This window comes from Streptomyces sp. NPDC020489 (assembly GCF_044386545.1).
Taxonomy (GTDB): domain Bacteria; phylum Actinomycetota; class Actinomycetes; order Streptomycetales; family Streptomycetaceae; genus Streptomyces.
On sequence record NZ_JBIRUZ010000017.1, the window covers coordinates 113,120 to 168,119 of the forward strand.

General features: G+C 67.2%; 64 protein-coding genes and 2 pseudogenes (2 of these 66 cut by a window edge). 41 read left to right on the forward strand and 25 right to left on the reverse strand.

The window, feature by feature from the left end; all coding sequences use genetic code 11:
• The 7 genes from ACH41F_RS35455 to ACH41F_RS35485 form a co-directional block, all read left to right on the forward strand.
• Nucleotides 1–4, forward strand: the final stretch of a protein-coding gene (locus tag ACH41F_RS35455) for a sigma-70 family RNA polymerase sigma factor (protein WP_398839107.1). The gene continues 620 nt to the left of window position 1, outside the view; 4 of the gene's 624 nt are visible here — the last part of the coding sequence; the start codon falls outside the window, past its left edge; the stop codon is at nt 2–4.
• Nucleotides 5–11: 7 nt separating this feature from the next.
• A complete protein-coding gene (locus ACH41F_RS35460) occupies nt 12–719 on the forward strand; it encodes a hypothetical protein (RefSeq protein ID WP_398839108.1) in 708 nt (235 codons plus the stop codon).
• A 464-nt stretch (nt 720–1,183) separates the two neighbouring features.
• On the forward strand, nt 1,184–1,309 hold the full coding sequence (locus ACH41F_RS35465) for a hypothetical protein (RefSeq protein ID WP_398839110.1): 126 nt from the start codon (nt 1,184–1,186) through the stop codon (nt 1,307–1,309).
• 30 nt (nt 1,310–1,339) lie between these two features.
• Nucleotides 1,340–1,603, forward strand: a complete 264-nt coding sequence (locus ACH41F_RS35470; RefSeq protein ID WP_398839111.1) for a hypothetical protein — start codon at nt 1,340–1,342, stop codon at nt 1,601–1,603.
• 7 nt (nt 1,604–1,610) lie between these two features.
• On the forward strand, nt 1,611–2,921 hold the full coding sequence (locus ACH41F_RS35475; RefSeq protein WP_398839113.1) for a helix-turn-helix domain-containing protein: 1,311 nt from the start codon (nt 1,611–1,613) through the stop codon (nt 2,919–2,921).
• Between the two features lie 340 nt (nt 2,922–3,261).
• The gene (locus tag ACH41F_RS35480) at nt 3,262–4,830 is read left to right on the forward strand and encodes a transglutaminase domain-containing protein (RefSeq protein WP_398839115.1); all 1,569 of its coding nucleotides are present in this window, start codon (nt 3,262–3,264) and stop codon (nt 4,828–4,830) included.
• 40 nt (nt 4,831–4,870) lie between these two features.
• Nucleotides 4,871–5,935 (forward strand): hypothetical protein, encoded by a 1,065-nt coding sequence (locus ACH41F_RS35485; protein WP_398839117.1) that lies wholly within the window; start codon nt 4,871–4,873, stop codon nt 5,933–5,935.
• A gap of 267 nt (nt 5,936–6,202) precedes the next feature.
• Here ACH41F_RS35485 and ACH41F_RS35490 read toward each other — a convergent pair whose 3' ends face one another.
• The 3 genes from ACH41F_RS35490 to ACH41F_RS35500 are packed head-to-tail and all read right to left on the reverse strand — an operon-like array spanning nt 6,203 to nt 9,942.
• The gene (locus ACH41F_RS35490) at nt 6,203–7,849 is read right to left on the reverse strand and encodes an ADP-ribosylglycohydrolase family protein (RefSeq protein WP_398839262.1); all 1,647 of its coding nucleotides are present in this window, start codon (nt 7,847–7,849) and stop codon (nt 6,203–6,205) included.
• An 18-nt stretch (nt 7,850–7,867) separates the two neighbouring features.
• Nucleotides 7,868–8,545 carry a DarT ssDNA thymidine ADP-ribosyltransferase family protein gene (locus ACH41F_RS35495; RefSeq protein WP_398839119.1) on the reverse strand — a complete coding sequence of 226 codons (678 nt, stop codon included), beginning with the start codon at nt 8,543–8,545 and terminating at the stop codon, nt 7,868–7,870.
• The gene (locus tag ACH41F_RS35500) at nt 8,542–9,942 is read right to left on the reverse strand and encodes a 3'-5' exonuclease (protein WP_398839121.1); all 1,401 of its coding nucleotides are present in this window, start codon (nt 9,940–9,942) and stop codon (nt 8,542–8,544) included. Before ACH41F_RS35500 ends, ACH41F_RS35495 begins: the two co-directional genes overlap by 4 nt.
• Nucleotides 9,943–10,946: 1,004 nt before the next feature.
• Here ACH41F_RS35500 and ACH41F_RS35505 point away from each other — a divergent pair.
• Complete coding sequence (locus ACH41F_RS35505) at nt 10,947–11,117, forward strand: hypothetical protein (protein ID WP_398839122.1); 171 nt, start codon at nt 10,947–10,949, stop codon at nt 11,115–11,117.
• Nucleotides 11,118–12,059: 942 nt separating this feature from the next.
• On the opposite strand, the gene ACH41F_RS35510 is transcribed toward ACH41F_RS35505, so the two are convergent.
• The 5 genes from ACH41F_RS35510 to ACH41F_RS35530 all read right to left on the reverse strand — a co-directional run bounded on the left by ACH41F_RS35510 (nt 12,060) and on the right by ACH41F_RS35530 (nt 16,477).
• A complete protein-coding gene (locus ACH41F_RS35510) occupies nt 12,060–12,338 on the reverse strand; it encodes a helix-turn-helix domain-containing protein (protein WP_398839124.1) in 279 nt (92 codons plus the stop codon).
• A 92-nt stretch (nt 12,339–12,430) separates the two neighbouring features.
• On the reverse strand, nt 12,431–12,892 hold the full coding sequence (locus ACH41F_RS35515; RefSeq protein ID WP_398839126.1) for a PPC domain-containing DNA-binding protein: 462 nt from the start codon (nt 12,890–12,892) through the stop codon (nt 12,431–12,433).
• 26 nt (nt 12,893–12,918) lie between these two features.
• On the reverse strand, nt 12,919–13,899 hold the full coding sequence (locus ACH41F_RS35520) for an asparaginase (RefSeq protein ID WP_398839128.1): 981 nt from the start codon (nt 13,897–13,899) through the stop codon (nt 12,919–12,921).
• A gap of 38 nt (nt 13,900–13,937) precedes the next feature.
• Nucleotides 13,938–15,644, reverse strand: a complete 1,707-nt coding sequence (locus ACH41F_RS35525; RefSeq protein ID WP_398839130.1) for a multiprotein-bridging factor 1 family protein — start codon at nt 15,642–15,644, stop codon at nt 13,938–13,940.
• A 500-nt stretch (nt 15,645–16,144) separates the two neighbouring features.
• On the reverse strand, nt 16,145–16,477 hold the full coding sequence (locus ACH41F_RS35530) for a GntR family transcriptional regulator (RefSeq protein ID WP_398839132.1): 333 nt from the start codon (nt 16,475–16,477) through the stop codon (nt 16,145–16,147).
• Between the two features lie 348 nt (nt 16,478–16,825).
• Here ACH41F_RS35530 and ACH41F_RS35535 point away from each other — a divergent pair, with 348 nt between their 5' ends.
• The 23 genes from ACH41F_RS35535 (at nt 16,826) to ACH41F_RS35645 (ending at nt 34,807) form a co-directional block, all read left to right on the forward strand.
• Complete coding sequence (locus tag ACH41F_RS35535; RefSeq protein ID WP_398839134.1) at nt 16,826–17,392, forward strand: hypothetical protein; 567 nt, start codon at nt 16,826–16,828, stop codon at nt 17,390–17,392.
• Between the two features lie 51 nt (nt 17,393–17,443).
• The gene (locus ACH41F_RS35540; RefSeq protein WP_398839136.1) at nt 17,444–17,698 is read left to right on the forward strand and encodes a hypothetical protein; all 255 of its coding nucleotides are present in this window, start codon (nt 17,444–17,446) and stop codon (nt 17,696–17,698) included.
• Nucleotides 17,699–17,978: 280 nt separating this feature from the next.
• Nucleotides 17,979–18,284: a hypothetical protein gene (locus ACH41F_RS35545; RefSeq protein WP_398839138.1), complete on the forward strand. Its 306-nt coding sequence runs from the start codon at nt 17,979–17,981 to the stop codon at nt 18,282–18,284.
• A gap of 153 nt (nt 18,285–18,437) precedes the next feature.
• Nucleotides 18,438–18,614 (forward strand): hypothetical protein, encoded by a 177-nt coding sequence (locus tag ACH41F_RS35550; RefSeq protein WP_398839140.1) that lies wholly within the window; start codon nt 18,438–18,440, stop codon nt 18,612–18,614.
• A gap of 196 nt (nt 18,615–18,810) precedes the next feature.
• Complete coding sequence (locus tag ACH41F_RS35555) at nt 18,811–19,002, forward strand: DUF5999 family protein (protein ID WP_398839264.1); 192 nt, start codon at nt 18,811–18,813, stop codon at nt 19,000–19,002.
• 56 nt (nt 19,003–19,058) lie between these two features.
• A complete protein-coding gene (locus ACH41F_RS35560) occupies nt 19,059–20,210 on the forward strand; it encodes a hypothetical protein (RefSeq protein WP_398839142.1) in 1,152 nt (383 codons plus the stop codon).
• A gap of 225 nt (nt 20,211–20,435) precedes the next feature.
• A complete protein-coding gene (locus tag ACH41F_RS35565) occupies nt 20,436–22,088 on the forward strand; it encodes an FtsK/SpoIIIE domain-containing protein (RefSeq protein WP_398839144.1) in 1,653 nt (550 codons plus the stop codon).
• Between the two features lie 179 nt (nt 22,089–22,267).
• Nucleotides 22,268–23,260 (forward strand): NlpC/P60 family protein, encoded by a 993-nt coding sequence (locus ACH41F_RS35570; protein WP_398839146.1) that lies wholly within the window; start codon nt 22,268–22,270, stop codon nt 23,258–23,260.
• A 2-nt stretch (nt 23,261–23,262) separates the two neighbouring features.
• Nucleotides 23,263–23,538, forward strand: a complete 276-nt coding sequence (locus ACH41F_RS35575; RefSeq protein ID WP_398839148.1) for a hypothetical protein — start codon at nt 23,263–23,265, stop codon at nt 23,536–23,538.
• Nucleotides 23,539–23,544: 6 nt separating this feature from the next.
• On the forward strand, nt 23,545–24,765 hold the full coding sequence (locus ACH41F_RS35580) for a hypothetical protein (protein ID WP_398839150.1): 1,221 nt from the start codon (nt 23,545–23,547) through the stop codon (nt 24,763–24,765).
• A 103-nt stretch (nt 24,766–24,868) separates the two neighbouring features.
• Nucleotides 24,869–25,972 (forward strand): hypothetical protein, encoded by a 1,104-nt coding sequence (locus ACH41F_RS35585; protein WP_398839152.1) that lies wholly within the window; start codon nt 24,869–24,871, stop codon nt 25,970–25,972.
• Complete coding sequence (locus ACH41F_RS35590) at nt 25,969–28,155, forward strand: hypothetical protein (protein WP_398839154.1); 2,187 nt, start codon at nt 25,969–25,971, stop codon at nt 28,153–28,155. The genes ACH41F_RS35585 and ACH41F_RS35590 overlap by 4 nt, the downstream gene beginning before the upstream one ends.
• A gap of 183 nt (nt 28,156–28,338) precedes the next feature.
• A complete protein-coding gene (locus ACH41F_RS35595) occupies nt 28,339–28,554 on the forward strand; it encodes a hypothetical protein (RefSeq protein WP_398839156.1) in 216 nt (71 codons plus the stop codon).
• Between the two features lie 159 nt (nt 28,555–28,713).
• Entirely contained in the window at nt 28,714–29,163 is a 450-nt protein-coding gene (locus ACH41F_RS35600) for an RRQRL motif-containing zinc-binding protein (protein WP_398839158.1), read from the forward strand.
• A gap of 43 nt (nt 29,164–29,206) precedes the next feature.
• A complete protein-coding gene (locus ACH41F_RS35605) occupies nt 29,207–29,668 on the forward strand; it encodes a Pycsar system effector family protein (protein WP_398839160.1) in 462 nt (153 codons plus the stop codon).
• A gap of 49 nt (nt 29,669–29,717) precedes the next feature.
• On the forward strand, nt 29,718–31,130 hold the full coding sequence (locus tag ACH41F_RS35610; RefSeq protein WP_398839161.1) for a DNA cytosine methyltransferase: 1,413 nt from the start codon (nt 29,718–29,720) through the stop codon (nt 31,128–31,130).
• Nucleotides 31,131–31,245: 115 nt separating this feature from the next.
• On the forward strand, nt 31,246–31,926 hold the full coding sequence (locus tag ACH41F_RS35615) for a GGDEF domain-containing protein (RefSeq protein WP_398839163.1): 681 nt from the start codon (nt 31,246–31,248) through the stop codon (nt 31,924–31,926).
• Entirely contained in the window at nt 31,923–32,225 is a 303-nt protein-coding gene (locus tag ACH41F_RS35620; protein WP_398839164.1) for a hypothetical protein, read from the forward strand. The genes ACH41F_RS35615 and ACH41F_RS35620 overlap by 4 nt, the downstream gene beginning before the upstream one ends.
• Nucleotides 32,226–32,263: 38 nt before the next feature.
• Entirely contained in the window at nt 32,264–32,800 is a 537-nt protein-coding gene (locus ACH41F_RS35625) for a WhiB family transcriptional regulator (RefSeq protein WP_398839166.1), read from the forward strand.
• The gene (locus ACH41F_RS35630) at nt 32,800–33,318 is read left to right on the forward strand and encodes a hypothetical protein (protein ID WP_398839167.1); all 519 of its coding nucleotides are present in this window, start codon (nt 32,800–32,802) and stop codon (nt 33,316–33,318) included. Before ACH41F_RS35625 ends, ACH41F_RS35630 begins: the two co-directional genes overlap by 1 nt.
• A 152-nt stretch (nt 33,319–33,470) precedes the next feature.
• Nucleotides 33,471–33,854, forward strand: a complete 384-nt coding sequence (locus ACH41F_RS35635) for a hypothetical protein (protein ID WP_398839168.1) — start codon at nt 33,471–33,473, stop codon at nt 33,852–33,854.
• Between the two features lie 66 nt (nt 33,855–33,920).
• The gene (locus ACH41F_RS35640) at nt 33,921–34,448 is read left to right on the forward strand and encodes a hypothetical protein (RefSeq protein ID WP_398839169.1); all 528 of its coding nucleotides are present in this window, start codon (nt 33,921–33,923) and stop codon (nt 34,446–34,448) included.
• Nucleotides 34,445–34,807, forward strand: a complete 363-nt coding sequence (locus ACH41F_RS35645; RefSeq protein WP_398839170.1) for a hypothetical protein — start codon at nt 34,445–34,447, stop codon at nt 34,805–34,807. The genes ACH41F_RS35640 and ACH41F_RS35645 overlap by 4 nt, the downstream gene beginning before the upstream one ends.
• 114 nt (nt 34,808–34,921) lie before the next feature.
• Here ACH41F_RS35645 and ACH41F_RS35650 read toward each other — a convergent pair whose 3' ends face one another.
• Together ACH41F_RS35650 and ACH41F_RS35655 are read right to left on the reverse strand one after the other, a co-directional pair.
• On the reverse strand, nt 34,922–35,983 hold the full coding sequence (locus ACH41F_RS35650; protein ID WP_398839171.1) for a ParB/RepB/Spo0J family partition protein: 1,062 nt from the start codon (nt 35,981–35,983) through the stop codon (nt 34,922–34,924).
• A gap of 35 nt (nt 35,984–36,018) precedes the next feature.
• Nucleotides 36,019–37,179: a ParA family protein gene (locus ACH41F_RS35655; protein ID WP_398839173.1), complete on the reverse strand. Its 1,161-nt coding sequence runs from the start codon at nt 37,177–37,179 to the stop codon at nt 36,019–36,021.
• Nucleotides 37,180–37,309: 130 nt separating this feature from the next.
• On the opposite strand from ACH41F_RS35655, the gene ACH41F_RS35660 reads away from it, so the two are divergent.
• Nucleotides 37,310–37,780 (forward strand): hypothetical protein, encoded by a 471-nt coding sequence (locus tag ACH41F_RS35660; RefSeq protein WP_398839175.1) that lies wholly within the window; start codon nt 37,310–37,312, stop codon nt 37,778–37,780.
• Nucleotides 37,781–37,836: 56 nt separating this feature from the next.
• Here ACH41F_RS35660 and ACH41F_RS35665 read toward each other — a convergent pair whose 3' ends face one another.
• Nucleotides 37,837–38,385 (reverse strand): hypothetical protein, encoded by a 549-nt coding sequence (locus ACH41F_RS35665; protein ID WP_398839177.1) that lies wholly within the window; start codon nt 38,383–38,385, stop codon nt 37,837–37,839.
• 247 nt (nt 38,386–38,632) lie between these two features.
• Complete coding sequence (locus tag ACH41F_RS35670; protein ID WP_398839179.1) at nt 38,633–38,773, reverse strand: hypothetical protein; 141 nt, start codon at nt 38,771–38,773, stop codon at nt 38,633–38,635.
• A 125-nt stretch (nt 38,774–38,898) separates the two neighbouring features.
• On the opposite strand from ACH41F_RS35670, the gene ACH41F_RS35675 reads away from it, so the two are divergent.
• Nucleotides 38,899–39,987, forward strand: coding sequence for a hypothetical protein (locus ACH41F_RS35675; protein ID WP_398839180.1), 1,089 nt, complete (start codon nt 38,899–38,901; stop codon nt 39,985–39,987).
• 123 nt (nt 39,988–40,110) lie between these two features.
• Here ACH41F_RS35675 and ACH41F_RS35680 read toward each other — a convergent pair whose 3' ends face one another.
• Nucleotides 40,111–40,968, reverse strand: coding sequence for a hypothetical protein (locus ACH41F_RS35680; protein ID WP_398839182.1), 858 nt, complete (start codon nt 40,966–40,968; stop codon nt 40,111–40,113).
• 153 nt (nt 40,969–41,121) lie between these two features.
• Complete coding sequence (locus tag ACH41F_RS35685; protein WP_398839183.1) at nt 41,122–42,078, reverse strand: ATP-dependent DNA ligase; 957 nt, start codon at nt 42,076–42,078, stop codon at nt 41,122–41,124.
• 194 nt (nt 42,079–42,272) lie between these two features.
• On the opposite strand from ACH41F_RS35685, the gene ACH41F_RS35690 reads away from it, so the two are divergent.
• The gene (locus tag ACH41F_RS35690; RefSeq protein ID WP_398839184.1) at nt 42,273–42,500 is read left to right on the forward strand and encodes a hypothetical protein; all 228 of its coding nucleotides are present in this window, start codon (nt 42,273–42,275) and stop codon (nt 42,498–42,500) included.
• Between the two features lie 4 nt (nt 42,501–42,504).
• Here ACH41F_RS35690 and ACH41F_RS35695 read toward each other — a convergent pair whose 3' ends face one another.
• On the reverse strand, nt 42,505–42,657 hold the full coding sequence (locus ACH41F_RS35695; RefSeq protein ID WP_398839185.1) for a hypothetical protein: 153 nt from the start codon (nt 42,655–42,657) through the stop codon (nt 42,505–42,507).
• A gap of 20 nt (nt 42,658–42,677) precedes the next feature.
• A complete protein-coding gene (locus ACH41F_RS35700) occupies nt 42,678–43,250 on the reverse strand; it encodes a hypothetical protein (protein ID WP_398839188.1) in 573 nt (190 codons plus the stop codon).
• Nucleotides 43,251–43,305: 55 nt separating this feature from the next.
• Between ACH41F_RS35700 and ACH41F_RS35705 the strand changes: the two genes are divergently transcribed.
• Together ACH41F_RS35705 and ACH41F_RS35710 are read left to right on the forward strand one after the other, a co-directional pair.
• Nucleotides 43,306–43,644, forward strand: a complete 339-nt coding sequence (locus ACH41F_RS35705) for a DUF6233 domain-containing protein (RefSeq protein WP_398839190.1) — start codon at nt 43,306–43,308, stop codon at nt 43,642–43,644.
• A gap of 642 nt (nt 43,645–44,286) precedes the next feature.
• A complete protein-coding gene (locus ACH41F_RS35710) occupies nt 44,287–45,009 on the forward strand; it encodes a hypothetical protein (protein WP_398839191.1) in 723 nt (240 codons plus the stop codon).
• Nucleotides 45,010–45,651: 642 nt separating this feature from the next.
• Here the strand turns inward: ACH41F_RS35710 and ACH41F_RS35715 are convergent.
• Complete coding sequence (locus ACH41F_RS35715; protein WP_398839193.1) at nt 45,652–46,254, reverse strand: hypothetical protein; 603 nt, start codon at nt 46,252–46,254, stop codon at nt 45,652–45,654.
• 691 nt (nt 46,255–46,945) lie between these two features.
• Entirely contained in the window at nt 46,946–47,191 is a 246-nt protein-coding gene (locus ACH41F_RS35720) for a MarR family transcriptional regulator (RefSeq protein ID WP_398839195.1), read from the reverse strand.
• A 402-nt stretch (nt 47,192–47,593) separates the two neighbouring features.
• Between ACH41F_RS35720 and ACH41F_RS35725 the strand changes: the two genes are divergently transcribed.
• Nucleotides 47,594–48,094 carry an RICIN domain-containing protein gene (locus ACH41F_RS35725; RefSeq protein WP_398839197.1) on the forward strand — a complete coding sequence of 167 codons (501 nt, stop codon included), beginning with the start codon at nt 47,594–47,596 and terminating at the stop codon, nt 48,092–48,094.
• A 165-nt stretch (nt 48,095–48,259) separates the two neighbouring features.
• Nucleotides 48,260–48,565 (forward strand): hypothetical protein, encoded by a 306-nt coding sequence (locus ACH41F_RS35730; RefSeq protein ID WP_398839199.1) that lies wholly within the window; start codon nt 48,260–48,262, stop codon nt 48,563–48,565.
• Nucleotides 48,566–48,602: 37 nt separating this feature from the next.
• On the opposite strand, the gene ACH41F_RS35735 is transcribed toward ACH41F_RS35730, so the two are convergent.
• Nucleotides 48,603–48,833 carry a hypothetical protein gene (locus tag ACH41F_RS35735; protein ID WP_398839201.1) on the reverse strand — a complete coding sequence of 77 codons (231 nt, stop codon included), beginning with the start codon at nt 48,831–48,833 and terminating at the stop codon, nt 48,603–48,605.
• Nucleotides 48,834–49,788: 955 nt separating this feature from the next.
• Here ACH41F_RS35735 and ACH41F_RS35740 point away from each other — a divergent pair.
• The gene (locus ACH41F_RS35740) at nt 49,789–50,100 is read left to right on the forward strand and encodes a hypothetical protein (RefSeq protein WP_398839203.1); all 312 of its coding nucleotides are present in this window, start codon (nt 49,789–49,791) and stop codon (nt 50,098–50,100) included.
• Nucleotides 50,101–50,226: 126 nt separating this feature from the next.
• On the opposite strand, the gene ACH41F_RS35745 is transcribed toward ACH41F_RS35740, so the two are convergent.
• The gene (locus tag ACH41F_RS35745) at nt 50,227–50,601 is read right to left on the reverse strand and encodes an STAS domain-containing protein (RefSeq protein ID WP_398839205.1); all 375 of its coding nucleotides are present in this window, start codon (nt 50,599–50,601) and stop codon (nt 50,227–50,229) included.
• Nucleotides 50,602–50,827: 226 nt separating this feature from the next.
• Nucleotides 50,828–50,986, reverse strand: coding sequence for a hypothetical protein (locus tag ACH41F_RS35750; RefSeq protein ID WP_398839207.1), 159 nt, complete (start codon nt 50,984–50,986; stop codon nt 50,828–50,830).
• Between the two features lie 192 nt (nt 50,987–51,178).
• On the opposite strand from ACH41F_RS35750, the gene ACH41F_RS35755 reads away from it, so the two are divergent.
• Nucleotides 51,179–51,628 carry an ATP-binding protein gene (locus tag ACH41F_RS35755; protein WP_398839209.1) on the forward strand — a complete coding sequence of 150 codons (450 nt, stop codon included), beginning with the start codon at nt 51,179–51,181 and terminating at the stop codon, nt 51,626–51,628.
• Nucleotides 51,629–51,764: 136 nt separating this feature from the next.
• Here the strand turns inward: ACH41F_RS35755 and ACH41F_RS35760 are convergent, their stop codons facing one another.
• Both ACH41F_RS35760 and ACH41F_RS35765 read right to left on the reverse strand, forming a co-directional pair.
• Complete coding sequence (locus ACH41F_RS35760; RefSeq protein WP_398839211.1) at nt 51,765–52,250, reverse strand: hypothetical protein; 486 nt, start codon at nt 52,248–52,250, stop codon at nt 51,765–51,767.
• A gap of 300 nt (nt 52,251–52,550) precedes the next feature.
• Complete coding sequence (locus ACH41F_RS35765) at nt 52,551–52,853, reverse strand: hypothetical protein (protein ID WP_398839213.1); 303 nt, start codon at nt 52,851–52,853, stop codon at nt 52,551–52,553.
• A gap of 274 nt (nt 52,854–53,127) precedes the next feature.
• Between ACH41F_RS35765 and ACH41F_RS35770 the strand changes: the two are divergent.
• A pseudogene (locus ACH41F_RS35770) lies at nt 53,128–53,505 on the forward strand (vitamin B12-dependent ribonucleotide reductase); the annotation flags it as partial.
• Here ACH41F_RS35770 and ACH41F_RS35775 read toward each other — a convergent pair.
• Together ACH41F_RS35775 and ACH41F_RS35780 are read right to left on the reverse strand one after the other, a co-directional pair.
• A pseudogene (locus ACH41F_RS35775) lies at nt 53,497–53,688 on the reverse strand (repressor LexA); the annotation flags it as partial. The pseudogenes ACH41F_RS35770 and ACH41F_RS35775 sit on opposite strands and share 9 nt — an antisense overlap.
• A gap of 995 nt (nt 53,689–54,683) precedes the next feature.
• Nucleotides 54,684–55,000 carry the final stretch of a Helicase associated domain protein gene (locus tag ACH41F_RS35780; protein WP_398839215.1) on the reverse strand. Its footprint extends 397 nt past the window's final position, so the window shows 317 of its 714 coding nt (coding positions 398–714); its start codon lies beyond the right edge, outside the window; its stop codon occupies nt 54,684–54,686.

The following is a 55,000-nucleotide window of genomic DNA, read 5'->3' on the forward strand; positions in this document are numbered from 1 at the left end:
GTGAGCGGCCTGTGAACCGCACCCCGCGCAGCATCGACGAGGCTCTGCGCCGTGCCCGTGTCTTCGAGGGCGAGTACACCGACGCCGACCTCAAGCAAGCCCAGCGCACCCTGGCCGGGCACCTGCACGAGCTGCGCTGGGTGCAGTTCCTGGCCTCCGCCCCGCACGACGGTCCGCAGGCGCCGGCGTTACTGCACGAACAGGCCGCCCAGGATCTGCGGCTGCTGTGCCGCGGCACGGTCCAGCACCAGCAGGCCGCCGGCCACATCTCCGCATTCGACCAGGTCCGCGATCCCGACGGGGCACTGACCTTCGCTAGCCTGCTCTACCTGGCCGATGAGCACGAGGGCGCCCAGTTCTGGTGGCACTACGCGGCCGGTGCGGGCAATGTCACCGCCGCCCTGTGCATCTATCTGCTGCACCTGCGTTACGGGGACATGCGGGACGCCGCGCACTGGGCCGGGCAGATCCACCGCCTCAACAGCCTGGGCTGGAACACCTACACCCCCGTGGCTCACCACGCCGACCTGCCCGCCCGCAGGGCTGCGGCGACCGCATCGGTCCACTACGAGCTGCCCGTCCTTGGTGCCCGCGTGTGTGAAGACGCTCTTCGAAGCGCCCTCGACGACCTGCGCACCCCCTGCTCGGACTCTCTTGGCCCGGTGCCCCAGCCCATTCCCGCCCTGGCCGCCCACTGGGCGGACCTGGTCGCCTGCTAGAAGAAGGGACATCGCCCAGGAAGCCACCACACGGCTGGCCGTGCACCCGTCCACCACTGCTCAAGGAGCAGCTCCAAGGATCCGGCGCGATCTCGCTCGGGGAGGGGGTCCTGGCACTGCACCGCAGTGCCAGGACCACAGCAGGACATCGCGGCAACGAGCCCTGCTCCTGTCTCCGGGTGACTGATTTGCCCGCAGTACTTCGGAGAGCCCCGCCGGTGCGGAAACCGACCCCGGCGAACGCACGACTAAAGATCAGGCATACCCGCCGCCAGGTCAACACCGGGACACCCACGCGGAAAACCTGATCTGCATTCACGGCCTGACCTGCCCATGGGTAGGTCAGGCCAGGTCCGAAACACGTACGGAGAGGTGAGACAGCCATGCGGAAAATTACTCTCCGTCACAATTCGGGTTGTGCCAGACCGGGACACAGATGCGGGAATCTTCCCGCAGGAGGCCACATGACCAGCAAATTCACCGTGAATGATATCGAGTTCGGTCGAGACAAACGCAGGGACAGATATGCGGTTATCGGCTCCGAGGGGTTAGTGCTCAGAGCCCGGATGCTGCAACATCAATTGCCATGAAGGCGGCGGCAACCGCCTAGCCACACCCGCTTGTTCACCCGTTCGTTCGCCCGCAGGTACGTTTTGGAGAAAGATCCCTTGAACAACCCTTTTTGCAGCCTTCCGCGGCCGCTCACCGCGCCGGAAGCCGGCGTCATCGTCATCATCGTCATCGTCGCCGCCACCCTGGCAGTCCTCGGCCTGCCGACCGCCAGCGTGATCCTGCTGATCACTGAGGCGGCCTCACTCGGCACCGGGCTGCTCCTGCGGCTCCGCCGAAGCGGTACAGCCTCAGCGCAGCCCGCAGAGGTCTGACCGCCGGATGGGGCGCCGCGAGAATCCGATTGCCCAGTGCAGCAAGTCGTTGCAGGCACTGGCAGCTTGGCTGCGTGCTGGCCGTACGGAGGCCGGGTTGACGTACGACCAGCTCGCCACACGCACCGAGTTCAGTGCGGACACTCTCGCGCGCGCCGCATCTGGACGCAGCGTCCCGCAGAATCTCGCCGTCGTCACCGCCTACGCCCGCGCCTGCAACCGAAGTGCGAAGGAAGCCGAACGGCTCTGGAAACAGGCACGCCGCGACGAGGCCCGCACGCAGGGCGTCATCAGCGGTCACCGCGGCGGGGTACACATCAGCGTCGTCAAAGACTTCGCCGACCTCCACTCCGCCATCGTCGACCTCTACCGGGACGACGGCAGCCCACCCCTGCGTAGCCTCGACGCCAGGCTCGGCAACGTCGGGCGTCTTCCGCACTCCACCGTGGCACGCGTCCTCAAAGGCAGCTCGACTCCCAGCAGAACCTTCGTGTCCGCCTTTGCCGAAGCCTGCAACGTCCGCAAGGCAGACCTGGCCGAGTGGACCAAGGCCTGGGACCGAGCGGACGCCGACCGGCGCAACAGCCGCATGCGCAAGAAGCCAGCAGGCCTCCACCGGCGCCTGACCGTCCACAACCGCGCGACCCCACGCGACCTGCAACTGCTCATGAGCGACCTGGAATCCTCAGCACGCCGGGAGCCGGGCCTGAAACTCCTGGTCCACATCCCCCAGCCTGGCGACGCCGACCCGGACGCCTCCGCCCGCATGACCCGCGAGCTGCTCGTCGACCAGGCCCAGCGCAGCGGAGACCTGGCCTGCCCTGAATGCCGGCGCCCCTCGTTCGGTTACGACGACCGCCACGGCTGGATACCGCAGCTGTGCACGAACTGCGCCCCACCAGCGCCCGACCCGGACACCGACACTCCGACCCTGGCACTCGGCTTACGCATCCCGCCCGAGCGCCCGCCTCTGCCCCAGCGCATCGCCCGCCCCTGGCCCGCAGCGGAAACCTCCCCCGCCGTGCCACAGGACGTAGACAGCCTGGCCACCCATCACGACCCGCCGACAACCGCGGCCGCTCCCACCATGTCCCCCGCAGCCGACTTCTTTGCCCCGCGGGCTTTCAACCGCCCAGCGGGCACCCATCCCGGCACGAACCAGACATCTGCAGATCCGCAGCCCCGCACCGACACTCGGCTGACAACCCGGATCCGCATCAATATCCCCGGCAGCCGACCCATCCCACCCGTCGTCATCGACGAAGCCGCATCCAGCCAGTGCGTGGGTGATGACCAGTCTGCCGCCCCGCCGGCGTAGGGCGCGGCCTAGTACCAGCAGCTCGTCTCGGAGGAGAGGGCGAAGCCTTAACCCGTTCACTCTGGCCGGCTGGCAGAAGGCAGGGCCCGTCGCTACGGGGGAAAGCCGCGGGCCCTGGCGCATCCACGGTCCACACGCGGGTCAGCGTGGCGCAGCAGTCCGGCAAACCGCGGACATCCGGCTAGCCCATCCGCTTATTCCGAACGGAGCGAGGAGCGTGCGCAGCAACCACCTTCAACCCCCGCCTCTCTAAAGGTCGTTGGCAACGATTCAGCTGACAGGCCCGCGCGGCAGCCGTACGATGTTCAGTCCTGCCGGTGAGCGATAGCGGAGATGTCTGATGACCGAAACCGCCCTCGGCTCCGCCACTTCCGACCACCTCTTACGCCCTGCGGCCCATCGCCGCGCGCCCTCCAGGGCCACCGTTCCTCGGCAGTCCAACGGCGTGAGCGCCCAGCCTGTTAGCTCTTGGTTGGCGCTGGTGGAGCAGCTCAGAAATCCTGCCATCGACGAGTTCTCCTCCCGCTGTCGTGAGCTCGTAGCCACTGACGCCGCCCTCTGCGGGACAAGTGTCCGCGATTTTGATATCCAGTTACGTCTGCACGCTCCCTCGATCGTTGGCCAAAAGACTGGACCGCGCACTCATCGTGCTCTCTACGAGGAGCTGCGACCACGATTGATCGCTCGATGTAGCCGGATCGCCGGCCACTTGGAGCAAGCCGATCTTCTTGCCAACAGCTCATTACTGCTCGGGGGCGGTGAGGTACGGCGAAGCTTCACCATCAGGCGTACCGACGGATCCTCCGTGGGGGTGAATTTTGCCGTCGTGCCGCCCAGCATCGGCCACCTGTACCAGGCCAGACTGCATTACCTGCTCAGCCCGCGGGCCGACACCTTCGTTGAACTCGGCTGCTACCTTCAAGGCGCCTCACACCCTTCCGCCTACCTGGCATTTTCCATGTGCGACAGGCCAGGAACCATCAGAGCACTGCAGGATCAGGGCATCGCTGCACGACGGGACAATGTCCTCGTTCTCACTCGTGCCCTAGGGCTGTCTGATGTGGCACGGAACCTGATGAGCTTCACTATCGGGCAAGCTGTGAGATATGTACGAGCCCTGGGGTGCCGGTTCGTCGTGACAGCGTTCAACCCTCTGCTGGGGTTCACCGGATCGGCGCTGCATGCATCCAACTTCACCCCGTTCGCCACCGCTCCGGTGGCGTACTGCTATGACTCGTTCGGTAATTACCTGACGAGGCGGCAGTCGATGTCGGACCTCTGCACGGATCGCCGGCCGGAAAACTACCGGAATCTGCTGGTGGTTCTCGGCACGGACAGCACAACGAGAAAAGAAATCCGAAAAGTGAATACCCTTCAGCATCTTGCCGGGCCGTCCGCAAACGGTTCGGCCTCCGCACATCCCCGGCTAGACGTAGCTGAGCTGCAACGATACCGGGAGCATCTAGAAGCGGCCTGGTCAAAAAGCACGGCGCACCCGAGCTACGCTCTGGAGCCCTTGTCGTCGAAGGGACAATGCGGGGTCAGCTCCGTGTGGCTGGCACGCCTACTACGTCAGCGAGAGATCGAAGCGACCTACTGCTATGGAGCGCTCCGCTTCGCGGACCGCGCCTTCTCTTCCGTCGACCACCATTGTTGGATCGAGGTGGGCGCCCCAAATGATCCTGCTCGCCAAGTCATCGACCTCACCTGCGATCAGGCGGACGGCTTTGAGCAGAAGGTGATCTGTGAGCGGTACGACAAGCTCGTGGGGTTCGGCATCTACTACGAGCCCGTGACGCGCTTGGCTATGGACGAACTGCCTCGCGACCGCGTCTGGCCGCGTTACACCCGCCTGGAAGCATCCATGCGGGAGAAGTGGGGCATGCAAACTCTGCAGGAGTCGGTCTGAGGTCGCCGCGGCCAACGCGGTCGGACTCATGGGGGGGGACATGACCGGTCAGGGAGAACGCCCGCAGGTGTTGTTGCTGTCGTCGAACCTCAGACGCAGGTACGCCGAGGACATTCTCACGGCGCTAGCGCTGCCTCGAGGTGCGACCCTTCAGTTTCGCTACGAAGCCCAGTACGTGGCCCCGTCACTTCAACAGAAAGTCGCTAACAGCACCATTCTGGGAGTCAGTGTGCTCATCGGCTTCGTAGCCGACGCGGACTCACCCACCAACGCGTTCCTCCTCCCCGTCCGAGTGGCCGAGGTTGTGGTCGCCGAGTGCGCGGCCGATGTGTTTCTCTTCAAGCTGCGCGTTACCGAGCACGTCGACCTTGACGACTACTCGCTTTCCAGGGCTGACATCCTCACGGAGAGCCGCAAAGCCATTGACAAGATCATCGAAGGTAACGGAGGCGCCTATTATCCGGCTGTTCTGAAGTTCCCGGCCTTCCCCATCCGCACCAGTGAAGACCAGGCGCAGTTGTGGCTCAGTGTGGCGCGGCGACTCGCCCTCCATGCCACGTTCGAGAACTCGTACTTCATGCGGGTCGACCAGCCTGTTCACCTGGCCAAAGCGACGACGTTTACCTTCGAGCCGGACGGCCGACTGAGTCTAAGCGATCTGAAGCCAGCCCGACTTCCCGTGAGCTTCTACTCCCCGCGCTACACGGAATTACCGAAGATCTCCCTGACCTGCAGCACCGACGGCCGCTTCTTGCGGGTTTCCTCAGACGCTTCCCACGACGTAGCTCTGCGGTACGACTCGACCGAGTTCTGGCTTCAGCCCGACGCCTCCGCTTTCGACGCCCTCACTCACGTCACCATCAGGCTCGGCCCCGAGGAGGCGGGCAACACACCGGTCGCCGCCGTACGCCTTCCGGTGATCGTCAGGCACTCCCGTGTACGGCTCCTGTCGCGTGTCGCCATCAGTGCGCTGGGCGCTTTTCTGGTCGCCATGCCAGCGATACTCGGAGCGCAATCCTCCCTCTCCCTGCGCATCGTCCTCGCGGTGGTTGGTGCCGGGGCACTAAGCGCGGCCACCATTGTTATGGGTCGCCCACGTAGCTGACGTGCCTCCGCTCAACGGCCCATTTGACCTTGCAGGCGGACGCTTCAGAATGCAACGGTTCTACGCTACCGACTGACGTTCTGGCCAGCATGCCCTGGAACTCTGACGGGGCGAGCCGTTTCGGGCCGCCACGGATCTTCGCGAAAATGAGACCAATCGAGCTGGCTAATTGACGCCACCGTGGCCAGTGGGGTGGTTTACCACACCATTCAGGAAGGTGTGCAGGTTGCTTCGGTACTACCTGATCGGAGTCATGCCAACCGCAGATCATCTGCCATCACGGTGGTGTTGCTGTGCTTGAGAGAGCAGTCCAACGAAGGCGGCCGCTCGCTCTACGCCGTAACGGCCACTGCCGAGCAGGTCGAGTAGCACCCGCCCGACCTCATCTGCCTGAAAGCCGTTCTGCGCGAGTTCCGTAACCGTTTCTTCGAGGCTCTGTGTTGGACGCGGGTGCCGCCCGCCGTGGTCTGCCGTCTTTGCGGTCTGTCGGCTTGCCGCGTGACCGTCTGGCGCTTCGAAGAGGGTCGGTTGCTCTCTCATCGCGTCCTCCGCGCGCCGATGGCGTAGCTGACGCCGTTCTGGGGGGAGCAAGTGCGGGGCCAAGGGCTTGAGGTCTTCGCGGGCTCGCACGAGGACGCTCTGGCCGAATGGGAGGGTTCCCCACGCGTAGGTGGCCTGAGGTCCTGTCATTGGGGTGCCTGCCCGCAGGAGCCCCAGGCCTGCCAGGGCGGGTCCTGCTTCGGTGCGGCCTACGAGGTCGAGGGTTGCCCGGGGCGGACTCCAACGAAGCAGGTCGGGGTAGGCAAAGGTCGACGCAGCGCCGCCTTGAGAAATCTCCCAGAGGCGTCGGGCTTCGCTGTCGATGAGTTGGTCGTCTTGCACGGTTCCGGGCGCCGGGCTTGTTGTGATGGCTCCCAGCAGAGCGCCGGCCATGGTGGCGATGGTGTCGGTATCGGACCCCAGCGTGTTGGCGGCAAGCTGCAACCCAAGGTCGGGGGTCTCGGCATGTCCGAAAGCAAGCATGGCTGCCAGCAGCGTGGTTACGGTGCCGGAGCCGCGTGTCTCGTTGTCGAAGCCACCGAGGCGGTCGACCAGGCTGGCGTAGGCGTTCCGAGTCAGGGGTGCAGCGGGATCGAACTCTTCCAGGGCCGCATGACACTCTGCGGCTACCGCGGCGGTGGCTGTGCGGAGGTCCGTTCCGGCCGCTTGTGCCCACGAGGGCAGCCATAGGTAGGCGAGTTCTTCGTCTTTGTCGACGACGTCGGGCAGGTGCCCGAGCCAGTCGATGGTTGAGCGCCATTGTTCGGGGCCGGGGATCGTCTCTGTTTCCAGGGTGTGCGCTAGGAAGAGGGCGTGGAGGACGGCTCCGAGGATGCCGCGGGGGTGGCCGTGTGTGCTGACAGCGTTGCGGACTACGTCGCGGGCGATGCTGTCCCAGTCGGTCAGGTCGCGGGCTGACCAGACGTGGGGCTGGATGCGCATGGCTGCGCCGTTGCCGCCGATGTCGGTGTAGCGGGCTGCTTTGGTGGCGAAGATGTTCTGCGACCATTTGGCGTCGACTCGCATGAGACCGTTGGCGGCGGCCTTGGTTCCGCGTCCGGCGCCCAGAGCGTAGGCCTGCCAGGCGACGAGTTCGATCTTCGCGAAGGCTTCGGCGTCGAACTCTCCGTCGCCGCGGATTGCGCGGGAGGTCGCCAGGCGGAGCTGGGTGTCGTCGGAGTAGGCGCCGGCGGGCAGAGGTACGTCGCGGCCGTAGCGTCCGCCGACGCGTCGTTTCCAGGGCACGGTGATGGTGACTTCGTCCTGTCCGGTGCGGCGGCGTACCCCGTCGGCGTCCGTGAGTTCGGTGATGAAGCCGAGTGCGTCTCCGTATGCCGCCCAGTGAGCTGAGCCGCGCACTGCCTGCCATTGCATGGCGTTCACGGTAGTCCTTTACCTGCCGAAGGATGCGGGGGCGACGATGATGTCGACCTCATCATGCTGGCTGGCGCTGACAATGGCGTTGGCTATCGCCGCATCGTGTTCGGTGACCACGTAGATGCTCTGGAGGTGCTGCGTGGATACGGAGTCGGGGTAGAGGACTTCCGCTTGGGGGTTCGTGGGCTGGTGGGGCTGCTTGTTCACACGGGGTGTCGTTTTACCGAAGCCGTAGGGGACGCGGGGGCCGAAGAGGTCCTCTGCCGCTTGTGGGCCAGCGGCGGGGGTGATACCGGTGTAGGCCATGTTGCTGGGTGCGAAGAGCACGCCGGGGTGGGTCATGATCACTGGGTCGAAGCTGAGGACGGCCCAGAAGAGGTCTTCGTTGGCCCACCAGTCCTCGCTGCTCTTGCGGAGGAACTGGTGGTTGGGCTCGCTGATGCTGAGATTCACATATCGCCAGTAGCGGGGGTCTTCTCGCCGGTATTTGCTGTTGGCGTGGTAGATGCTCTCGAGGTAGGCGTCCTCGTCCAGGTGGGCTCGAGCCTTGCAGCTCCGTTCAACGAGGATGCCCAGGAGACCGCGGTTGGTCGTGAAGTGCACGATCTCTGTGATCTTGCGGTCGTGGATGAGGGTCTCGATCCTTTCGGCGGGCTCCTGCTCTGGTACGGCCAGTGGATTGGTCGCGGTCATGCCGTTTTCACCTCGTACGTGTCCGAGTCCATGCAAGCGATGAGATCGCTGGCTTCGGACGGCTTGTAGGTGATGGTGAGTGTCTTGCGGGCCCGGCCAGCCGACATGGCCAGCAGCCGGAGGTGGGCGTCTCGCTCGCTGTCGCCGGCTTCTGTCGCGTGCGGCATGACCTCGCTGTTCAGACCGACGATGATGACGTGGTCGAACTCCAGGCCCTTGGCGGAGTGCATGGTCGACAAGGCGATGTTGACCGGACCGGTGGGGTAGTCCGCATTGCGAGTGATCTCTTCGTAAGCCAGTCCTGCCCCCTTGAGACGACGCTTGACTTCACTGAACCAGCCTCCGCCTTTGGCGTGCAGGATCACAACGTCGTCAGTGTTGTCGGGCCCAAGGTCATTGAGGAACTGGATGACGTGATCCATCTGCTGAGTGAAGGTTCCCTGGACCAGCAGGGGCTTGGGGCCGTCTTCCCCGCACGAGGTCAGGTCTGGGATGGCCGCGTCGTCCGTGGTCTCCACGTCTCGAAGCAGCGGAGCGGCGAAAGCAGCGATCTGCCGGGTGTTGCGGAAGTTCTTCGACAGATGCTTGCTGTTGTGCGGCCCTACTGTCAGGCCGACCTCTGACCAGGTAAAACGTTGCGGATAGATGCGCTGAGCAGCATCCAGGACGAAGGTGAGGGTGTGCTCGTCGGTGACGTGATTGAGCACAGCGCGCACTTGGTTGGCGGAGAAGTCCTGGGCTTCGTCGACGACTACCACGTGATAGGGGTCGTCGACACGCCGTGCGGCCATGGCCGTAGCCAGGTCTGACCAATCCCAGACCTGCTGCTCCTTTTTCCACTGCTGTAGGGGGCGGATCACTTCGTCGAGGAGCTGGCGACGCAGCGGTCCCTGCATCCGCGGGATGCGCCCCCTGCCCTGTCTCTCGCAGTCCACGTAGGCATCCAGCTGGTCGGGCAGGAAGCGCCCGAGGACGTAGTCGACCTCGGAACGCACGAATTCGTCGGGCAGAGGCAACTGCCGCGCCAGGGTGTCCAGTTTGTTGTTGCGTACGCGTTCGTCGAGGATTTCGTTGTGGGCCACCCGGTTCGATGCCCACTTGGCGAACGTTGACGTGCTGAGCAGGACGTCTTGCCCAGAAATCTGTTCCTCTGTAAGCGCCTCGATGTAGCCACGCAGCGTGCGGTTGTATGTCAACACCAGGACCCGGACCGGCCCGTCGATGAATCCGTCGCGGTGGCGGCGCTGCCAGAAACCGACTGTGAAGCGCAACCGGAACAGAGCCGTTGTTGTCTTCCCGCTTCCTGCGGCTCCCCGTACGACGAACACGCCCGGTTTGTAGTTGTTGATCACTGTCAGTTGCTCACTCGTCGGCTTCGTCGGCCGCAGAACCTTCATCCCGTGCGTCCCCTCCCCAAGGTCCTCCACAAGTGACGCCATGTTAAAAGCCGCCGTGACCTGCTGTATTGGCAAGCAGCAGACTTCCTTTCTTGATCCAGAACATGGCTGAAAGTTGGGGAACGCGTGTTCGGAAACGAGTGGGACGGGCTGCCGCGGAAGCCTCACGATTGGCGTGCGACGGCATAGGCCCTTGACGCTGCGGGCGCGGCGCAGCCTGGTCTCGAGGGCCGCTCTGGTTCGGGTCCTTCCCTGATCGCCGTGTAGCGCCGTGCGGGCCGATCAGGTCGCCCGGTGAGGGATTTGACTAGGGGCAGGTGATCGGGAGCGCAGCGGGCGCTCGAGGCCCGTAGGCCGGGCACTTACACCGGACGGGGTCAGAACGGTGCACCCACAGCTGGCACGCTTGGTTGTTCCTCTTCGAATGTGGCGGTCGCGGCATGCCATTTGGCGTCGCGTGCCTTCTTCGCGGCGGCGGCTCTGACCTGGCACCTGGGACACAAGCCGGCGGTAGCCACAGGGCGCCCGCACCCGGTGCAGCAGCCGAGGTCTTCGCCGGGCTCATCCTCGGGTGGTGCGACCGAGCAGGACGGACACATACCGCCCATGTGCACACGCCGTCCGCAGCCCGCCTCGCATACCGGCCAGCCCTGACAGGCGCCGCACATAGCGCCACCAGGAGAGTCGGCCCCACATGAGGGACATTCCGGCCGCCGGACCCGGGCCAGCACCAACGCGGTACCCGAGGCAGCGTCAGGCGCCGGAGGCTGCGCCGGGACCTGCGGCATCGGGTCGAGCTTTTGTGGCGGCACGATCTGGGTGAGCCGGGCCGCGATCAGCGCCGCCATGCTCCGCTTGCGCTCAGCGGGAGCGGGGTAGGGCCGGTCCACCAGCACCGCCCGGACCTGCTCCTGGCTAACCCCGGCCAGCAGCAGTCCGTCGACCACTCGGGCCTGGTCCCACAGCGTTGTGCCTTGTGCCAGTCCTGCCCCGATCTCCGGGTGATGCCGGCCGATCCGCTCCAGCAGCCGCTCCCCCGGCGTCCACTCCCGCTCGCCCGACTGCGGCTCCTGATCCTCGACGCCGCCGCTGTCCGTCCGTCCCTCCATGTCGTCGGTGTGCGCATGGGCCTCTACTACCTGCACGGAAGGACGGACCTCACCCCCACCTTCTGAACGGAGAGTCTTAGCGGAAGGTCTGAACGGGAGGTCGCGTTCTCGCAGGTCAGCACGCGAAAGCGGGTCAGAATTCTGACCCCGCGGGTCAGAATCTTGCCCCAACGGGTCAGAATTCTGACCCGCTTCGCTGTCTAGAGGGAGCGGGTCAGAATTCTGACCCGCCCGCCGGGCGGCCCTCGCCAGGGCTTCCTTCTCGATGGCTGCCCGGGTCGCCTGCTCCGCAGCGGACCTGATCGAGTCCAGGTGAGCGAACGCGTTGCGCGGCCCGGCGTAGCCCGGACGCGGCTTGTCGTTGATGCGGATGCGCAGCGGCCGGGCGGCTGCAGTGGCGCGGGAGCTGACCGTGACTGCCTTGCCTTCCGGCGTGCTCGTAAGTCCCACAGCTGAGAGTTCCCGCAGCAGTCCGCGGATGCGACTCACGCTGGACGGGCGCCCCTTCATCGGCATGAGGTGGGCGAGCTGGCGGATCGTGAGCTTGCGAACCGGACCGTGCTTCTCGATCACGAGTGACCGCAAGATCCAGTAGAATCGAACCGCAGAATCGCCCAAATCAGAACAAAGAGGAATCCAGTCGTGTAGCTGACTGGTGTAGAGGCCCTCGGTCTCGGGGCCCACCAGTTCCATGGACTGGCTGTCGTCAGCCTCATCCTCGAAAGCGCTGTGCACTGGGTCATCTCCCCAGGTAGGGAAGCCGCGACCAGCGAATGTGACGTACCGCCAAACCCGAGTAGTGGCGTTGCGCCATCGAGAGCGCATACTCTGGGTATAGGTGACCACGCGGGCTTTAGGGCCCACGGGCATCACCCGGCAGACGAGGTCACCTCGCTGCTCACGACTCAAGCTTTTGAAGGGTGCGAGTCGAATCGCTAGGAAGCGGTCTCGTTGTGGCGACGAGGCCGCTTCAGCGGTTTCTAGGGGGATCGAGCGGTGACGTGCATGTCAGCACGCCTCCGTCAGCTCACATCCGGCAGCAGCATCCGGGTGCTTCTCGGCCCACCCCTTGAGCAGGCGCAAGTACGCGGCTCGATGCCTGGGGCGTGGCATGGACTGGCCGTTCTCCCAGCGCAGGAAGGCCATCCGGTGCACGCCGAAGGCCTCTGCGACCTCTTCCTGCGTCAGGCCAGAGGCCTTCCGGAGCCTGGCCCGCACTTCCGGGGGAGGCAAGACATCAGCTGGTCGGCTGAGTAGCGCGTCTACGGCCTCGAACAGGTCGGTCATCAATCCCCCTTCCATTGTGATCGAAACTGTACATGGATTGCTGCGTCCAGTGGTGCATTTGAGGACCTGTCAGCGTTGCGCACTTGCGCGTCCTACGCCCCGAAAGTCAGCAAGGGCACGTCGTAGAGGTCGGGGTTCTTGGGACGGGTCATCACCGGGGCTGTGACCTCGACTACGAGCATCTCGACTAGGAACTGCACCTGCGCACTGAGCAGGTGGCTTGTGTGGGCGGTGGCCGATCGAGCCTTCTCCCCTAGTGACGTATGAATGTGTGGCAGGACGGTGTCCGTCTCGGGGTCGTACGCGAGCGTTCCGCAGCCCATCGCTTCCACGCCGACCAGGTGGACCTTGCTCCATAGGGGCGCCTCAGGATTCAAGACCTTCTCGCAGGCACCGACGATCTCTGCTTCGGCAAAGCCGGCGATGAACATAGGGATGTAGCCGTGCCGCACGCCCTGCTGCCGGCAGAACTCGGCAAGAGCGGGAAAGAAATCGTCGCCGTGGTCGAAGTTCACGGCGAAGGTCCGGCCGGTGGTCAGTTCGTGGCTGCGCAAAGTGGAATCCCGGGGGGTTGGGGCGGTTACGAGAGGGTGTTGAAGACCTGGACGACCTGCTCCATGTCGGCGCCAGTCATCAACAGCAGGTGCAGAAGGATGCGCGCTTTGACGGGGTCAAGCGCGCCGCTGGAGATCAGTCCACGGGCGAGCAGGTCCGACTCGGAACCGGGGAAGCCGTAGGTCTGACGCAGGACGGGTCCAGAACCGGTGCGCGTGGCCAGGATGACCGGCATGCGCTTAGCGAGATCGGTGAGGGCGTCTACACAGGCCATTGGGACGTGGCCGGCCCCGAATGCAGCGACGACCAGGCCGTCGACGTGGTCGCCGAGGGCCTGGAGGAGAATGCCGTCGTCTCCGATCCCAACTGTGAAGACGGTGGTTCGAGGGGAAGCAGTGACGCCTTGACGAGAGATCGTCGGAGTTGGGTCAAGGCGAGCCAGGATCCGGACGCGGTTTTCCGCAACGTAGCCGACTGGCCCGGGGTACGAGGTGAAGGCTGTGGGGCTCGTAGCGTGCGTCTTGCGAACCCAGCGGGCGGCGTGGATCTCCTCCCCGAACACCACCACACAGCCCATACCTCGCGCTTCACTGCTGGCTGCGGTACGAATCGCGGCCAGCACGTTTGCGGGGCCGTCCGCTCCCGCCATGCTTGCGTTGCGCATGGCGCCCGTCACCACGATTGGCATAGCCCCGTCGGTGACGAGGTCCAGCAGGTATGCGGTCTCCTCGATCGTGTCCGTCCCTTGAGTGACGACCACACCGTCGACCTCGAGCGTCTCGATTGTTGCCGCAAGGTCAAGTAGGTCGGAGAAGCTCAGCGAGGCACCAGGAAGTTGACGGAAGTCGTGCACCTGGACGTGGATGCCGGTGTCAGCGAGGCCGGGAACCGCGGCGATAAGGTCGTCAGCCGACAGTGTTGGCGTCGCACCGCCGTCAGGCTGTGAGGTCATCGCGATTGTGCCGCCGAGTGAAAACACTGCGACGCGCCGGATGCTGTCGGCCATGGCCTCTTTCCCCTTTATGAACAGGCTGCTACGCGGGATCAGTGATCGACAGGAAGCGACGCCGCGTACGCGCACGCTGCGTCGACGCCGGCCGGGGAGACCAGTCGGCTGCGGGACTGGATCAGCCCCGATGATCCGTGCCGGGCGAGCTGTCCGCACCGTTGGATCAGCCATGACCACGGCAGATCGAGATACTGCGCCAAAGCACGCAGACGTCCCGCAGCTGTAAGTGCCGCTGTGAGGGAATCAGCGTCGACGTCGCGCGCGGCGATCGTGAACTCGCGGACGACTGAGGACCGAGCGGTCACGTCGACATGCCACATGCCGTCGCCCCGTACCCAATTCGCGATCACCGCTTCCTTATCGGGCGCGACTACGAAGCCCTCGACGGACTCATACGCAGGATCGGACGTGAACTGAGCTTGGATCCCGAGTGACTCCATCAGTGCCACAGCCAGGAACAGCAGGATCCGTTCATACCTCGGAGATGAACGGACGACCTCCTCAGGGACACAGAATGCCCGGGTGCTCGTGCTACCGAGCGCCTTCGTGGTCTCCCGAAGGTACGGGTACTTGTGGTCGAAGATCAGCCAGGCGCTGGCCTCCTCGCCGCGCTGTTCCCGCGTCCAAAACGATGGCAGTTCCGGGAGGTCCGGTAGAGCCTTCAGGATGTGGCGGGCGCAGAAGTCTGAGCCGAGCCACATGTGGGCGACCGTGTTCAGTCCCGGAGCCGCCTCGCGGCTGACGGCGGAGGAGGACAGTCGTTCATATGCCTTGAGGTCGCTGCGTGTCTCTGAGAGGGCCTGGTCATCGGCCTGAAGCGCGTCGTCGTAGTTACTGACCGCCCACAGGATCCCGTAGGTGAGATCGTCTAGCTCGTAGGCTGCGGGCGCGGTGACCTCGTACATGCCGCCGTTCCGTGCAAGTTTGCCTCGGGCTGCGCGCCCATCAAGCACGTAGAACTTTGAGATGCCCTCAGCGCTGACGGCTCCGACCAGGAGACCGCGGTGTGGGCGCGACAGGAACTCATCCGCGCGCCGCTGGTCGGGGAGGGACACAATCACCCGCTTTCCTTGGACGCGCGCGGGATGAACTTGGAGAGAGAGCTGGGAGCCGAGCATGGACCGGCCTCCGGGTAGCAGGGCCTGCCAGTCGACCCCGAAGTCCGGGACGGGCCGTGACAGCCGAAGGCCGGACCAGCTCTCGGTAGCAGTTCTCGCGAAGCCGAAGGGATCCTCCGCCGGACTGACTACCGCGGCAGCTGGCGCGGGAAGACCAGCTACCGCGGCAGCAGTGATCCCTGTACCGGCGCGCAACAGCGCGCGTCGATCGAGCGCCACAAGTACCACCGTTCCATCGTCGAGACGTCGAGGGACGAAGATCCCTTCGCTGTCCGACGCTGCCGCCTGGGATAGGGCCGTGGCCAGGCCTAACGATGTATCGGATACATGGAGCGCTGGATCGGATACATGCCCGGCCCCGCTGTCTCCTCGGTTAAGCTCCTGCCACAGCTCGATCAGGAAGCCGCCGGCACCCAGTGTTTGGTCGATGAGCTCGACTTCACTCCGGTCCTTCGGAGGCCGGTCGCCGTTCTCCCATCGCTGCACCTTGGAGTGCGAAACGTACGTCTTGGCGGCCAGGTCTCGCATGGACATGCCGCGCGCTTCGCGAAGCTCCCGGATCACGTAACCAAGACGGTGCTGGGGCGACTGATCCGGCGTCAGTACATTCGGCCGCTGCCCCACGTCGGTTCCCCTCCATGTATCCAAGTCCCTGTATCCGCCGGACGGATACAGGCCAACCGTAGAAGCAACTGAAGATCACGCCTACACCTGTAATGGCGGCTCCACCAGCCGACGTTCCCAACTTCCATTGCAGAAGGGCGAAATGACCAGGATCCGGCATGCCCGCAACGCGGTGCATCACGCCGCCGATGCGCACGGACGTCCCATCGACTTCACGTCTACAGGCACGACACCAACACAGGGTTGCCCCTGCACGAGACCGGTGATAGCGCCTCGGTCTCGGGGGAGGCCAGGCGCAGTAGTGGTGCGAGTGGCCGCGATTCTTGCCGCTGGCCTCGTCGTGTCTGTTCTCCTGGTCGTCATCCGAGACATCGTCACCGTCGTAGCCAGCACTGGCCTGACAGGAATGGTCGTGAGGGCGCTCGTGAGGCCTTCCACCAGGCGGGATCGGTAGCGCCGTGCCTGGAGCAGCCCTGTCCACTGTTGGCGCACAATCAGCCTCATTTGCTGTCGCTGGCTTCAAGCCGTTCCAGCCGCTCGCGCAGTTCAGCAACCTGCTCCTCAAGGCGTTTGATCGCCTGGGCGGTTGGATCGGCAACGGCGTTCATGGCCGACTCGCGGATGAAGGAACCGCGTCCTTGGTGGGAGTAGATGACGTCCTCGGCGCGGAGCTCAGCGAGTGCTCTCTGCACCGTGCCGGGGGCGACGCTGTAGTGGCTTGCGAGTTCTCGCGTGCTTGGCAGCTTGTCCTTGCTCTTCAGGCGGCCAAGCCTCACCTGGTCTTTCACGTCCTGCACGATGCGCTGGTAAGGCTGCAAGTCCTCGGCCGTCATGAGCCACATCGTAGAGCTCCCTCACCAGTCTAGATAGCTTCACCAGCTTAGTTGACACAGTGTGCCGCGTAGGGCACTGTATCAACCAACCTGAGTAAGTCGGTTAGGTTGTGGCTGGGTTTCCCGACTCACAGTCCTTTCCGTAACCACGGAGAAACAGCAGGAGTCGTCCCCCTCGTAAGAGGGGGCCGGGGTGTGGCAAGAGCAAACCCCCGGGGTCTCGACTTCCTGTGCACGACGCAGCGCTATGCGCTGTCCGTCCTCCAGGACGCCGGCTTGCCGTGCGCCTGGTGGGCGGAGAGAGCACCGCGACGCGCCCAACCCCCTTCGCATGCAAGGAGATTCCGCATGACCATCACGACCGCGACTCCCATGGCCAAGGAGCGGATGCGGCGCACCCGTACGAAGCGGGTGAGCAGCCTCCCCGCGATCCGGCTGTCCCAGCTGCCGCCCTCACACATCGACCTGCGGGACCCGCTCAAGGCGGTTCTCGTCTGCGTCGACTGCCAGACCTGGTGCCCGATCACCGGCATGCAGGGCAAGGTTCAGAAACTCGTTCCGCACCACACCGGGAAGGCCCACGAGGCCGCCGCGCTCCGCTGCCGGAGCAGCAACCGTCGCATCGAATGGGACCTCACAATCCCCGAATGGCACCAGGCGCTGATGGAGGCCGCCACGGACGCCGCTGGCCGCCAGGCCACCACGGTGCTGCCCAAAGCCTTTACCCCACGGACCGACCTCGAGTTGCGGGCCCGTGCCGAGCGCACGGCGGCCGGGCGGCTGGCCGACTGGAGTGCGGTCCTGCCCGACGTGGCAGACACCGACGACGCCCGCCGCATGGTGCCCGCCGGTGACCGCCCCACGGAGGGCCCCGCCGTCCCGCTGGAAGCGCGCACGGAGCGCCTCGCTCGCTGAACCACCCCGTACGAGCAGCCCCCACCCACTTCTTCACGTCAGGAGATGCACATGCCCCGAGACGCTCTCATTGCGCACCGGTACTTCGGCCCGACGCCTGGTTCCGGCTACCTGACCACTGGCTTGAGTCATGACGAGGCGCACCGCCTGATCGGTGCGAACGTGCTCGCCGGGTTCGAGCCAGTCGCTTACACCCGCGCCCCGTCCGGCGAGCAGCTGCGCAGCCGGGACGGTCACCCGCTCACCGTGGTCGCCCTGCACGGCAGCGTCGGCATCCGGGGCCTTCTGGAGATTGAGCAGATCTGACGCAGCCTGCGCTGCCTGCTGCTGACCGTGTCTGCCCGCCGGGCCCGATCAGCAGCGGAGTGCGCAGGACGCACTCACGCGACGAACCCCCAGGGATTGCGCCCCTGGGGGTTCTTGTCGCAGGTCACCCTCTGGAAAGGAACCGACCTGCATGCCCAGCATGATGACACTTCAGCCCGCCCTGGACGACAGGCCCCAGCTGCCGATGCGTCCTACCCCGCACGAGCGGGACGGCCGGGAGCCTTCCGAGCCCGGCGGCCGCCCGCACCCGCAGCAGTCCGTGACCACCGACGACGCGACGATGACCGAGGCCCTGCGCCGCGTCGTCGACGCTCAGATCGGGCCGCGGCATGCGGGCGCGATCTACCGCAATACCGACGGCCTCTTCGAGGTCCTGGCCGTCGTGCGCGACCCCAAACAGGCGCGCGCCCTGCTCAACCGGCGCTGCGCGCAGTTCGCGCTCATCGTCAAGGACATCACCCGGCACGACGGCGAACCGTTTGTGATCGGCAGCGTGTGGACCACCTCGGATTTCCTGGTCCGCGAGGCCGGCGCCCGCCGCACGACCGCAGAGGCGATCGCATGAGGCGCTGGCTTGCACGGTTAGCCCACCACTTGTGCCGCACAAGCGGCCTGCAATGCGACCAGTGCGGCGGCACCTTCGGTACCGCACCGGGGCAGCCCGCGGGCCCGGTCACCGCCTGGACGTGCGCCGCCTGCCAGAACCTCGGGTACTGACGTGCCCGAGGACCTGTACGACCGCTATCAGGTCGCGTACACCGCGCACCGCAAGCACCGCGCTACCTGCACCGACTGCACGGACACCAGCCGCTGCCCCACCGGGCAGCGGCTGTTCGAGTCCTTCACCCGGTTGCAGGACGCCTACCTCAACCGTCAGCGCCAGCAACGGCGCTGACGGATGCGCCAGTCCGACACCGCCACCTCTGTCGGCTGCCTGACCCGCCCGGCCCGGCCCACTCCCCCGTGGGCTGGTCCGGGCGTGGTCCAGGGGAGCCGCGCAGCCGCGCGACCCATCACCCGCGCCGGGAGGCCTCATGCCCACCCTGACCCTGATCACGTCCGCTTCCGCTCCGGCCCGGCTGCCTCGTTCGCTGTGCCGTCACTCCGAGCCGTGTCCCACGGCGGACAGCGCGGACAGCGAGGCCGCCGTCGTGGTGGTCTCCCAGCCCGAGCAGGGCTGGAGCCTGCTGTGCAACGGCGTGATCGTCTTCGACGACACCGGCGACGTGCGGCCCGACGGCCACGCCACCGCCCCGCATCGGCCCACGCCGATCTACCCGTGACCTATCGGCAGCCCCACTCACTGACCCGCTGCACCGATCGAACTGAAAGAGGCACCGTGAAGAAGACCCACGAACGGCAAGCGCCGTCCTCGCGTGCGCTGGTGCTCAGCGTGCTCGGGCTCGTCACGCTCGGGGTGGCCGCCCTGTCCGTCTACGTCAGCTACCAGATCCTCGAGCCCCGCTTCGGCCCCTGGTCGGCGCCGACCGTTGCCGCGCTGGACGCACTGTGGTGCGTCTTCCAGGCGACGGAGATCCTCGCGGGCTCCAACCGCCGACGCGCGCGCCGCGTCCAGGTGGCGGGTCTGGTGCTCACGGCCATCAACGCCGCGATCCCCACCACGGATCTCATCCTGCACGGAGGCTTCGATCTCGCCGTCATCCTGACCCCGGTCGCGATCGTCGCGACCAAGGGCGCCTGGTGGCTGACGCTGCCCTCCCTCGGACGCCGAACGTCGGCCGCCACCCGACAGACCATCGACGCCAAGCGCCAAGAGGTCGCCGACCGCCTGGAGGTCATGGAGGCCGAGGCCGCGCACCGCATCGAGCTGCTGGCCACAGCCACCGACCTGGATCGCCGCGTGGCCCAAGCGGAGACCCGGTACCGCCTGACCCAGCTGGAGATCCGGCAGTCCATGACCGAGCAGCTGCACGCACAGGCGGAAGCCACGCAGGCCACGGTCACGCAGAAGCAGTTGCCCGCGACGGTCGCCGCGATCGAGTTGCCCGACTTCGACACCTGGACGCCGTCCGCGCCCGCCCTGCTCGTCACAGCCGATCGTGACGAATACGGCACGGGCACTCCGGCCCTGCCCGGCGGGCGTGCCGCATCCGGCACACACCGGGACGGCAGTCACGCAGGTCAGAGGGATGGCGAGGGAAGCCGTCACGGCGAGGGGCACGGAGAGCGTGACGGAGGCTTCGACGCCGACATGCTCGCTCGGCTCGCAGCCGTCAAGGGTGTGCCGACGCCACAGCCCGGCGAGTACCTCAGCGACAGCCAGCTCGAGGTCCTCCTTCGGCATCTGCGCTACGGCAGCGAGCCGGCGGCGTCCTACCGCCAGGCCCGCGACACCCTGCGCGCCCGCGGATTTGTCGGCAGCGAGTCGCGCATCCGGCATGCCTGGGCTGCGCTCATGTCGCAGGAGGAGAGCGGCGATGCCGACGACGAGGCCGAGGAGGAGATCGAGGAGGAGGACGCGGGCGCCTGAGCCCGCATGTTCCGGCACCACCAGTGAGGGCCAGCCCGCGAGTTGCGGGCTGGCCCTTGCTGCGACTGCCGGACCACAGCAGTCGATCGGTGCAGACCCGGCGAGTGACCCGGCGAGCGGAATTCGCAGACCTGGGGAGCAGACCCGGCGAGCACCACAAAACGCACGAAAGCACCGGGCCCTAGCGGCTCGGCTCACGCCCGGACAACTACGGAAGGAGGGGGTGTGGGGAAAAAGAAGCAGGTCAAAGTCAGTGACGACGACCTGTACGGGCAGGCTGCCGGAGGAATCGGCAGCTTGGTCATCGTGTTCGGCATCCTCGCCGCCATCAAAAGCAAACTGGGACTGTCCTGGACGGCCACTGTGCTGCTCGTGGCCGGTGTCCTGGTCTGTCTCGGCTGGCTCGCCTGGACGGCCCGGACGCGCGTCCGGAGATGGCTCGCAGGCGAGCAGCCTGCGGCGGCCGCCAAGGCCGACGCCGTGCAGGACGCACCGGCCACGGCTGTGATCGGCGGCGACCAGGCTGCCGCGCTGGCAGCCGTGCCACATCCGCAGCTCACGGCAGCACTCGCCAGGGCAGGGGCCATCGGCAAGGACGAGATCATCCGCGCCGACGAGGTCACCATCACGCCGGTACCCGAGCCTGGAAAGGGCACGCGGTACGACTTCCTCATGCCGGAGGGCAAGACGTACCAGGACGTCGAGAAGCGCCTGGGGCCCGTGGCCGGCATGTTCGGCGTCACCCGGCTGCACACCACGATGGAGCGCAGCCGCGACAACGAGCGTCGTGCCCAGCTGCTCGTGCTCGACGAACCGCCGCATACCAGGTCGTTCCCGCCCCCGACCAGGCAGGAGATCCAGTCGTTCGCCGGGGTGCCGCTCGGGCACGACGTGATCGGGCGGCTGGCCGGTGTGGAGACATTCGACCGCGCATCGCTGCTGGTTGGAGGAATGACCCAGACAGGAAAAACCACCCTGGTCAATGGGTTGATCACCTGTCTGCTCATCGCGTACGGAGATTTCGACCTGTATCTGCTCGACGGGAAATTCTGCGGGCTGACCCGGTTCGAAAAGGCGGCCGTCCGCTACGAGTCGTCCGACTCACCGGCCGTCTTCGAGAGCATGGTCGACGAGCTGAACGCCCGTGGCGAGGCCCGGTACGAGAAGAAACGGGAGGCCATCCGTACACGGCAGCCCGAGCCCACGTTCAAACCGGTCTTTTTCATCGTGGACGAGGCAGCGGATTTCTTCGCACACGATGGAACAAACGCCGGTAAGGAAGAGGCGGGCCGCATTGCTGAGAAAACTCGTTCCCTGGTCGCAAAATGCCTGGAGTCGGGAATATCGGTGGTCATGCTGACCCAGCGTCCGGCGCAGAATGCAATCCCCGTCATGGTCCGCGACCAGTTCCTTTACCGACTGTGTCTGTACGTCGCATCCGAAGGGACCGCGAAAGTCGCTCTCGGAGACACGTACTTCGAGACGATCGCCCCGATCAGTCCCCCGCTCCTCGATCCGACGATCAAGGGCCAGGCTGTTCTTTTCGCTCACGGACAATCCACGCTGATTCGCGGATTCAATTTCCGGGATGATTTCATCTGGGAGGTTGTGGACGGTGTGGTCGACCGGCAGCAGAAGACGCTTGATCAAGGACCGGTCACCCCGCTGAAGCAGGCGATCGATTTGCTGGAGAGCCGAGGTCTGGAGTTCATGCCTACGGCCGAACTGGCGCCTGCTCTCGGGATCACCGAAACCCGCCCGGGGGAGCGCGGAAAACAGCTCTCCCGTCTGCTCGGTGTCGCGCCGGACAAGGACGACAAGGGCACGCGCGGCTACTGGATCAGTGATCTGAGCGCCGCCGCCAAGTCCGGTTCATGATCCGCCGGACAGTCCGCCAGAGGCCTGCCGCCGGCCCGCCGTGCAGGCGGTTTCGCCCGCCGTGCCGTCCGCTTCACGGCGGACTCACGGCGGGCGTCCGGCGGGCCTGCGGCGGACTTCCGCCGTACTGCTGATCAGCGCAAATGATCGTTTTGCCGACCAGGAAGGAGTCAGGACCCTTGCGTGCCTCTACCGGCGTCATCGCCGGCGTAGGAGCGACGTCGTGCGTCATCGTCGCCGCGCTCGTCCAGGCCGCCCCGACCCAGACCGCTGGCGCGGCGCTCAGCCTGAGCGTGCCCGCCAAATACAGAGCGCTGATCGAAGAGGCAGGAAATACCTGCCCCGAGGTCACACCGAACTTGCTCGCCGCGCTCCTGAACCAGGAATCCGGATTCTCGACCAAAAGCAAGTCGCCGGTCGGCGCTCAGGGTATCGCGCAATTCATGCCGTCTACTTGGGAAACCCACGGAATCGACGCCAATAAAGACGGAAAGCGCGACGTGTGGGACCCCGAGGACGCCATCCCGTCCGCAGCCAAGTACCTGTGCACCGTCGCCGAAGACGTCAAGGACGTCCCCGGCGACAGGCAAAGCAACATGCTCGCGGCCTACAACGCGGGAAGCGGTGCAGTGCAAAAGTACGGCGGTATCCCGCCGTACAAGGAAACTCAGAACTACGTCCGATCGATCCGGGCGCTCGCCGCAACTCCGTCCGGCGGAAAATCAGCGACCAGCTCGCAGGCCGCTACCGCAATCCGTGCAGCAGAGAAAATGATCGGCACCCCGTACTCCTGGGGTGGCGGCAACGCTCACGGTCCCAGTACGGGAATCTGCTGCTCCCCCAACGGGCGCACCGGAGCGACCGTCACCGGGTTTGACTGCTCCGGGCTCACCCTCTACGCGTACGCGAAAGCAGGAATCACGCTGCCGCGTACAGCCGCACAGCAATACTCGGCATCCAAACCGCTGAAGCCGGGTGAAATCCGCCCCGGGGACCTCGTCTTCTACGGTAAAAGTCCCGGGGTGATTCATCACGTCGGTATCTATATCGGCGGCGGATGGATGATCGACGCACCCCGTCCCGGCGCAGAAGTCCGGTACGACCCCATGGACGTCATGCCTGACCTGTATTCCGTCGCTCGACCCATTTCCAGGCAAAGCAAGGAGATCTGAGAATGTTCAAGGCAATCACCCTCGCCAAGCCCGTCGACATGTCCACCGGCTTCAAGGACTTCTTCGACACCATCGGCCTCACCGGCGGCGGCCTCGTCACCAAGGGAATCGCCGCCGTCATCGCCATCATCGCGGTCCGCATGCTGCTCCAGCTGTCCAGCGACCCCAAGGGCGCACTGCGCAAGGGCAGCTTGGCCGTCGGCACCCTGTTCATCGCGGTCGTCCTCGCCCTGTACGGAGACACGCTCTTCTCAACCGTCACCGAAGCCAAGGGCTGATGACCCGTGCCAGACAAGGAGAACCCGTGTGACGGCCTGTACGGGCCCGCCAAGAAATACTGCGAGACCGGCGAAACCCCCTTCGACACCGGGGGCGGGCTCAGCGGCGGGGCGTCCGACTACGTCAAGGACGTCGTCGACCACTTCCTGCACCTGCTCAAGGAGCTGATCGCCCCCAGCGACGCGTGGGCACCCTCGACTGCCGACAACGGCATCTACCAGGGGTTCATGTGGCTGGGACAGCACTTAGCCGTCGCCATCTTCACGTGCGTCGTGGTCGTATGCGCCCTGACCGCATGGCAGGGCGTGCCGCGGCTACGGCAGATGGGAGCCTCGACCGGCTGGACACTGGCAGCAGTCGCCGGCATGGCAGCCATCCCCGGCGCCGTGATGCTGCTGAACACCGCCGTCAGCGAGGCGTTCCGGGTCGCCTTCAACTCCAACGAGGGGACCCTGTTCGGGGCCATCCGCGCCGACATGACCGTCGGCCCGGACGCCGGTAACCCGGTGGCGCAGCTCATCCTGTGGGCTGCCCTGGCCGTCGCCCTAGGCATCGCCGCGCTGGTGTTCATGACCCGCCAGCTCGGCATCCTCGTGTTCGTGTGCATGGCCCCCCTCGTGCTCGCCTCCATGGCGCGGGGCGGGGAAATGGGTGCGGTCAAGGCGTGGGCGCAGCGCCTGCTTGGCCTGATGTTCGCCCCGTTCGCGCTGCTGCTGCTCTCACCATTCGTCTCGGTAGTGCAGGGCTCCCTGATCCTCGACGCCGTCCTCCTGGTCGCCGTCGACGTCCTCATGCTCCGCATGATCTTCCACGGTGTCCCGTACTTCGGGCCCATGGTGGCCCGCGGAGCACGGGGCTGGATGGAACGCCGCACGGACAACGGCCTTGCCCGGGCCGCCATCCGCGCGGGAGTCCCCGACCACTACGAAACGGAGAGCACTCCCCGGCAGATCCGCCGGGTCGACACACCCCGACGGGCCATGCGCCACGACGGCCAGCAGCTCATGGGCGCCTACGGCCTGAAGGTCGCCGACCGGCCCGGCCGCCTGACCACGGCGTCGGCCGTGGCGCAGGCCCGGCACGAGGCGACCGACCGGGCAGCACGGACCGAACCGGTCCGGCAGGTGCGCCAAGAGGCACGGGCCGCGTACCGCCAGCAGCAGCCTGGCACCCCGCCGACACCTCCCCCGTCGGCCCCTCCGGCGGCACCGCCGGCCAACCCCTAGCACCGCGCATCACGGGCGCCCGCCATCTCCGGCGGGCGCCCGTGATCGTGGCGCGCCCTGATACCGGCGCGCCACCCACTCACCTGGATAAGGAGCGTCTCCCATGTACTCCCTGGCCCCCGGCTACCGCATTCCCGGCCTCCAGCGCGGACTGAGCCCTGCCGAAACCCTGCTGACCAAGGCCAACGCTCTGGGAGGCAGTGCCGTCCTCATGTCCGCGATGATCACGCCGCCGCCGATCGGGGCCTTCGGCGCGGTCGCCGCGACCGCCGCCCTGATCAACATCGCCCCCGGTCCGCGCTCCCTCGCCCGCTGGGCGGCCGTCGGATACCGGCGGCTGCGGGAACGCACCCCGCCCGCCTCGATGACTGAGCAGGCCGGAGCCACCACAACGTGGGTCCTCTACCCCGACCACGGCACCATGCAGGACCCGCAGCGACGCGCGGCCTGGCACGCCGCACTCTCCCGTGCCCTGACCCACACCGGCGGCCAAGCCCGCAACGCCGGAATCCAAGTCCACACCACCCACCACGCGCAGGTGGGCGAGCACACCGTGCACACACAGACAATCTCCGTGCACGTCCCCAAAGGCCTCGCCGGGCAGCCCGACCGCATCCTCGACACCCTGGAGGGCGAGTTCGGCCAGCTCGGCTACCTCGCCCCCGCCGACCCCACCCCCGTTCCCACCGTCGCGGAGCGAGGACCCGGATGGGTGCGCCTCGACGACGACCGGTACGCCGCCACGGCCCGGATCACATCCTGGCCCGACGTCACCGACGGAGACCTGATGACCAGCGTCCTGATCGGCACTCCCGGCAAGCAAACACCCGGCTCCTTCTGGGACTACGAGCGGTCGTTCGCGGTGCTGTACCGGCCGCTGCCTGCTGCCCAGTCCCGGCGCTCCGCACGGTGGCAGGACGCTGCGGGGAGCGCCTTCACCACCGACAAGATCACGTCCGCGCGCCACGAAATGGCCGCCGACACCACCCACGGCGCCCTGGTAGAGGGCGCCAGCCTCGTCGACATCGACGCCTACATGACGGTGTGGGGCGACAGCCCCGAGGCCGTCGCCGACGCCCAATGGCAGGCATCCCTCGTCACCGACCAGTACCGAATCCGGCTCGACTGGCTCACGGGCCAGCAGCACCGCGCGCACGTGATGACCACCCCGCACGGCGCCTCGACACGGAAAGGAGCGGTGCTTTGATCCGCCTCGCCACCTCGCACGCCGCGATCACCGCCCCGTTCGTCGCCAGCGCGGCCGGATTCCCCGGAATCCCCATCGGCCGCTCCCTGTTGGACGGGCGGGCGTTCCACCTCTCGCCCGTGCTGGCCGATACGGCGATCCTGCCGTCGACCAACAGCATCGGGCTCGGGGGCTTGGGGTCGGGAAAGTCCACCACGGCCAAAGTGCGGATCCGCCGGGAGATCCTGGAGCAGCAGCACCAGGCCGTCGTCGTCGACAGCTTTGGCGAGGACAGCATGAGCGGCGAGTGGAGTCCGCTCGTGCGGGATCTGGGGGGCCTGGTCATCGAGGCCGGCGCCTTCAAGCTCAACCCGTGCTCGGACTTGTTCTCACCCCAGGTGCGCGAGCAGCTGGTGCGCTCGCTGATCCTGGCGAGTGAACCGGACGCCCTCACCACACAGGCAACGCACGCCCTTCAGCACGCCCTGAACCATCCCAAGGCCACCAACCTCAACGGGCTCACCGACGCGTTGGTCAGCCCGCAGGACGGCCGGTGGTCCGCCGCCCGACTCGCTGAGTGGGGCGAGAGCGCCGCCATGGCGCTGACCCGCTACACCGAAGGATCGCTGCGAGGCATTTTCGACGGGGAGGATTCGGCGCTGCCGCCGACCGATCTGCCCATCCTGTCCTTCGACTTCACGCGCATGGACCGCAACAGCCCGGCGATTCCCTCGCTCATGGCGGCCGTTGCGTGCTGGGTGGAACAGGTGTGGCTGCGCCAGTCGGCCGCCGTGCACCGGCACCTGGTCCTCGAGGAGGCGTGGCAGATCCTGCTGTCCCCCGCCACCACCGAACTGATCCAGCGGCTGCTGAAGAACTCCCGCAAGGCGGCGCTGGAGATGAACGTCGTGATGCACACGCTGTCCGACTTGGGACAGGGGCGCGCGCAGGACCTGGCGCGGCTGTGCGAGATCGCCCATGTGGGGCGGCTCGGACGGGATGAGGCGGCGCTGACCGGAGCGCTGCTTGGTCTGCCTCAGTGGGCCATCGACGCCATCCCCGACCTCGGGCCCGGTCAGGCCGTATGGAAGGTGGGCCCCGCCTACGTCGACATCATCCAGACCGTCATCGACGACCAAGAGGCCCGACTCACGGACACCGGCACCCGGCGCCGTGCAGCCCAGCAGGCCCACGCCGACCGCGAGGCCGCCGCCCTGGACGATGAGCACGACGACATCGAGCAGGCCGCCGATGTGCTCGACGAGGAAACCCTCGACAACGGGGAGATCGTGGACGCGGAACTCGTGGACGACACGAGCGCGCAGCCCGCGCCGGAACCGGCGGCCGCCGATGACTGGGGGTGGGAGATGCCGCCGAACGTCATCGACACCCGGCGCGATGACACGCTCCAGGCCGCGCGCGAGGGCCGATACAGCGAGGCCGCCCAACTCGCCGCGATCGGCGAACGGGAGGCCATCACCAGGCACGGCATTCGCTCCCCGGAGGCCATGTCCTGGCTGTCCACCCGCGCGGCGGTCGCGGAGCTCGGCGGAAACCGCGGCCAGGCCGTTTGGCTCCGCGCTACCGTCGCTCGTATGGGCATGGGCAATGAGCGGTCCGAGAACTACGACAACCCCGACGGCACACAGGCCCGGGACAGTGCGCCCGGGCCGCCCCCACAGCCGCCGGCCACGACCGAGGAACCGCAGCCACGAGGACGCCGCCGCGTATGGCCCTATGCCGCGGCCGTGGCGGCTCTGGGCATCACTCTCGCCGGTATCTCGCAGGCCAGCCAGGATAAGGAGGAGCAGCAGGAACGCACAGCGAAGGCAGCCGCCTACCAGGGCAGGTCAAAGGCCGCTCTCGACATAGACGGTGTCAAGGCCGACGTCGTCGCCCACTGGAGCAGCGACAAGCGGCGGGTCGTCCTGGGGCTCCGCTCCTACTTCGACCCGAACGCCCGCTTTTTGCGCATCGACAGCGGTGGCGAGAGCGCCAGCGCCACGCTGTCAGGGGGCAAGTGGCCCCGTGACCCGGAGATCACGCTGCCGGTCGACGATCCGCTCGCCGACGTCACCGTGCGCATCGCGGTCGGCGGACGCAAATGGAAGGAGGGCAGCCGGGCACAGTCTCTGTCCGTCCGGCTCTCGCCCACCGGCATCGCCTACGACGCGACCACAGGCAAGCAACTGCCGTCCGGCTGACTCCCATACCGCCCCCAGCTGAGGGCCCGCACCCCACACGGTGCGGGCCCTCAGCGCATCCCTGCCCCGGGCGCACTGCCTGGCCCTCACCCCTGTGCCCCGGCGCGGGCGTGAGGACCGGACAGGCCGACCGGCCCGCGCAGCCCCGCTTCCAACTCCCTCTCGCCAACAAGGAGCTCCGGCATGCCCCAGCACGCCCCGAAGCCGATCCCGGGCTGGTTCATCCCCCATCCCCCGCCCAAGCCGAGGCTGTCGCTGCTGGCGCGCATAGCCGTGGGCGCCGGCGTCGCGCTCGCCGTCGTCCTCGGCTCCCAGAACAGCACCGACACCCCCGCCACGCCGTCACCGGGCCCGACGGCCACCAGCTCGCCCTCCACGCCCGCCTCGGACACGCCGTAGCCAAGCCGCCCTGCGCAGCACACATTCCCCTGACCTCCCGGAGGACCCGACCGTGCTCATCCCCCGCCCGCGCCGCCGGATCGGCCGGCCCCGCCCGCAGCGTCCCGGCCCCCGCTACCCGCACCGCCCGATAGGGCTGCCTGGCACCTGGACACGGTGATGCGCCGCCGCCCGACCTGTCCGGTCACGCGGCTGCTCCGCGGCGCGCAGGGCCTTCCCGAGTACGACCGCGGAGCCTGCCCCGACCATCTCCTCACGCGGCGACAGCTACGGGAGCGCTGCGTCAGCCCTGGAGGCCACGGCCCAGTCGCCATCCTGCGATGCGCCCGCTGCCGGTACACCCCGCAATGGTCCTGCACCCACCGCACCCGCGCCTACCTCTACGACCTGCGCCTGACCCGGCCCAAGCGGGTGCCCACGCTCGCTCAAGAGGCCGCGCTCGACAAGGCGATGGCCGCGAGGCAGACCTGCCCCGGCCCGTGCGGGCGGCGCTACTACCACTGCCTTCCGCTCAAGACCCTCGGGTCCTGCCTGGAGTGCCACAACGGCACACCGGCGGACCCGCGCACCTACATCACTGTCGCGGCACCCCATGAACTGGCCGCCTGAGAAGCCCTGTCCGCACTGCATCCCACTGAGGAGCTGCACCCTCATGACCATCCCCGCCCCGGACACCCGCACCGACAAGAACCTGGAGGCCGCCTGCACGACGCTTGCGGGAGAGATCGCCCGTACCGACGGCAAGGCCTCGCTCCTGCTGGCCTTCAACGGCGCCGTACTCGCCGGGCTCGCGGCCGCCGCCGGCCACCCGCTGCCCACCGTGGCCAAAGTCTTCGCCGTGGCCGCGGTGCTCGCCCTGGCAACCGCGGCCGTCCTGCTCCTGCTGGTCGTCCGGCCCCGGTTAGGCGGTTCGGACCGGGCCAGCTTCCCGTACTGGGCACGCCTCGACGACGACGCGATCCAGGCCAGCATGGGCGGCGATTCCCGCCCGGCCCGCATCCGGGTCCTGTCCACGATCGCCGTACGGAAGTTCACCCAGCTCCGGTCGGCCGTCGACACGACCCTCGCGGCGCTCGCCCTGCTGCTCCTGGCCGCGCTCGCCGCGCTGGTCTGACCCCGTTTCGCGGCCGGTCACGTGCCGCCTGAGCAAAGGCATCCCAGCGTTGATCACTCTGACAGATCTGTTCTGCGGCGGGGGCGGTACCACCTGCGGAGCCCTCAAGATCCGTGGTGTCCGCGTCGTCCTCGCAGCCAACCACGCACGGCACGCCATCGACACCCACCAGCACAACCACCCCGACACCGACCACGACTGCGCGGACATCTCCCAGGTGATGCCCGGCAAGTACCCCCGCACCGACATGCTGTGGGCGTCCCCGGAGTGCACCCACCACACCCGGGCCCGAGGCCGCAAACGCGGCTACGGCGAGTTCACCAACGGACTGTTCGCCACCGACGGCACCGACGAAACAGCGATCCGCTCACGCGCCACCATGAGCGATGTCGCCCGCTTCGCAGAACACCACCGCTACCGCATGATCTTCGTGGAGAACGTGCCCGACGCTCGCTGGTGGGGCCCGGACGAAGCGCCCGGCGCCGCGTTCGACACATGGGTGCGCAGCGTCGCCATGTGGGGCCCCTACGACTACAAGATCTGCTACATGGACTCCGCGCACGCGCACGCGGCAGGTCTCGGAGCCCGCTCCCGGCGCCCCCGCATGTACGTCGTGTTCTGGCGCAAGGGCGACCGTCGCCCCGACTTCGACAAGTGGCTGCGCCCGTACGGGACATGCGACCAGCACGGCCTGGTGCAGCTGATCCAGTCGTGGAAGCACACGAAGGTCTGCTCCCCTGAGCGCCCGTGGGGCGTGTATGGGATCAAGACAGGCCAGTACGTCTACCGCTGCCCGCGCAGCGAGTGCCGCCACCAGGTCGTCGAACCGCACGTACGGGCGGCGGCCGAGGCGATCGACTTCACGCAACCCGCCGAAATGATCGGCGAGCGGCGGATCCCGCTGGTCGCCAACACCATGCGGAAGATCCGCGACGGCTGGGACCGCTACCGCCACGCACACGGAGACGGCGCCCTGCTCGCGCCCTACATGATCGAACTGCACGGCGGCGGATCTTCGCACCGGCCGTCCGCTCAGCCGATGTCGACGCTCACCGCGGGCGGCATCAACCACGGCATCGTCTACGCCGACCAGGAGCCCGCCGGCCTCGCCCCGTACGAACTGCTGCCGTACTACGGCAACAGCCGCACCCAGCCCGCGACCGTGCCCATGCCTACCCTCACCACCCGCGACCGGCACGGCCTGGTCGGCTACGCGGCCAGCCTCGATGAATGCCGCTACCGCATGATCCGCGTCCGGGAAGCCGCGCGAGCCATGGAGTTCCCCGAGAGTTTCGAGTTTCTCGGGGACCGCGACCAGACGATCGAGATGATCGGCAACGCCGTCAGCACGAACGTGGCACGCGACCTGGTCGCCATGGGCGTTGAGGCCCTCACCGGCGAGTCCGTCGACATGCCCTCCCCCTATACGGCCGGGGAGCAGGTGCTCAGCCTGACCGCCTGACCCAGCCCACCGCACCGATCACCACACACAAGAGGCGCACCCCCTACGCCTGGACAGCAGTCGGGGTGCGCCTCTCTCACGCCCGCCCTCAAGGGGCGGGACTGGAGGTTTCATCATGCCCGTTATCCCTGCCTTACGGCAGCCGACCCGCACATTCGCCCTCGCCGCGGCCGCCGTGCCGCTCGCCCTGGCCGTTGTCGTCGACGACGTCCGCGTACGCCGCCAGCTGCGCACCGCGCGCCGTGACCCGCTCACCGGCCTGCCCGGCCGCGGCGTCCTGATGGACCGCATCGCCCGACTTGCCGCCGGTGACCGCGAGCAGCTGCACGTCCTGGTTGCCGACGCCGACGGACTCAAGGCAGTCAACGACACCCTCGGGCACGCCGCCGGTGACGTCCTGATTGCCGCGATCGGACGCCGGCTCGACGCGTGGGCGCAGGCCCGCGGCGGTGTCGCCGCGCGCTTTGGTGGTGACGAGTTCGGCGTGGCTGTACTGCTGTCGCCGGCCGACACCGTCCGCGAGGTCCGCGCCCTGCGCGAGGAGCTGGCGCAGCCCGTCGACCACGACGGCTATGGCGTTCTGTCTCCGGCCGTGTCCATCGGTGTGGCCCGTGCGGGCATGCTGCCCGCGGGAGCGAATGCCTCCCGGATTCTGCGCGGCGCCGACATGGCCATGTACCGGGTCAAGACCGGCAGTGAGAGCTGCGGATACATCGCCACCCTCAAGGACGCCTACGCGCCCGCCGTTCAGGGGCGCCGCCCCGGCCGCAACGGCACCCACCTTCCCATCACATGACCACGCGGCCCGCACGACGGCGGCGGCCCTCGCACGCCCGGCCTGAGCGGCAGTTCAAGCCGGGCTGTGTCCCGGCGCCCGGCGAGTTCCTCGTCTGGTCCGGCAACCGGCACTTCGCGTGGCTGGACGTGCCCTGCGTGCTGTGCGGGCGGCCCACGTCTCTGCGTTCTCACGCTGGCGAGCCCGCACACAAGGTCTGCGCTGAGGACTGGATCGCCGCGGACCCCGTAGAGGCCCGCCGCTCCGGCCGGTTCGCCTCCGACGCCCAGCCCAAGAAGCCCACCAGCGGCCACGCCTGACCCCCCTTCATCTTGATCACTCCGTGAGGAGATTCCCCATGGCCAAAGCGCACTTGGCTGACCCCCGCATCCCCGACCCCCACACCCGGGGCGGCCTGGCCTGCCAGACCAACCCCGACCTGTTCGCCTACGATCTGGCCCCGGCAGACACAGATGACCGTCGACGTGTGGCCCGCGCCAGGAGGGTGTGCGGCGGCTGCCCCATCGTCGCCGAATGCCTCAAATGGGCGCTGGCCAATCCCTCGCTGACGCAGAGCGGCATCTGGGCTGCGACCACTCCCGGGCAGCGCACCAACCTGCGCCGCCGCCTCCGGGCCCGTCTCGGGACGGACTGGGTCGGTGTGGTTGCGGCGGCTGACCGGGCCCGCGCGCTGCGCAGCACCGCGCGCCCGACGGCCCCGGTCGACGTCCCCGCGGCGCACCCTTTGTGGTCGCAGCCGTATGAGCCGTGGCGCCAGCCGGTCACCCCCGAACAGCAGGAGCAGCACCGGCAGACGCTGGAGCGCGCTCAGTACACGCCCCGGCCCCGACGCCGCACCCGGCGCGCGGGCGTATCCCTGGCGGAGGCCCGCTGATGGACACTCTGATCGCCCTCGACGGCTATCTCGACGACCACAGCCTGCCCGACGACGACGTCAGCGCGACGACCGCCTCGTTCCAGCTGGTGGTCTGCCCCACCGACGACCGCGTCGATGAACTCGTCATCCCGTGCCTGGCCACCGACCCGGACCTGGTCCGCGCCGTCCTCACCGATCTGGACCCCCAGGACCTGCTCCGGGTCACCGGATACCTGCAACTACCCGACCACCCCGGCGACGGGCTCCGGCTGCACGTGTACGGGATCGACGTCCTCGACAGTGGCACCGAGCTGGCAACCGTCGACAGCGAGCAGGACCTACAGCCCGACAGCCTCGCCCCCCAGGGCTTGCTCGAACGGCACGCTGCCTACCAGCTGTGGCACGACCCCGACACCGGCCGGAGCAGCGTCTGGCACGTCTGCGGCACCTGGGTCGGCGCCACCGACGACCCCAGCCGCCTCGAGGACGTCATCGCCGCCCACGAACAGCCACCCCCGCCCACCGACCAGCCCTGACCGCAGGCCTCAGGAAATGCCCACCCGGCTACGGGCGCGGCATACGCCTGGCGGCTCAGCACGTACTGCACCACCCCGCACCTGCGGGACGGCCGTCGACGCCAAGTCCGGCCGTCCCGCAGCACCACACCACCTGAAGGAAGGAACCCCCTGTGCACGCCCCCGCAGACGAACAGGACCTGCCCCCCTCCCAAGCGGCGGCCCGGTTAATCGCCGCGCACCCCGGCCTGTCCGCGCAGTCGGTCCATGTCACCGACGTCCCCGGCCTCGGACTAGCCGCTCTGATCCAGGTCACCGACCGGCCTGCCCTGCGCGCCTGGGCACAGGCCCTGCACGCCACCGGCCACACCACGGGCGCCAGCGCCTACGGCACCCACGACCCTCACCGCACCCCCGGCCTGCACCAGTGGTGGCAGATGACGTTCCTTGACATCACCGTCGACGACCGGCCGGTCCGGCTCTGGACGCTCGACACCACCCACCACCGCGCCCTGCCCCTGTTCCTCGCCGCCACCGCCCACACACCCAAAAGGTGACCGCCCGATGATCCGCCGGCGCGAGCGCGGTTCGTCCCCTTCACCGACACTCCGAGGAGCCCTTGCGTGTTAGCCACCCTCATCGCCGCCGGCCTCGCCGTCGTTGCCACGCTGCTGGGCGCGATCGTCTCCGGCCGTTTCCAGGAACGTGCCGCCGAACGGCAGGTGCGCGTCAGCCACGGCGAGTCGATTCGCCGCGACCGCTTGGAGGCCGTCACCGCGCTGGCCTGCGCCGCCTCCGACCACCGCACGACGATGTGGAGGCGCGGTGACGCCGTCCTCAAGCGGGCCGGCACCGAGCGGATCGAGGCCCTGCGCGGTGAGAGCCACATGACCCGCAGCGCGGTCACCCGCCCGCTGATCGCGCTGCGCGTCCTCATCGAGGACCAGGCCGTGCGCACCGCCGCCGACCACATGATCACGCTGACGTATGCGATGCGGAACGCGTACGCCACCAGCGAGGCCCTGACCGCAGCCCGCGAGGCCGCGAAGGTCGCCCACGACGACTTCGTGAACATCGCCGCCCGCTACCTGAGCCCGCCCGTGTCGTCGACAAGGGCCCACCGCACCCCCGAACAGGAGCCGACCCGATGAAAGGAAGGGCCCGCGTGCACGCCACCCCTGACCAGCCGACGATCGTCGTCCTGTGCGGATCCACCCGCTACTGGGACGCCCTCACCGAAGCCGCGCTCTACGAAACCGCGGCCGGCCGCATCGTCCTCGCCCCCGGATGCAACCTGAAGACACCGCACCCGCTGTGGGACACCCCCGACAAGGCAGCTCGTCTCAAGGCCGTGCTGGACGACCTGCACCTACGGAAGATCGACATGGCGGACGAGATCCTGATCGTCAACCCCGGCGGCTACATCGGCGACAGCACCCGCTGCGAGATCGCCTACGCCCGCGACCTCGGCCGACCCATCCGCTACACCCACCCGCCTGCCCAACTCTGACCAAGGGCGCGCCCGAGGATCGGGCAGCCTTGACGCACGCCGCACGGCAAAGGCCCGTGCCCACCACAGATTCGTGGTGGGCACGGGCCTTTCTTGTTTTGGGCCAGCAGTACCTCAGACTGACTGCTGCTCCCGCTGAGTCAACTCGGCCAGCAGCGCGCCGTATGCCTCAGGGTCCTGCTCCCGAAGGGAACCCATCACCACACTGGCGAACTGGACGAAGACGCCAGGTTCCATCTTCCGCTGCAGGTGCAGGGCCAGGAACGGCGCATCGTCGTACGGCAACTGGCGGGGCTGCCCACTGTTCTGAGAGGCGGAGTCGTTCACCAGGTTAAGGCTCTGGTCGTCAGCCTCCTCAGACGCCGGGGTGTTAACCGGGTTAAGGGCATCGCCTGCTGCTGTCTCGGAAGCTTGAGCGTTAACCGGGTTAACGCGGCCTTCAGGTCCGGAGGGCTGATGAGGCACATCAGCTGCCTGCGCCGTAGACGCTCCACGCTTCTGGCGTGGAGCCTTAACCCGGTTAAGAGCCTTCTCGGCTTCAGCCTGCTGCTGATCCTTCGGGAGCCGGCCGATACGGCGCCCGTCCTTGACGGACAGCTCTTTCGTCTCCACCTTCTCCTGAAGGTCTTCCGGCAGCTCAAGAAGAGCGAGACGCTGCGATACCCACGCACCGGACTTGCCCAGGCGCCGGGCGACTTCCCCCTGGCTGCCGTGCTTGGCCAGCAACTGCTGAATCGCACGCGCCTGGTCCAGGGGCGGCACATCCACCCGGTGAATGTTGGCTACGAGCGCTGCCTCCAGGGTGTCCTCTGCACTCGCTACGAGGTCGTCGTTGACGTCGATCCGCAGCTGCGTCAGGCCAGCCAGCGGAGCGGCTGCCAGTCGCCGGTTGCCGTCGATGACGACGTAATCGGCTTCCCCGAGTTTCTCTTCGAGGCCCGGGTGGGCATTGAGGAACGCTGCACGCCGCGCCACCGACACAGGCTGAATCTGCCCCTTGGCCTTCAACGAGGCAGCGGTCTCCTCGATGTCCGTCAGCTCTTCCCGCGGATTGTGCGGGTTGTGCGCCAGCGCAGACAGAGCGACAGCGGCAGGCGGACGACGTCCTTCGCCGTTCGCGATCTCGCTCCGGGTGCGAGGCCGGCGGGGCTCCTGCTTGCCCTTGCTTTCGTCCACGCTGAAGCCCTGGACTACTCGCTTCCTACGCGCCGTCATACAGCCAACTCCTTCGCCAGGTCGCGCATGACCTGCGCGTGTTCACTATCCGGGGCATACACCAGCAGCGGGATCTCACCGTCCGCGGCTTCCCGGCCTTCCTTCAGATCACCGATCACGGCCAGCACCGGCGGCGAACTGCTCTTCTCCCACTCGTTCTTGTTCTCCTGAACGAGCTTTCCGCGTCGGGAGTCGTACGCGTTGATGACCAACCCCAGGTGGTCGACCTGGATCCGGCCCTTCCTGCACAGGTCGTCCTTCTGCGCCTTCAGCAGACGCACCGCGCGGTGGGAGGCCCTGTTCGCCCATACCGGAGTGATGACGCCGGAACGGTCTTCCAGCTCGCCCTCGCGTCGGCGCACGTAGTACATGGCAGTGTCCATGTTGGGCCCGAGGCTGGGAGGACCGTCGACGATGATGACGTCATAGTCATCCTCCAACGGCTCCAGAGCCCGCTCGAGGGCGGCCTCACTGAAGCTCACCTTCGACAAGATCACGTCCCGTAGGAACGCGTCATCACTTGCAGGCAGCAGGTGCAGCCGGTCGCCGAAGACGTCCTCGTCGAGCGCCACCAGCAGGTCATGGATGTCGCCGGTGGCGGTGCCGTCCATGTGCATCATGAGCGTCTCGACGCCGTCCTCGTACATGAGCTCTTCGAAGCCGAGCTCTGCGGTGAGGTGCCCCTGCGGGTCGTAGTCGACCAGCAGGACGCGATGGCCGGCCTCCGCGAGTGCCTGCGCGATACCGGAGGAGATGAACGTCTTGCCGACGCCGCCCTTCTGGTTCGCCACTATCACCCGCACCACCGGCTGCTTCACCAGCGGGGCACTGGGGGAGGGGTGGGTGTCGAGCCACAGCGTCAAGGCCTGCGCCAGGCCCTGAACGTACGTCACCCCACGCTCGGAGCACACCGACTTGAACTTGTCGGGCTCTCCGACCGGAAGGAACGTCCCCCACGTCTTGGCGCCGTCCGTGTCCACTTCCGGCGCGCCGTCAGTCTCGTACCAGGCACGGATGGCGTGTTCAGCCGCGTCCTGGATGTCCATTCCGTGCTCGAACGCACGGATCTTCAGGTGCCTGCGCAGCTTGGGGGTGAGAGCGGTGATTAGCTTCTCTCGTTCCCCCCGAGGGCTAGGGATGCTCATGAGGCCGAACATTACTAGGTCGGAACGCGATTGCGGTGCATTCGACGGCCCCAGGTACGTGTCCGCCCCCGCCGGCCTGTCTCATGGGCACGCGTAGGAAATGCAGCTGCCTGGCCCACCGCAGGACTGCGACACTTCCGACGTGAACACCCCGCACCTGCCCTGGCCCGTACCGGACCCCCGCGCCCACTACTTCGTCAACCAGTACGCGGACATGCACGAGCTGGTGGCGGACCTGGTGGTTCCAGAGGGCGTACCGGACAAGGCCGCGACCGTGCTCAACACCGCGCGCGAGATGGTGCGCCATTCCTACTACTGCTACGAGTTCTCCACCGCGGCCGTGCTGCACTCGCTCATCGCCGTTGAAGCGGTCCTGCGTGCCACGGTCCCCGACGCCGGGAAGCAGTCCCTCCAGAAGCTCATCAGGTTGGGCTTGGGGTCCGGGAAACTGACCGCCGAACAGGCGGACGTGCTCGATGCGGGCCGCGAGATCCGGAACAGGATGGCTCATGGGGAAATGACCGGCACCGCGTTGCCCCCTGCCATGGCGATCCCGATGGTGCGGACGTCGTTCGCCATCGTGGCCGCGCTGTGCACCCCCGCTTCCTGCTGAGAATCACGGAACACCGTGTGCAGCGCCAGCCCGAACGCTGCACACGGCTGATCACCTCACTTGGTACGGCGATCGATCTCCCGCTGTACCGCATCACACGCGTTCCTGATCTCGGTCAGGGCTGCGCCCTGCTGCCGGGAGAGATCCAGGAGTTCATCCAGATCGATCCGCTTGCCCGTGAGCTTCTTCCTGAAGCAGTCGGGCAGAACGGTCTTCTGGTAGATGTCGATACGGACGACAACCTCGCCGAACGCCAGGTCAGGCGAACGGCGTTCCGCCTGCTTGACCCGGCTGCGCAGTTCATTCAGAGCGGACAGGTCCGCCTTCTGCGCCGGCATGCCTTCGAGCTTGCCGATCACTACGACGACTTCGTCGAGCAGGTCGTAGTCAGGCTTGAGACGAGCGGCCTCTTTATCCTTCCTGTGCCTGCGCACCTGGTCGACAGAGAAGTAGAAGCCCACCAGGAGGCCGGCCGCGCCGATCGCAGCGGCCCACGTCCACGTACTACTGAAGTCGATGTCCTGGGAAGTGCTACTGCCCAGCATCACCCGGATGCGTGGACGATACGCGGATTTCACCAGCGGGGAAGCCACGCGGTGCATCATGTGTTGGTCCTTGAGAAGAAGCGATGTGCCTCAGCAGGGCGTCCTCGCACGGCATCCCGGCTGAGTCGTCGGTCGTTTCTCGCCGCGCCGCACAGTCGGCGCAGGGCCTGGCCCCGGGCCCGGTTGGGTCCGGGGCCACCGGCATTCGAGAGCGGCCTCCCCATGAGACTGTGCCGGTGATCCAGGGGTGCGGAGCCCCGGGCATGGGGTGATGGAGGCCGCGGCTTCGCGATTGCAGCGGTTCCCCTCAAGTCAAGCCTTCGGCAATGTTCAAACCAAACGCGATATTGACCTTCGCGGCAACGGCGAACTTGCGGGAAAGCGGGCGCTCTGTCGGCAGCGGATGATCGATCATCGGAATCTTCGGCAATTCATCGTTCGCCTCCACGCTGAACAAGCGGCAGGTAAAGCAGTCCTGAGTGATCGTCTGATGACGCCAAGATCAATTGGTTTTTTCGCACACCAGCCCGGAACAATGTCCCCTCTACCGATGAACCGCAACGAGGGGGGCTCATGGGGCGCAAGTTGACCCCGTTGGTAGAGGACGATCGGCCCCTGACCGCCTTCGTCCTCAAGCTGCGCCAACTCCACAAAGAGGCAGGCGCCCCCACCCTCACCGAGCTCGCGACCAGGGTCGGCTACGGACAGCCGCGTTTATCGGAGTTGTTCAACGCGAAGAAGGCGCCCACCGCGGTCTTCCTCAAGGACGTCGTCACAGCACTGGAAGGCGACCCTGACGTCTGGGAAGAGCGACTGAAGCAACTCGAAGAGCAAGAGCGCAGCATCGCCGCCGCGAGCGCAGCAACCGCCGAGGCTCCAGCAGCGCACATTGCTCGCCTCGAGCTTGAGATCAAAAGGCTCCGCGCACTGACAGAAGACCCCCACACTGTCATTGCACAGGCACTCGACCTGTCGGAACAGGCCAGCCGGCGGATGGAAGCGGCCAAGCACCTTGAACGCCGCGCACGACGGCTGCTCCAAGTTGCTCATGACGACTTCGAACGCCTACACGAACGGCTCCCCGAAGTGGAGCGCAAAGCGGCCGCGATCATCGCGGACGGAGTCGCCAAAGCCGCCAACCTCGAACTTCAAGGTCGCCGACGCCTAGAGGAGATAGTCGAGGAGGCCAACAGGGCCGCCGACGAGATCCGCACCAAAGCCGTCACCAGATCCCGCGAGATGCTCCAGACCGCTGAGCAACGCGCCAAGGAACACAGAAGCACCGCCTACGCCTCGATCAACAAGACTCTCAAGGACATCGACCAACTCCGTCTCGAAGCAGAGCAGTCGGTCCAGCACGCCGTCACACAGCGCGCCAGCCTGGAGATGCGCGCCAAAATCGAAATCGAGCGGCTCGTGCGCCAAGTCCAAGAACGTCTGGACAAGGCCGGCGCCAGCAAGGAGGCGCGCGACCTCGAGACACTACTCATGGACTTCAACATCACAGGCAGTCACACCGCCACCCGAGGCCGACATGCACGCCAGACCACGCCAGAGCGGCAAGGCCTCCCCAAGAGGTCGGCACCCGGGAGCGGAGCCGATTTGATCGTGCAACCGCCCCACCCTGACTGGCCGGGCTGGACGTTCCCGAAACAGCGGTGACAGGGCGTCAGGACTTCGGCCGGAGCGTCACCAGTTCCCCGACGGCTGGGGAAGCCGACTCCTAACTACTGCACCCATTCGTGGGCGTGGTGCCCGCTCTTCCGCTGAGCGCGACGCGGCCTGTCAGTCGGCGTAGCGCCGGTCAACTCCGATCAGGGCCGGGTAGTACCAGTCGATCTGACTGTCTGGTGTGGTCTCGGCATACACATTCACTGACGATCGCTCCATCAGATTTCGTGTGGAGGGATCGCTCCGGTCTCCCGAGACCACGCCGACGTCGTCTCTGTCGCGGCCCAGTTGCCACTTCTCCCACCTGCTCCAAATGGCGTCGGAGCGCCGCCGTTCGTCTTCTGTTGTCAGCGGACAGACATCGTTGCTGCCCCACGCATACCCGCGTCTGCCGTCGCTGCCGTCGCTGATCTCTGACTGGTAGACGGCGGTATAGCGCTCTCCGGTTTGGGTCATGAACTGCCGGAAGGTGCTATCGCTCGGACGTACGTCGGCGAGTCGCATGCCGAGAGTGACGGTGAAGCGCCTCTTTTCGCTCAGTCGGTTGACCTCGAACGATGGTTTGAAGTCGGGATCACATGAGGTCACCGCGTACACCAGAGTCGAGCCGCCCGGCGCGGTGATGACTTCGACCCGGTACTCCTCGCGGGGGCGGAAGACGTGCTTGGTGAGCTTGGAGGTGTCCTGGCCCGGCACCGGTGCGAACTCAACGAAGGGTGCCCGGTAGGAAGCGTTGCCCAGGACGCTGGTGAACCGTTCGATGGTGTGCCCGCCCCGCAGGCTCTGCAGTTTGCGGTACTCGGCCGGCCGCCAGTCCATGGTCTGTTTGCGCAGTACACCCCAGGCTGTGGCCAGGGTGCTGACGGCGGTGACGATGCTGGACAGGAACAGCACCACGACGATCAGTAGGTTGCGCTTGCTCAGCGCGTGCACACGACCTGCCAGGCCTTGCTCATCCGATTCGTCCGTCATGGCATCACGCTAGATCCAACTGAAAGACCTTCAGGTAGGACACAGGTGCGAGCGCGGGCGCAACCAGCCTTTCAGCCTGCACAGGCAGAACCTGGAACGCAGCGGCGCCCTGGTCCGCGACGGACGCAACTGGAACACCTGCCGACTGACCCGCTAAGACGCGGCCCCGAACAGCGGTACCTTGCCGGGCTCCATGTCAGTGCGGATACGGGTGAGCCGGACCGGGTGGCGCCAGCGTCCGGCGTTGTCCCGGGCGACGTCCACGGCGACTTCGGCGACGACGTCGGGCGCGACCAGGTGCACCGACAACTGCTCCCGCGAGCCCCACCCCACATTGAAGGTGCGCCCTGTCCACGGGTGGCCCGCGTTGCCGGCGTGCAGCTGGTCGGCGAGGGCGTGCCGGACGGCCGCGCCCAATATCGTGGTGCGGCCGGTGTACCGCAGGCGCCCGCTCTCGTCGTAGCGGCCCAACAGCGCCGTGATGGGAGCCCGCAGACTGCCCGTGACCGCACCCACGATCGCCTCCGTGGTCTGCCTCACCTTGTACTTGGTCCACCCCCGCCCGCCCGGCACATACCTGCTCGTCAGCGGCCGGAACACCAGGCCCTCGATGCCGACGGCCGTGTAGTCGGCTAGCCACACGGCCGCTTGCTCGGGGTCGGTTGTGGTCGGGCACAGCGACCACGGCGCCAACAGTCCCTCCTTGAGGAACAGCGCTGCCAGTGCGGCGTGCCGTTCGCTGAAGGGGCGGCCGGTCAGGTCCTGGCCGTGCAGGCGCAGCAGGTCGAACGCGATCAGGTGCGCGGGCCACTCGATGGCAGCGCGGGCGGCGGCCGCGCCGCGGTGGTGCATGCGTTGCTGGAGACGCTCGAACGCGAGTCGGCCCGCCTCCCACACGATGAGCTCGCAGTCGAGGGCTGTATCGTCCGGCAGCCGCCGGACGGCCGCCTCGATCTCCGGGAACGGCCGGGCCAGGTCGCTGCCGTTCCGGCTGAGCACGGTGACACGGCCGTCGGCCCACCGGCCGGCCAGCGCGCGGTAGCCATCCCACTTGGGCTGTGCCGCCCACCCCGCGGGCAGCGCCGGATCGTTGACCGGTACAGCGCGCATCGGCTCGGGTAGCGACCAGCGGGACGGCGAAGACGGAGACATGGTCGACGTCTTCCACTGCCCGCGCCCGCATCGGTCCTTGTTCCTCCAGGTGCGCACCGATTCCACGCTTTGGACGCGGAGCGGAACACCTTCAGCCTCCGCGCACAGCGGCGATCACGGGGACCGAACGCAGATTCGCTTAGGATCCAGCCGTGGCAGACATCCCCGACGAGTTGATCCAGCTGGAACGTTCCTCCGAAGAAGAGCGCGCGAAGCTTGCCGGGCTCGATGGCGAGGCCTATGAGGCGCAGTGGGAGCGGTGGTGGGAGGCGGCCAGGGTGTTCCAGGCCGCGGTCACGGCTGCGGCCGCGGAGTCGGGCACGTCGCGGGTCGAGCTGGAGATGAAGGTGAAGAAGGCGGTGCGGCACGCGGCCGCCTGACCCTCTATTCGGCGGTGAGCCGGTACTCGCCGACTGTCGGCTGCCAGTCGGGCGCGAAGCCCGGATCGAGGATGTCGTCGGCGACGGCCTCGCCGGCTTCCCCGGCTGCGTTGTCCGGGTCGGCGGGCTGGTCGGCTGAGAGCTGATCTTCGGGCATGCCGTTCAGCATGGCAGCAGCTACGGCTGCTTCGGCCACGTCGTCAACACGGCGCCGGTGTGCTCGTCGGTGAGGATCACGCGGGAGCCGGCCTTGCCGCTGCACTCGCTCACCCACAGCGTGAACTTCTCGCGGGCCACGGCCTCAACGCCCCACCAGCCGTGCCGCGCCGGTCTGCCGTCGAGGATCAGAGTGAGGTGGTAGCGGTGCTGATCATCCATGGGCGTGTCCTGCCAGCCGTCCTCATCAGTCCACAGCCGCACGTGCGGCGTCCGGCCCCTTTCGGCCGCAACCTCTGCCACGACCTCGCGGAGGTCGGCGAGGATCCCCTCCATCGTGGTCGGCATCCGCGGCGCGGGTTCGAGCACCGCCAGGCCGTGGCTCAGACACAGATCTAACCAGCGAACCCCCTGGTCAGTGTCGAGGACACGGGCCATCGAGCCGCCCTTCCCGCACACGGCGCAGGGATACGCGGGCCGGGTGGTGATCCGGGCGCGTACCTGCTGCCGAGTGGGGGAGGCGGGCGCCGACGGCAGCGCGCCCACATCGACACGGGCTTGCTTGAGCAGCTCGTCGAGGCTGATGTGGTCCACGGTGCCTCCTGGCTGCTGGGGTGCGCGGGTCAGGCCACCCTCTACAATCGAACACGTGCACGATTCAAGTCCGTCGAAGCTGGTCCTGCTCCGTTTCCTGGAGCGGGTCCAGGAGCGGGACCTGGCCCGTACCCGGCGGTGGATCATCGACGAGGAACGCCGCGAGGCCGAACGCCGACGCAGCATCGAGGCCCGCCCACCGGCGCCGGATTGGCTGATCGAGCAGAGCCTGAACCGGACCACCCCGCCGGTGTACGTCCACGTCGGTGGCTGTCACATGGCGGGTAAGCGGTCCAAGGGCGCGACGCGGGAGCAGGCGGTACGGGCGCTCGCGGACGGCGTGGATGCGTGCCCGCACTGCCGCCCCGACACCGACCTCGGCATCCTGGACTGACCGCAGCACCCCAGGGAGCCGAGAGCGTCCGCCCTCGCCTCGAGGCCGACGAAGGCTGGCATGTTCGGGAACCCGCAGGTCGCAGCCAGCATGCGAAAACCCGACTCCGGTGGTGACCAGCCACTTCTCACTGTGGCCTCGGGCAGGCGCCGGCGGAGGCGGGGCGCCATGGTCCGGTCTCGGGTAGCGGCCTCACACCGGCTGCGCAATCGGCCGGCCGGACCTGCGCAATCGACATCACCCGGCTGCGCAATCGGCTGTGGCGGCTGCGACCACTGCGCAGACCATCCGGCCAGCCAGACCCGGGGTGTGCTGGTGGGGGGGCAGTGCGCAGGCTGCGCAGCTGCGCAGTGGTGGCTGGCTTCGGGCGCTGCGCAATGGCCAGCCGGTTGCGCAGCCTTTCGGCCGTGGTGATTTTGCAGGCCGCTGACCTGCATGGTCTGGTCTGTGGTACGGGTCGCAGGAGTTGTGGTCTGGCCTATGGTCGGGGTGGTGGGGGCCGTGGTACGGCCGGGAACCGTGCGTGCGCGACCGCGTATCGGCAGGGCCTTGGCGTCACGAGCGCTGGCCGCGGGAGCACAGAAGACCACCGGATGGCTGTCTCAAGTTCCTGGCGGGCGTGCTCGCTTGCATTGTGAAGAGATGACGGAAGTGCCTAGCGGAGACGGCGGCCATGAGGGCAGACACCTACCCCGGGGCCTGGTCGCAACTGGTGCGATTATCACCATCCTGGCAAGCGTCGCCGGCCTGCTCACTACCGGAGTGGCGACGCTCTACAGCGCAAGGGTCGCGAGTGATCAGCTCAAACAGTCGCAGGAGGCCGCCAACGAGAAGAGGCGCGAGCAGGCGGCGAGGGTCTCATATTGGGTGGACGTCCAGCCTGACGGTACGCCGTGGCTGCATTTGACGAACCGGTCGCCCGATCCGATCTTCAACGCAACCATGCTGTTCGTGGCGGACCGCGGGGAGCCTCCTGACGAAGACGACCCTGTGTTGTGGACTGTTGTATTCGTCGTCAAGGTACCGAGCGTGCCGCCTTGCTCTGACCTGGTGTTCACCTCGAACGACATGAGGTACGGCACGGACGAGGACCTGTCCCCGCCTTCTGATGGGCACCCCCTCGCCAAGCCACCGGGCGCCGACTGGCTGAGCTTCGACAAGCCCCCCAGCATCTTGACGGAATGGGTGGTGTACACCGACCGCGAGGGAGTGATGTGGGAGCGCCGTGGCACGGGCCTTCTCACTCAGCCGGCCGAATTGGAGTTCGCCACTCAGCCAGGGGTGCCGGGGGTGGTGTTGGCCGTACAACCGCAGCCCCTGAAGGAGTGTGCGGACGCTGCCGGTCTGACGCGCCCAATCCGGTAGGCCAGGCCCCGGCCGGGCCCGAGACGGCATCCGCCGGCCGCGACCAGGAGCATGGCGAGCGGCGGCGCTGATGGACCCGCCGCGGCTGACCACCACGCAGCACCGTGCCGCGCTAGACCCCGCCGGGATCTCCTGCGACATCTGCTGCACAATCCCCTGCGTTATCCCCTGCGTTATCTGTTGCGCGAGGCCTTCGGACCGTTGCGCGTTGTCGCTGGTGACCACGCCTTTTTGGGCGTGGTCGGGGGTCAGACATCCCCCCTGGAGCCTCCCTCAGCCACCCACGATCAGGAAGAAGGAGATGGGGCGGGGCTGGGGCAGAGGTCGGCCCGGCGGGGGATCGGCGCCCTGGAGGCGGTGTTGCGCGTCGGCGTCGCCTCCGCGCGGCCCGGCCGCTGGAGCGTCCGGGCGGTGGAGCAGGGGACAGCGGGCGGCGGCGAACGGCGAACTGGCTACGTAGGCGAGAACGGAGAACGTATGTCGCTCAGTCCTAGAACCGTTTCGTGACCCAGGCGCCCAGAAATGCTGATGAGAACTGGCAACAGACGGAGGAGCTCTGCCCGATGTGTCGGCGTCAGTGGACGGACCACTCGCGCAGTACGCCCAGAAGCGACAGTCGCAACCTGGCAGACCACTGCAGGTCTAGAACCGGACTGTGACCCACCGCCGCGTTTCGGGATCCCACCCCACATCGACGATGTGCCCATCCTTGATGCTGACGGCATGCCACCTGGCGGAGGGCCAGCCGGGGAGCCACCTGACAGTTGTGGGTACATCGCCGAGTTCCTGCACGTCCGTGAAGTCGACGTCAGGAAGCAGTGTCAGGGCGTCAACCGGAGTTTGGGTGGACAGCTGGATCCGCGTTCCCCCTTCGGTCGTAACAGTGAGAGCGGAGGGGACCGATTCGCCCGTCTCCTCCTCTGTCACGGCATCGCCGGCCTCCACCTGCGCCCGAAGCAACCGCCGTGACCGGCGGAGGATCGCGGACCGTGGTACGTGTCGCAGGATGCGCACGGCCGCTCCTTCGATCCGCTGGCCCAGGCCGGTGCCCAGGGACGCCACCACCGCAGTGACGAACGGCGCGAGCGTGATCGCGACCAGCACATCGGTCGGCGGGAGAGGAGCACCAGGTATATCTCCGGGCCCGCCGGCAATGCACCCGGCGGGTACATCTCGGGGCGCGCCAGAGGCCATGTAGTAGTCCCGCTCGTTCAGGTACGTTGCGACTTGATCCCTCTCGTGCATCCCGCCCCCTGTTCAACTGCGCGCCCGACGCACGGGCCGTCGACTTCTCCTCCAACGGGTCCAGCAACGATCGCGTTCCCCTTGGTGCCGACGACCGCTATAGACGCCCCTGCCCGCTCGCTCTGATGAGTCCAAGAGGCTGCCCCGCGGCCAGCACGAACGAGCATCACCCGGGTACGGCTCTGGCAACACCCGGACTCCCTAGCCGTACAGGCACAACCATGGCCACAAGGCAAGCACTGAGGCGCTCTCAAAACCCAGCGACATCGTTCTCGCGCGGAAACAGACGATCCCACCGCTGAGCAACAGACGCTCTCGAATCCCGCCTACAAAGCCAGCGAACTGCGCTGCTGCGCCAAGGCGTTGCGCTGGAGGTTGCGCCAGGGCGTTGCGCTGGAGGTTGCGCCAGGGCGTTGCGCTGGAGGTTGCGCAGCCTCATGGCGGGCGCTTCCGTCCCCCCTGGTCAGAGGCCCAATGGAGCGTGGTCTGGGTGCTGACATCCCCCTCAGAGCACCCCACGACCGCCCCGGCACAGAAGAAGGGTGGGAGGGAAGCGGGCGGGACGCGGGGAGCACCTCGGGGGATTCGGACGCCGGTCGTACGGTTCGCGCGCGCCGGCCGGCCGCGCGCGGCATGACGGCTACGTTCCGTCGTCGCGGTGCCCTGTTTCAGCAGGTGGCGGTACGGGGGTTCAGTGTTCGTTCGTCGAGAGTTCCAGCAGCCGCCGGACAGGCAGGTGTGCCTCTGCTGGATGGCGGAGGGTGCCGTCCAGGCAGAGGATGTAGCGCGTGCGCCGGCCGTCGCGGTCGCGGCGCATGTAGCCAGCCTGTTCGAGGTCGGTGACGATGCTCTGAGCGGTGCGTTCGGTGATGTGGCAGGCCGCGGCGATGTCGCGAAGGCGGCTGGCTGGGTTGGCCCTCGTTCTGGGCAGCAGCATCCATGGACCTGCCTCCCTTCCCGAGCGCCGAGCGTGCTGGAAGCTGACTCGGCGCGGATCCAGGCCGGGGGCCAGCTTCTACCAGTCGGCCAAGAGCGGGCAGCGGGTTGGCCGGTCTGGCCCGGTTCGGCGCAAGCACGGGCTTCGGCCTGCCAAAACCTGAGACGAGAGGCGCAGTGGGGCATTGCGTGCCTGGGGCGAGCCTCCAAGTCCACCTACAACGCTCCGTAGTTGATCGGTAGCTTTGAGTGATGAATGCGGAGGAGGTTCCTCCGTTGATGATGGCCAGGAGGTCTCATGCTGTCTGTGCGACGACCCGCTCCCGTCCGCGCGGCGGTGGCCGCTGCCGCTCTGCTTGGCTGCAGTCTCGGCGTATCCGCCCCGCCGGCCACCGCTGCCGCCGTGTCACCAGCCGCGACACGGGCCGCCGACGTCACCGTGCCGATCGGGCGTGACGTCGACATCGTCCACGGCCAGCTGGGCGCGCGCATGGTGCCGTGGTGGGGAAGCGCGGCCAACGACACGGTGGTCCGCGTGTGGTCGGCACCGTACAGCGGTGACACCTGGAACTTCCAACTGCACGGCATGTACACCGACGCCGATGGCGTCTGGCCCGTCGTCAACATCGTCAACGTCAAGAGCGAGCGCTGCCTGCAGCCCAAGGACAAGGAGGCCAAGCAGAACGCACGCGTCGTCATCTTCGACTGCAACAGCGCGTCTACGGCACAGCAGTGGATCGTCAGGGGTTCCAGTGCCATTCCCGACGGCGTCCAGTTCGTCCCGTACAAGCAGCCGGAGCTCGGCATCACCCTGCAGGACAAGAACTCGGCCACCACCGACCTCACGCTCGACTACCGCAACCCCGCCAACCCGGCCTTCGCCTGGCGCATCCCGCTGGCATGAGCGGCAGCCCTGGATGGGGCCTCCCTCGAGAGGGTGGTCATGTCCTTGGCCTTCCGTCCTCTGGGTCATCAGGCTACCGAGTCCATGGGCTCCGAGGCTCACGAAAACGGGTGTTCGGGATGGACGGGGGCCGGTGTCTGGGTCGGTCCGTGGGTAGTGTCCGCGGTGGGCGCTGAGGGCGGCGAGGACGTACTGCTTGCGGATGTGTGCCGCACTCTTGCACGGGCCGGCTTCGATCTGGCGTGTTCCGGCGGGGCTGGGCACGGGCTGAGGGTGCGCCGCACCGCGGATGCTGTGGTGATTGCCTGGCAGCCCGGCACGTGGCTGGGTCCCGGGCACTACGAGGATCGTGCGCATCCGGGGATGTACTCGGCTTTGACGCATGCGCTCGCCGAGATCCTTCAGCAGGCCGGGCATGCCGTGCACATTGATGCGGAAACCGGCGATGTCCAGGTCAAAGACGAGGAGTAGGGGCGCGAGGCGCCCCCTACCTACCGGTTCGGCAAGGTCAGGAGGGCTTGGGGGCGTGACGGACGACCCCAACGTAAGGCTTCTGAGTCAGAGGATTGATCTCCCGAAGCAGAGCCTCCGCCGCGCCGTAGCTGTCCACGACCACCTCTTCCCACGCGGAGGGGTCGTCCGCCTCGCCGTTCTTCAGCCTCTTCACAACCCAGTATGTCTTGGCCCACTCGTGAACGGGCCAGTCGGGCCTCGGTGTTATGTAGCTTCCAAAAGACATGATTTGCTTCCTCTCCTGTCGGGTCCCTTCCAGGGGAGTGCGGACCAGAGGAGGAGGGCTAGCGCCGAACGGGTGCACTGCCCCTCACCCGGATCACGGACGCGGCGCGCACGGCCGGGGGCGGACCGCTATTCCCGCGCCTGACGGACGTGCCAGACGAGGCCGTGTGGCGGAAGGTCGCGACCGCAGCCTTCAATGAGCATACGACCGCCTCGGGGCTGCCGCTCGCCAGAGCTACACGGCGGCCTCGATGGTCAGCCCGGCGCCCCGTCCAACGGCCTGATGACAGCATGCCTGCCCGCGCACTGTGTCAGGCCAAGGAGGGCGGTGTGGCACGGCCCGGCTTCGGGACATTCGGCTGCGCAATCGACGGACCGGACCTGCGCAATAGACACGACGGCGGTTGCGCAATCGGCTATAGGCGGCTGCGCATTCGCGGCTGCCCCCACTGCGCAGCTCCCCTCGCGGTGCGCATCCGGAGTCTTCCCGGGCCGTAATGCGCAGCTGCGCAGTCGGGGGCGGTGGCTGGGTTCGTGTGTTGGGCAATGGCTGGCCGGGGTGCGCAGGCTTTCGGCGTGGTGACTGCGCAGGTCTGTGACCTGCATGGTCTGGCCTGTGGTACGGGCCGTGAGCGCCGTGGTCTGGCCTGTGGTCGGGGGGAAGGTCCTCGCTGCGCAGGCGGTGGATTCCATGAAACTCACCGGCCCGAAGGTCGCCCCGGCCCCGCGGGTGCCTACGTGGTGGGCATGCCGACGGGGACGTGGGTGGAGCAGACCGAGACCACCTACGGCCGACCACCGCCGCGGCGACCGCGGGCGCGGCGACGGTCACCGCCACTGCCGAAGCGACCTCGATCCACGGGGACGTGGGCGACGGCCAGGCCCTCGGGGGGTCTGCTGCGTACCTGTTCTAAATTCGGAGGCTTGATCCAGCAGGATTGGGGCAGGCGGGGCCTGTGTCATCTGCGCCGTCCGAGCTGCTTTCCCAAGTTCGGCATGCCTTGATCCAGGCGGGGTTCCATCTGGTGGGCGAAGACGCCCAGGACAGCAGACCCGGGCTTGCGCTCACGACGGTGCCAGCCGGGGTGCTGGTGAGGTGGACGGCGTCGGATGGGTTCGCTTCGCTGGCGAAGGACCAGCCCGGAGCCTCAGCTGACAGCATGCAGGCGATCGTGCAGGCCGCGGTCTCGGGGCTGTTGATCCAGCTGGGACACACCGTCACGGAACCGGAAGACGGCGGTGACCTGCTGGTTCTGGCAGATCAGTAGGGCAACCACCGTGATGGCCGAGTGGTCCCTGCGCTTCAGGCGTGGCATGTCGACCCTGAAACAGACGCCCAGGTCAAGAAGAGACGTAGAGGCCCTCGACGGACATCCCGTCGCAGCCGGTCGCCATCAGCCGGTGAGGGCGTCGGGCAGGGTGTCGTAGCAGGCGATGACACTGTCCAGGCCGACGATCTGCACGGTGCGCTGCACGGCTGCAGGCATCCCGGCCAGGCGCAGCCAGCCGCCGGCCCCGGTTGCGTTCTGGTGGGCGGCGATGAGGACGTTGAGGCCGCTGGAGTCCATGAAGGTGACCTGCTGCAGGTCAAGCACGATGCGCGGGCCAGTGGCCGCGGCGGAGTCGAGGCCCTGGCGCAGGACGTCCTTGTTGGCGAAGTCGATCTCTCCCGCCAGGGTGAGGACCTGCACGCCGTCGAGGGCATGCGCGGTGACCTCCAGCAGATGCCGCGAAGTGCCCGCGTCGGGTTCGAATGAGCGCTCAGTCATCTGATCGATCCTGGCACACCCCGCCCAGTCGGTCACCAGTCCCTTGATCTTTGCGGGCATGGGCCCCTGTGCCGAGCAACGTGAGGGGAGTGGGCGTGAATCGTGGGGGTAGACGAGGGCTGTGACACGGGGATCCCGTGGTGAGCACGCTGCGCACCATCGGCGAAGTGAGTCTGGTCCTTGCCATCGGTGTCCTGGCCGTCAGTCTGTGAGTCCCCAGCGCATTTCAGGACGCCCTCCACCAGCCGGTGCGCTTGCAACCTCTGTCAGCCGCCAGCGCGCTGGGGTCCGTCTCGGCGGCGGCCAGTGTGGGGCGGTAGATCTCGGTGACCCCGATGAGGCCGTCCTTTCCGGTGATGCCCATGGGGTCCCCAACGATCTTCACGGTACCTGTGTCGAGGTCGATACAGACCTAGCTGCAGCGCGGTGTCAACTGGGTCAGGCCAGGGTGAAAGGGAATGGGGCGGGGCAGTCGGGAGAGGCCGTGCGATGCTTCGCGGACACGACGTGAAGCTCACGTGGCGAATATGTAGACAAGGGTGGGCGTATGGAGCAGGCCGCGGGAGGTGAGGGTCAGATGACAGGGCGCAGCAGCCTGGTGTGGGCGTCTGCCGCCTATGACGGCGATGCTTCCTGCATCGGGGCCGGCCGTGACCTGGCGACCGGCTTCCTGGCCGAGGTGCAGGCGGTGCACGGGCTGCCGGTGTCCGAGCGGGCGATGGGTATGACGCAGCTGGTCGTCAGCGAGCTGGTCACCAACGCGGTGAAGTACGCACCGGGCCCCGTCATGCTCGACCTGCAGATCACCGACGGCGCGGTACGGGTGTCGGTGTGGGACAGCGACCCGGCCCTGCCGGACGTCGCCGCCACCGACCCCCAGCGCGTGGGCCGCCACGGCCTGGAGATCACCCTTGCCGTCAGCCAGGCCTACGAGGTACGCCGCGAGCCGGTCGGCAAACGCGTCACAGCCGTGATCGCGCTGGCCGACGACCCCGGCGGAGACCCTGCCGGCCGCACCACCCCCTGACCCCGCCACGCCACCACCCTCGCCGAGGAGATCGAGCCCCCGATCATGGGGGAACACGGCCAGAGACCGCCGGAGTACCGGCTTGCGCGTGCAGTGGGGCGGGGTGTCCGGGGTAGGGGAGGGTCGCGGGTCGGTATCAGGGAGTCGGGTAGGGGCGCGGATGGCCGCGCCGGACGTAGTGGTCAGCCGAGGCGCCGACGAACCTCAGAGCACCGTGGTGTCCGTGGGCTTCCAGGAGCATGACGGCCATACAGACCGTGAGGGCGTGGATCTGGGTGGCCATCGGAAAGTCCTCCAGCCCGCTGGACGCCAGCCCTGTGTTCGCGGCGGCGGCTTTGCGTACTGCTGTCGTGATCATGAACTCGCAGTCCACCGGCGCCAGAGCCGCGACGGTGTCGAGGAGGGGTACGGACATGGACGGCTCTTTGAAGTTGTCGAGGAGCATGTCGTGGTCCAGGGCCTGCCATGCGAGCGTGTGGGCCAACTGGTCGCTGTCCAGGCCTTCCAGGCCCGCTCTGACGCGGGTCTGGTCCGCGGCGAGGTAGGCCCACAGCAGGTCCGTGGCCCTCCACATCCCCTCCACCAGTGCCGTCTCTTCGTCCGCCGCCCCTGTCACCGCCATGCACCCTCTTGTACCGGACCCGTACCGGGCACGGCGGGCGATCCCCGCAGATTCACCACAACAAGGCACGGCACAGCGCGCGCCGTCGACCCCCTGCGTGCCGACAGTGTGGCACCCGCTCGGGCGGGCTACCCGCGGGCTGCGATGGGTTGCTCCTGGCGAGACGGTTCGGCCGGGCTTCGGACCTGGGGTTGGCATGGCGGGAGTGACGAATGCCGGCCACGGGTTGAACGCGAGAAGGCCCGCCTGGCGCTGTGCGCCTGGGGGCGGGCCTGTGCGGGGGGAAGTGTGCAGGGGCGCTCAGCGGTTGTCGTCGTAGGGGTCGCGGCTGCCGGACTTGGCCAGTCCTCGGCTGATCATGTAGCCGACGGTCAGGATGACGATGTACAGCCATGCCGTGTCGGCTCGGAAGTAGTCGGCGTGACCGTCGTCGTCTCCGACCACCATGGAGGCGATCAGCACCGCGACGACGGAAGCGAGGTAGATGAAGAACTCGGTGGTCTTCAGCGCCGACTTCGTTTCGGTCGAAAGCCTGCGGGTTTGGTGCGCCGTGGAGTCGTTGCCCGCGCGGTGGGCCGGGTTGCCGGCCGGGATAGTGGTCATGGGCGCGCTTCCTTGGGGCTTGAGAAATGGTTGCCGCACTCCGATGGGGTATTGCCTGAAGAGCGCGTGCCCCTGCCGAGTGCCCATGGGAACGGGAGCAAACAGGGCTTGAGCCGCGAAGGGGCTGCAGCTGTGACCAGCTGTGCGGCACGGTTGTCGGGTCGCCCTTTGCTCCTCCGTGGTGAGTCACCGGGCCCGCCTCATGCCCCGGTCATGTGGGTCACCATACTCATCGCCACCCGCGAGGGGTGACCGCCGCTGCAAGCTCCCGCCGCACGTCGGAACCCCGCAGCCGCAGCAGGTCTCCGCGTGCTTCATCCTGTCCGTCGACGACTCCATGGAGTCGATCCTCGACTGGTACAAGGAAGAGGGCATGATCTTCAAGGGCGGCTCCGGTGCCGGCCTGAACCTCTCCCGGATCCGCTCCTCCAAGGAGCTGCTGTCCTCCGGCGGCAACGCCTCGGGTCCCGTCTCCTTCATGCGCGGTGCCGACGCCTCCGCCGGAACGATCAAGTCCGGTGGCGCCACGCGGCGTGCCGCGAAGATGGTCATCCTCGACGTCGACCACCCCGACATCGAGGACTTCATCGAGACCAAGGTGAAGGAAGAGGAGAAAATCCGCGCCCTGCGCCATGGACCTGATGATGACCTCGATCACCCGGCGCTCCTGGTCGGTGAGTCCGGAGCTGTCCGCCCGGATGCCTGGCGGTCGGCCCGGCAGGGAGCGCTTGTGCCCCTCGGGATTCGTGGCTTCGTTCATCGCATGCACCGGCTCGAGTCGGCCCTGCGAGCGTTCCTGGGCAGTGATGGTGGCACTGTCTGCGGTGGTGGTCACGTCGGCCCCTCTCGGTGGCCTCCCTGCTGGACAGCGGTAGTTGCTTTCGAAAGGTTGCGCCAAACACACGTTCGAGTGAAAAATCGCGGATCGCCTGCCGTGATCATGTGGTCTGGGCGTACAGCCGATGTCTGGCAGACAAAAGGGCCCTTTGCGGTACTCATCGCCGCCGAGGCGGAAAGCAGCTGGTGGACCCCCGGCTTTCTGGTACGGATCTGCGCGGGAGACGTCCGTCTCACCTAAGTGGCGCCGTGACCTTGCAGTTCAGCCAGACAGTTTGGCACCACGGCGCACGCCAATACGGGCGCGACACGCGTGTACGGCGTGTTTGTCGAGACGATCCCTACATCTAGTGCTTGGATTGCTACAGCAGCCCAGAAGTTGTGGTCCCCCGGGTCTTCGGATCTGCGAGGTTCGCCTATGCTGAGCTGCGCTTCATCGCACGAGATCCCTCACATGCTTCACCCCGTTCGGGGTGAAGGCCCTTCTCCAAGGGCTACTTGGGATCAACTGCGGGAGGCACGATGGATCGACACGTGCACTGCACCTGTTACGAACGTCGCCTGACCTGGCGACAGGCGTTCGTTGACTGGGTGATAGTGGTCGTACCGATCTTCGACGCACTGCGGTCATTCTGGTCTTGATCCAGAAACCGTGACCCGCCGGAAGGCCTGAGCTCCAGCAGTGAGCCCGGCCGAATGCAAGACGGCCGGGCTCGGTGACTGCAGTGCTCGACGGAGGGTCTGGTCACCGGCTGCAACCGGTAGCCAGGCCCTTCGTAACGCTCCAGGCGACTGAGTCTCAGCCAGTCCCAGGGCGTTCCCGTGGAGCCCATGCATCGTACGATACCCAGCCTCGCACTCCTCGCATACGGCTGCGCGCCCGGACCTGAATCCCGTACGCCGACTGTGACCTGGCATTTCTCAAAAGATTCGTCCGACACGTCGGCTGGCCCGGTTCGACTACCCCAGATACGCGGTGAAGCCCTACGCGACTTACCAGCGCATGCCGAGTGCGTTGAGGGCGTCGCGTCGCTCGGGGCTGAGCTTGGCGGCCCGCCGTCGTGCGTTGGCTACGAATGACCCCAGCCCGAGCAGCTCGCCGTCGACGCCCTCGCGGTGGTGTCGGGGCACCTGGAGGTGTCCTTCGCGGGCGTGGAACTGTCGGGCTGCGGTCATGTTCCGCTCCCACAGTTCGTCCTGCGAACGTCGCGCCGGCACCACCGGCACGCCGACGCCATCGGGGTACACCCCGACCGTCTCCAGGAGGTACTGCTGGACGGGCACGAGCCGGTCCCACCCGGCCACCTGAC

What these genes read in the sequence shown, in the direction of transcription:
- ACH41F_RS35465 (WP_398839110.1), top strand. Translation starts at nt 1,184, where the DNA reads ATGACCAGCAAATTCACCGTGAATGATATCGAGTTCGGTCGAGACAAA.
- ACH41F_RS35475 (WP_398839113.1), top strand. Translation starts at nt 1,611, where the DNA reads ATGGGGCGCCGCGAGAATCCGATTGCCCAGTGCAGCAAGTCGTTGCAG.
- ACH41F_RS35480 (WP_398839115.1), top strand. Translation starts at nt 3,262, where the DNA reads ATGACCGAAACCGCCCTCGGCTCCGCCACTTCCGACCACCTCTTACGC.
- ACH41F_RS35485 (WP_398839117.1), top strand. Translation starts at nt 4,871, where the DNA reads ATGACCGGTCAGGGAGAACGCCCGCAGGTGTTGTTGCTGTCGTCGAAC.
- ACH41F_RS35490 (WP_398839262.1), bottom strand. Translation starts at nt 7,849, where the DNA reads ATGCAATGGCAGGCAGTGCGCGGCTCAGCTCACTGGGCGGCATACGGA.
- ACH41F_RS35495 (WP_398839119.1), bottom strand. Translation starts at nt 8,545, where the DNA reads ATGACCGCGACCAATCCACTGGCCGTACCAGAGCAGGAGCCCGCCGAA.
- ACH41F_RS35500 (WP_398839121.1), bottom strand. Translation starts at nt 9,942, where the DNA reads ATGAAGGTTCTGCGGCCGACGAAGCCGACGAGTGAGCAACTGACAGTG.
- ACH41F_RS35505 (WP_398839122.1), top strand. Translation starts at nt 10,947, where the DNA reads ATGCCGGCCGATCCGCTCCAGCAGCCGCTCCCCCGGCGTCCACTCCCG.
- ACH41F_RS35510 (WP_398839124.1), bottom strand. Translation starts at nt 12,338, where the DNA reads ATGACCGACCTGTTCGAGGCCGTAGACGCGCTACTCAGCCGACCAGCT.
- ACH41F_RS35520 (WP_398839128.1), bottom strand. Translation starts at nt 13,899, where the DNA reads ATGGCCGACAGCATCCGGCGCGTCGCAGTGTTTTCACTCGGCGGCACA.
- ACH41F_RS35530 (WP_398839132.1), bottom strand. Translation starts at nt 16,477, where the DNA reads ATGACGGCCGAGGACTTGCAGCCTTACCAGCGCATCGTGCAGGACGTG.
- ACH41F_RS35535 (WP_398839134.1), top strand. Translation starts at nt 16,826, where the DNA reads ATGACCATCACGACCGCGACTCCCATGGCCAAGGAGCGGATGCGGCGC.
- ACH41F_RS35540 (WP_398839136.1), top strand. Translation starts at nt 17,444, where the DNA reads ATGCCCCGAGACGCTCTCATTGCGCACCGGTACTTCGGCCCGACGCCT.
- ACH41F_RS35575 (WP_398839148.1), top strand. Translation starts at nt 23,263, where the DNA reads ATGTTCAAGGCAATCACCCTCGCCAAGCCCGTCGACATGTCCACCGGC.
- ACH41F_RS35585 (WP_398839152.1), top strand. Translation starts at nt 24,869, where the DNA reads ATGTACTCCCTGGCCCCCGGCTACCGCATTCCCGGCCTCCAGCGCGGA.
- ACH41F_RS35595 (WP_398839156.1), top strand. Translation starts at nt 28,339, where the DNA reads ATGCCCCAGCACGCCCCGAAGCCGATCCCGGGCTGGTTCATCCCCCAT.
- ACH41F_RS35600 (WP_398839158.1), top strand. Translation starts at nt 28,714, where the DNA reads ATGCGCCGCCGCCCGACCTGTCCGGTCACGCGGCTGCTCCGCGGCGCG.
- ACH41F_RS35605 (WP_398839160.1), top strand. Translation starts at nt 29,207, where the DNA reads ATGACCATCCCCGCCCCGGACACCCGCACCGACAAGAACCTGGAGGCC.
- ACH41F_RS35615 (WP_398839163.1), top strand. Translation starts at nt 31,246, where the DNA reads ATGCCCGTTATCCCTGCCTTACGGCAGCCGACCCGCACATTCGCCCTC.
- ACH41F_RS35620 (WP_398839164.1), top strand. Translation starts at nt 31,923, where the DNA reads ATGACCACGCGGCCCGCACGACGGCGGCGGCCCTCGCACGCCCGGCCT.
- ACH41F_RS35625 (WP_398839166.1), top strand. Translation starts at nt 32,264, where the DNA reads ATGGCCAAAGCGCACTTGGCTGACCCCCGCATCCCCGACCCCCACACC.
- ACH41F_RS35630 (WP_398839167.1), top strand. Translation starts at nt 32,800, where the DNA reads ATGGACACTCTGATCGCCCTCGACGGCTATCTCGACGACCACAGCCTG.
- ACH41F_RS35645 (WP_398839170.1), top strand. Translation starts at nt 34,445, where the DNA reads ATGAAAGGAAGGGCCCGCGTGCACGCCACCCCTGACCAGCCGACGATC.
- ACH41F_RS35655 (WP_398839173.1), bottom strand. Translation starts at nt 37,179, where the DNA reads ATGTTCGGCCTCATGAGCATCCCTAGCCCTCGGGGGGAACGAGAGAAG.
- ACH41F_RS35665 (WP_398839177.1), bottom strand. Translation starts at nt 38,385, where the DNA reads ATGATGCACCGCGTGGCTTCCCCGCTGGTGAAATCCGCGTATCGTCCA.
- ACH41F_RS35675 (WP_398839180.1), top strand. Translation starts at nt 38,899, where the DNA reads ATGGGGCGCAAGTTGACCCCGTTGGTAGAGGACGATCGGCCCCTGACC.
- ACH41F_RS35680 (WP_398839182.1), bottom strand. Translation starts at nt 40,968, where the DNA reads ATGACGGACGAATCGGATGAGCAAGGCCTGGCAGGTCGTGTGCACGCG.
- ACH41F_RS35685 (WP_398839183.1), bottom strand. Translation starts at nt 42,078, where the DNA reads ATGCGCGCTGTACCGGTCAACGATCCGGCGCTGCCCGCGGGGTGGGCG.
- ACH41F_RS35695 (WP_398839185.1), bottom strand. Translation starts at nt 42,657, where the DNA reads ATGCCCGAAGATCAGCTCTCAGCCGACCAGCCCGCCGACCCGGACAAC.
- ACH41F_RS35710 (WP_398839191.1), top strand. Translation starts at nt 44,287, where the DNA reads ATGACGGAAGTGCCTAGCGGAGACGGCGGCCATGAGGGCAGACACCTA.
- ACH41F_RS35715 (WP_398839193.1), bottom strand. Translation starts at nt 46,254, where the DNA reads ATGCACGAGAGGGATCAAGTCGCAACGTACCTGAACGAGCGGGACTAC.
- ACH41F_RS35720 (WP_398839195.1), bottom strand. Translation starts at nt 47,191, where the DNA reads ATGCTGCTGCCCAGAACGAGGGCCAACCCAGCCAGCCGCCTTCGCGAC.
- ACH41F_RS35735 (WP_398839201.1), bottom strand. Translation starts at nt 48,833, where the DNA reads ATGTCTTTTGGAAGCTACATAACACCGAGGCCCGACTGGCCCGTTCAC.
- ACH41F_RS35745 (WP_398839205.1), bottom strand. Translation starts at nt 50,601, where the DNA reads ATGACTGAGCGCTCATTCGAACCCGACGCGGGCACTTCGCGGCATCTG.
- ACH41F_RS35755 (WP_398839209.1), top strand. Translation starts at nt 51,179, where the DNA reads ATGACAGGGCGCAGCAGCCTGGTGTGGGCGTCTGCCGCCTATGACGGC.
- ACH41F_RS35760 (WP_398839211.1), bottom strand. Translation starts at nt 52,250, where the DNA reads ATGGCGGTGACAGGGGCGGCGGACGAAGAGACGGCACTGGTGGAGGGG.
- ACH41F_RS35765 (WP_398839213.1), bottom strand. Translation starts at nt 52,853, where the DNA reads ATGACCACTATCCCGGCCGGCAACCCGGCCCACCGCGCGGGCAACGAC.